Source organism: Streptomyces sp. NPDC002513 (genome assembly GCF_053595355.1).
In genome coordinates this window covers 114299-171154 of the sequence record NZ_JBSFXK010000007.1, presented here as the reverse complement: position 1 = coordinate 171154, position 56856 = coordinate 114299, and the positions used below count along the sequence as shown (strand labels likewise).

General features: G+C 71.3%; 53 protein-coding genes and 1 pseudogene (1 of these 54 running past the window's edge). 43 read left to right on the top strand and 11 right to left on the bottom strand.

The genetic code is table 11. The features are described from left to right. Positions 1 to 235: 235 nt before the first annotated feature. From map to truA, 8 genes are all read left to right on the top strand, one after another. Positions 236 to 1072 (top strand): type I methionyl aminopeptidase, encoded by an 837-nt coding sequence (gene map / locus ACWD5Q_RS07785; RefSeq protein WP_451426134.1) that lies wholly within the window; start codon positions 236 to 238, stop codon positions 1070 to 1072. A gap of 141 nt (positions 1073 to 1213) precedes the next feature. Beyond that, complete coding sequence (gene infA, locus ACWD5Q_RS07780; RefSeq protein ID WP_003948620.1) at positions 1214 to 1435, top strand: translation initiation factor IF-1; 222 nt, start codon at positions 1214 to 1216, stop codon at positions 1433 to 1435. Between the two features lie 82 nt (positions 1436 to 1517). Next, on the top strand, positions 1518 to 1631 hold the full coding sequence (gene rpmJ, locus ACWD5Q_RS07775; protein ID WP_451426133.1) for a 50S ribosomal protein L36: 114 nt from the start codon (positions 1518 to 1520) through the stop codon (positions 1629 to 1631). Positions 1632 to 1820: 189 nt separating this feature from the next. Then, positions 1821 to 2201: a 30S ribosomal protein S13 gene (gene rpsM / locus ACWD5Q_RS07770; protein WP_310764970.1), complete on the top strand. Its 381-nt coding sequence runs from the start codon at positions 1821 to 1823 to the stop codon at positions 2199 to 2201. Positions 2202 to 2266: 65 nt separating this feature from the next. Further along, a complete protein-coding gene (gene rpsK, locus ACWD5Q_RS07765; RefSeq protein WP_003956432.1) occupies positions 2267 to 2671 on the top strand; it encodes a 30S ribosomal protein S11 in 405 nt (134 codons plus the stop codon). A 164-nt stretch (positions 2672 to 2835) separates the two neighbouring features. Further along, on the top strand, positions 2836 to 3858 hold the full coding sequence (locus tag ACWD5Q_RS07760; RefSeq protein ID WP_451426132.1) for a DNA-directed RNA polymerase subunit alpha: 1023 nt from the start codon (positions 2836 to 2838) through the stop codon (positions 3856 to 3858). A 180-nt stretch (positions 3859 to 4038) separates the two neighbouring features. Then, positions 4039 to 4554: a 50S ribosomal protein L17 gene (gene rplQ / locus ACWD5Q_RS07755; protein WP_451426131.1), complete on the top strand. Its 516-nt coding sequence runs from the start codon at positions 4039 to 4041 to the stop codon at positions 4552 to 4554. Positions 4555 to 4631: 77 nt separating this feature from the next. Then, on the top strand, positions 4632 to 5486 hold the full coding sequence (gene truA, locus ACWD5Q_RS07750) for a tRNA pseudouridine(38-40) synthase TruA (protein ID WP_451426130.1): 855 nt from the start codon (positions 4632 to 4634) through the stop codon (positions 5484 to 5486). A gap of 61 nt (positions 5487 to 5547) precedes the next feature. On the opposite strand, the gene ACWD5Q_RS07745 is transcribed toward truA, so the two are convergent. Continuing rightward, positions 5548 to 6414, bottom strand: a complete 867-nt coding sequence (locus tag ACWD5Q_RS07745; protein WP_451426129.1) for a hypothetical protein — start codon at positions 6412 to 6414, stop codon at positions 5548 to 5550. A 337-nt stretch (positions 6415 to 6751) separates the two neighbouring features. On the opposite strand from ACWD5Q_RS07745, the gene rplM reads away from it, so the two are divergent. The 3 genes from rplM (at position 6752) to glmM (ending at position 9379) form a co-directional block, all read left to right on the top strand. Next, a complete protein-coding gene (gene rplM / locus ACWD5Q_RS07740) occupies positions 6752 to 7195 on the top strand; it encodes a 50S ribosomal protein L13 (protein ID WP_146463583.1) in 444 nt (147 codons plus the stop codon). 42 nt (positions 7196 to 7237) lie between these two features. After that, entirely contained in the window at positions 7238 to 7750 is a 513-nt protein-coding gene (gene rpsI, locus ACWD5Q_RS07735) for a 30S ribosomal protein S9 (protein WP_361653451.1), read from the top strand. A 270-nt stretch (positions 7751 to 8020) separates the two neighbouring features. Further along, on the top strand, positions 8021 to 9379 hold the full coding sequence (gene glmM, locus ACWD5Q_RS07730; RefSeq protein ID WP_451426128.1) for a phosphoglucosamine mutase: 1359 nt from the start codon (positions 8021 to 8023) through the stop codon (positions 9377 to 9379). Between the two features lie 27 nt (positions 9380 to 9406). On the opposite strand, the gene ACWD5Q_RS07725 is transcribed toward glmM, so the two are convergent. Beyond that, positions 9407 to 10354, bottom strand: coding sequence for a DUF389 domain-containing protein (locus ACWD5Q_RS07725; protein WP_451426127.1), 948 nt, complete (start codon positions 10352 to 10354; stop codon positions 9407 to 9409). A gap of 33 nt (positions 10355 to 10387) precedes the next feature. Next, positions 10388 to 11356, bottom strand: coding sequence for a type I pantothenate kinase (gene coaA / locus ACWD5Q_RS07720; RefSeq protein ID WP_451426126.1), 969 nt, complete (start codon positions 11354 to 11356; stop codon positions 10388 to 10390). Positions 11357 to 11599: 243 nt separating this feature from the next. Here coaA and glmS point away from each other — a divergent pair, with 243 nt between their 5' ends. From glmS to ACWD5Q_RS07675, 9 genes are all read left to right on the top strand, one after another. Then, entirely contained in the window at positions 11600 to 13447 is a 1848-nt protein-coding gene (gene glmS / locus ACWD5Q_RS07715) for a glutamine--fructose-6-phosphate transaminase (isomerizing) (RefSeq protein ID WP_451426125.1), read from the top strand. A 327-nt stretch (positions 13448 to 13774) separates the two neighbouring features. Next, the gene (locus tag ACWD5Q_RS07710; RefSeq protein WP_451426124.1) at positions 13775 to 14794 is read left to right on the top strand and encodes a hypothetical protein; all 1020 of its coding nucleotides are present in this window, start codon (positions 13775 to 13777) and stop codon (positions 14792 to 14794) included. Between the two features lie 3 nt (positions 14795 to 14797). After that, positions 14798 to 15238 carry a hypothetical protein gene (locus tag ACWD5Q_RS07705; RefSeq protein ID WP_451426123.1) on the top strand — a complete coding sequence of 147 codons (441 nt, stop codon included), beginning with the start codon at positions 14798 to 14800 and terminating at the stop codon, positions 15236 to 15238. A 9-nt stretch (positions 15239 to 15247) separates the two neighbouring features. After that, positions 15248 to 15619, top strand: coding sequence for a holo-ACP synthase (locus ACWD5Q_RS07700; RefSeq protein ID WP_451426122.1), 372 nt, complete (start codon positions 15248 to 15250; stop codon positions 15617 to 15619). A gap of 53 nt (positions 15620 to 15672) precedes the next feature. Further along, the gene (locus ACWD5Q_RS07695) at positions 15673 to 17106 is read left to right on the top strand and encodes an NAD(P)H-hydrate dehydratase (RefSeq protein ID WP_451426121.1); all 1434 of its coding nucleotides are present in this window, start codon (positions 15673 to 15675) and stop codon (positions 17104 to 17106) included. A gap of 144 nt (positions 17107 to 17250) precedes the next feature. Then, positions 17251 to 18414, top strand: a complete 1164-nt coding sequence (alr, locus tag ACWD5Q_RS07690; protein WP_451426120.1) for an alanine racemase — start codon at positions 17251 to 17253, stop codon at positions 18412 to 18414. A gap of 92 nt (positions 18415 to 18506) precedes the next feature. Beyond that, positions 18507 to 19742, top strand: a complete 1236-nt coding sequence (locus tag ACWD5Q_RS07685; RefSeq protein WP_451426119.1) for an alpha/beta fold hydrolase — start codon at positions 18507 to 18509, stop codon at positions 19740 to 19742. Continuing rightward, on the top strand, positions 19711 to 20241 hold the full coding sequence (gene tsaE, locus ACWD5Q_RS07680) for a tRNA (adenosine(37)-N6)-threonylcarbamoyltransferase complex ATPase subunit type 1 TsaE (RefSeq protein WP_451426118.1): 531 nt from the start codon (positions 19711 to 19713) through the stop codon (positions 20239 to 20241). The genes ACWD5Q_RS07685 and tsaE overlap by 32 nt, the downstream gene beginning before the upstream one ends. Positions 20242 to 20490: 249 nt before the next feature. Then, on the top strand, positions 20491 to 20673 hold the full coding sequence (locus tag ACWD5Q_RS07675; protein ID WP_451426117.1) for a hypothetical protein: 183 nt from the start codon (positions 20491 to 20493) through the stop codon (positions 20671 to 20673). A gap of 101 nt (positions 20674 to 20774) precedes the next feature. Here the strand turns inward: ACWD5Q_RS07675 and ACWD5Q_RS07670 are convergent, their stop codons facing one another. Further along, positions 20775 to 21323, bottom strand: a complete 549-nt coding sequence (locus tag ACWD5Q_RS07670) for a hypothetical protein (protein WP_451426116.1) — start codon at positions 21321 to 21323, stop codon at positions 20775 to 20777. 179 nt (positions 21324 to 21502) lie between these two features. Between ACWD5Q_RS07670 and tsaB the strand changes: the two genes are divergently transcribed. The 7 genes from tsaB (at position 21503) to ACWD5Q_RS07635 (ending at position 27091) form a co-directional block, all read left to right on the top strand. Next, positions 21503 to 22156 carry a tRNA (adenosine(37)-N6)-threonylcarbamoyltransferase complex dimerization subunit type 1 TsaB gene (tsaB, locus tag ACWD5Q_RS07665; RefSeq protein ID WP_451426115.1) on the top strand — a complete coding sequence of 218 codons (654 nt, stop codon included), beginning with the start codon at positions 21503 to 21505 and terminating at the stop codon, positions 22154 to 22156. After that, positions 22153 to 22683: a ribosomal protein S18-alanine N-acetyltransferase gene (rimI, locus tag ACWD5Q_RS07660; RefSeq protein ID WP_451426114.1), complete on the top strand. Its 531-nt coding sequence runs from the start codon at positions 22153 to 22155 to the stop codon at positions 22681 to 22683. Before tsaB ends, rimI begins: the two co-directional genes overlap by 4 nt. Next, positions 22676 to 23776: a tRNA (adenosine(37)-N6)-threonylcarbamoyltransferase complex transferase subunit TsaD gene (tsaD, locus tag ACWD5Q_RS07655; RefSeq protein ID WP_451426113.1), complete on the top strand. Its 1101-nt coding sequence runs from the start codon at positions 22676 to 22678 to the stop codon at positions 23774 to 23776. Before rimI ends, tsaD begins: the two co-directional genes overlap by 8 nt. Then, positions 23773 to 24030 carry a hypothetical protein gene (locus ACWD5Q_RS07650; RefSeq protein WP_451426112.1) on the top strand — a complete coding sequence of 86 codons (258 nt, stop codon included), beginning with the start codon at positions 23773 to 23775 and terminating at the stop codon, positions 24028 to 24030. Before tsaD ends, ACWD5Q_RS07650 begins: the two co-directional genes overlap by 4 nt. 142 nt (positions 24031 to 24172) lie before the next feature. After that, positions 24173 to 25240 (top strand): LCP family protein, encoded by a 1068-nt coding sequence (locus ACWD5Q_RS07645; protein WP_451426111.1) that lies wholly within the window; start codon positions 24173 to 24175, stop codon positions 25238 to 25240. Positions 25241 to 25427: 187 nt separating this feature from the next. After that, positions 25428 to 25784: a YciI family protein gene (locus ACWD5Q_RS07640; RefSeq protein WP_451426110.1), complete on the top strand. Its 357-nt coding sequence runs from the start codon at positions 25428 to 25430 to the stop codon at positions 25782 to 25784. 44 nt (positions 25785 to 25828) lie between these two features. Beyond that, positions 25829 to 27091 carry an RNA polymerase sigma factor gene (locus ACWD5Q_RS07635; RefSeq protein ID WP_451426109.1) on the top strand — a complete coding sequence of 421 codons (1263 nt, stop codon included), beginning with the start codon at positions 25829 to 25831 and terminating at the stop codon, positions 27089 to 27091. Here the strand turns inward: ACWD5Q_RS07635 and ACWD5Q_RS07630 are convergent. Next, positions 27088 to 28284, bottom strand: a complete 1197-nt coding sequence (locus ACWD5Q_RS07630; protein WP_451426108.1) for a THUMP-like domain-containing protein — start codon at positions 28282 to 28284, stop codon at positions 27088 to 27090. The genes ACWD5Q_RS07635 and ACWD5Q_RS07630 overlap by 4 nt on opposite strands. Before the next feature lie 410 nt (positions 28285 to 28694). On the opposite strand from ACWD5Q_RS07630, the gene ACWD5Q_RS07625 reads away from it, so the two are divergent. The 3 genes from ACWD5Q_RS07625 to groL all read left to right on the top strand — a co-directional run bounded on the left by ACWD5Q_RS07625 (position 28695) and on the right by groL (position 31568). Continuing rightward, positions 28695 to 29273: a hypothetical protein gene (locus ACWD5Q_RS07625; RefSeq protein ID WP_451426158.1), complete on the top strand. Its 579-nt coding sequence runs from the start codon at positions 28695 to 28697 to the stop codon at positions 29271 to 29273. A gap of 213 nt (positions 29274 to 29486) precedes the next feature. After that, a complete protein-coding gene (groES, locus tag ACWD5Q_RS07620) occupies positions 29487 to 29795 on the top strand; it encodes a co-chaperone GroES (protein ID WP_071364926.1) in 309 nt (102 codons plus the stop codon). Positions 29796 to 29942: 147 nt separating this feature from the next. After that, a complete protein-coding gene (gene groL / locus ACWD5Q_RS07615; protein ID WP_451426107.1) occupies positions 29943 to 31568 on the top strand; it encodes a chaperonin GroEL in 1626 nt (541 codons plus the stop codon). Between the two features lie 141 nt (positions 31569 to 31709). Here groL and ACWD5Q_RS07610 read toward each other — a convergent pair whose 3' ends face one another. The 3 genes from ACWD5Q_RS07610 to ACWD5Q_RS07600 form a co-directional block, all read right to left on the bottom strand. Then, positions 31710 to 32417, bottom strand: coding sequence for an ester cyclase (locus ACWD5Q_RS07610; protein WP_451426106.1), 708 nt, complete (start codon positions 32415 to 32417; stop codon positions 31710 to 31712). Positions 32418 to 32494: 77 nt separating this feature from the next. Then, positions 32495 to 33268, bottom strand: a complete 774-nt coding sequence (locus ACWD5Q_RS07605) for an SDR family NAD(P)-dependent oxidoreductase (RefSeq protein ID WP_451426105.1) — start codon at positions 33266 to 33268, stop codon at positions 32495 to 32497. 89 nt (positions 33269 to 33357) lie between these two features. Continuing rightward, positions 33358 to 34032, bottom strand: a complete 675-nt coding sequence (locus ACWD5Q_RS07600; protein WP_451426104.1) for an MOSC domain-containing protein — start codon at positions 34030 to 34032, stop codon at positions 33358 to 33360. An 80-nt stretch (positions 34033 to 34112) separates the two neighbouring features. On the opposite strand from ACWD5Q_RS07600, the gene ACWD5Q_RS07595 reads away from it, so the two are divergent. Next, positions 34113 to 35009 carry a LysR family transcriptional regulator gene (locus ACWD5Q_RS07595; RefSeq protein ID WP_451426103.1) on the top strand — a complete coding sequence of 299 codons (897 nt, stop codon included), beginning with the start codon at positions 34113 to 34115 and terminating at the stop codon, positions 35007 to 35009. 113 nt (positions 35010 to 35122) lie between these two features. Here the strand turns inward: ACWD5Q_RS07595 and ACWD5Q_RS07590 are convergent, their stop codons facing one another. Beyond that, entirely contained in the window at positions 35123 to 35455 is a 333-nt protein-coding gene (locus ACWD5Q_RS07590) for a WhiB family transcriptional regulator (protein WP_451426102.1), read from the bottom strand. 379 nt (positions 35456 to 35834) lie between these two features. Here ACWD5Q_RS07590 and ACWD5Q_RS07585 point away from each other — a divergent pair, with 379 nt between their 5' ends. The 4 genes from ACWD5Q_RS07585 to ACWD5Q_RS07570 all read left to right on the top strand — a co-directional run bounded on the left by ACWD5Q_RS07585 (position 35835) and on the right by ACWD5Q_RS07570 (position 40455). Then, a complete protein-coding gene (locus tag ACWD5Q_RS07585; RefSeq protein ID WP_003948568.1) occupies positions 35835 to 36446 on the top strand; it encodes a response regulator transcription factor in 612 nt (203 codons plus the stop codon). Between the two features lie 256 nt (positions 36447 to 36702). Next, a complete protein-coding gene (locus ACWD5Q_RS07580) occupies positions 36703 to 37278 on the top strand; it encodes a sigma-70 family RNA polymerase sigma factor (protein WP_365166637.1) in 576 nt (191 codons plus the stop codon). 278 nt (positions 37279 to 37556) lie between these two features. Further along, positions 37557 to 39062: an IMP dehydrogenase gene (gene guaB, locus ACWD5Q_RS07575; protein ID WP_451426101.1), complete on the top strand. Its 1506-nt coding sequence runs from the start codon at positions 37557 to 37559 to the stop codon at positions 39060 to 39062. Between the two features lie 268 nt (positions 39063 to 39330). Next, entirely contained in the window at positions 39331 to 40455 is a 1125-nt protein-coding gene (locus ACWD5Q_RS07570) for a GuaB3 family IMP dehydrogenase-related protein (protein ID WP_451426100.1), read from the top strand. 725 nt (positions 40456 to 41180) lie between these two features. On the opposite strand, the gene ACWD5Q_RS07565 is transcribed toward ACWD5Q_RS07570, so the two are convergent. Continuing rightward, on the bottom strand, positions 41181 to 42389 hold the full coding sequence (locus tag ACWD5Q_RS07565; protein ID WP_451426099.1) for a nucleotide sugar dehydrogenase: 1209 nt from the start codon (positions 42387 to 42389) through the stop codon (positions 41181 to 41183). Between the two features lie 265 nt (positions 42390 to 42654). Between ACWD5Q_RS07565 and ACWD5Q_RS07560 the strand changes: the two genes are divergently transcribed. Further along, positions 42655 to 44361, top strand: coding sequence for a glycerol-3-phosphate dehydrogenase/oxidase (locus ACWD5Q_RS07560; protein WP_451426098.1), 1707 nt, complete (start codon positions 42655 to 42657; stop codon positions 44359 to 44361). A gap of 249 nt (positions 44362 to 44610) precedes the next feature. On the opposite strand, the gene ACWD5Q_RS07555 is transcribed toward ACWD5Q_RS07560, so the two are convergent. After that, the gene (locus ACWD5Q_RS07555; protein WP_451426097.1) at positions 44611 to 45660 is read right to left on the bottom strand and encodes a serine hydrolase domain-containing protein; all 1050 of its coding nucleotides are present in this window, start codon (positions 45658 to 45660) and stop codon (positions 44611 to 44613) included. A 316-nt stretch (positions 45661 to 45976) separates the two neighbouring features. Between ACWD5Q_RS07555 and ACWD5Q_RS07550 the strand changes: the two genes are divergently transcribed. From ACWD5Q_RS07550 to ACWD5Q_RS07520, 7 genes and pseudogenes are all read left to right on the top strand, one after another. Next, the gene (locus ACWD5Q_RS07550; RefSeq protein ID WP_451426096.1) at positions 45977 to 48046 is read left to right on the top strand and encodes a protein kinase domain-containing protein; all 2070 of its coding nucleotides are present in this window, start codon (positions 45977 to 45979) and stop codon (positions 48044 to 48046) included. A 169-nt stretch (positions 48047 to 48215) separates the two neighbouring features. Further along, positions 48216 to 50999 (top strand): protein kinase, encoded by a 2784-nt coding sequence (locus ACWD5Q_RS07545; RefSeq protein ID WP_451426095.1) that lies wholly within the window; start codon positions 48216 to 48218, stop codon positions 50997 to 50999. A 320-nt stretch (positions 51000 to 51319) separates the two neighbouring features. Further along, positions 51320 to 52927 (top strand): serine/threonine-protein kinase, encoded by a 1608-nt coding sequence (locus ACWD5Q_RS07540; protein ID WP_451426157.1) that lies wholly within the window; start codon positions 51320 to 51322, stop codon positions 52925 to 52927. Positions 52928 to 53062: 135 nt separating this feature from the next. Beyond that, positions 53063 to 53653, top strand: a pseudogene (locus ACWD5Q_RS07535) (serine/threonine-protein kinase); the annotation flags it as partial. A gap of 208 nt (positions 53654 to 53861) precedes the next feature. Then, complete coding sequence (locus ACWD5Q_RS07530; protein ID WP_451426094.1) at positions 53862 to 55868, top strand: glycosyltransferase family 2 protein; 2007 nt, start codon at positions 53862 to 53864, stop codon at positions 55866 to 55868. Between the two features lie 209 nt (positions 55869 to 56077). Then, the gene (locus ACWD5Q_RS07525; RefSeq protein ID WP_451426093.1) at positions 56078 to 56638 is read left to right on the top strand and encodes a hypothetical protein; all 561 of its coding nucleotides are present in this window, start codon (positions 56078 to 56080) and stop codon (positions 56636 to 56638) included. A gap of 115 nt (positions 56639 to 56753) precedes the next feature. Next, a protein-coding gene (locus ACWD5Q_RS07520) for a succinic semialdehyde dehydrogenase (protein WP_451426092.1) crosses the window boundary here: on the top strand, positions 56754 to 56856 show its start. It continues 1538 nt past the right edge of the window; 103 of the gene's 1641 nt are visible here — the first part of the coding sequence; its start codon is at positions 56754 to 56756; its stop codon lies beyond the right edge, outside the window.

Below are 56856 nucleotides of genomic sequence, written 5' to 3'. Positions count from 1 at the left end.
TCGTCGCCGTTGCCACGGCCGCGGTTCCCCTGCCGGGGGCCGCGGCCGAGCTGTGGGCGGTGCCGGTGGCACCGGCTTCCCGGGGCTCGGCCCCCTGACCTCCGTCGGCGCGGGCGGCCCGTCCGCACCCGCCGGAGGGGCGGCTTTCCGTCCCTGCGCTCCGGACCGGTCTGAGGGCGTGGCCCCTTATGGTTGAAGGTGTTCCCAGTCCCGGTTCAGAAAGGCCGCAGCCCTCATGGTGCAGATCAAGACCCCCGAGCAGATCGCCAAGATGCGCGAGGCGGGGCTGGTCGTCGCCGCCGTGCACGCGGCCACGCGTGAGGCGGCGGTGCCGGGCGCCACGACGAAGGACCTCGACGAGGTGTCCCGCAAGGTCCTCGCCGAGCACGGGGCGAAGTCGAACTTCCTGGGCTACGGCGGCTTCCCCGCGACGATCTGCACCTCGGTGAACGAGGTGGTCGTCCATGGCATCCCCTCCGACGAGGTGGTCCTCAAGGACGGCGACATCATCGCCATCGACGCGGGCGCGATCGTGGACGGCTGGCATGCGGACGCGGCCTTCACCGCTTTCGTGGGGTCCGGTCACACCCCGGAGCTGATCGAGCTGTCGCGGGTGACCGAGGAGTCGATGTGGGCCGGGATCGCGGCGATGAAGCAGGGCAACCGGCTCGTCGACATCTCCCGGGCGGTCGAGACGTACATCCGCCGGCAGCCGAAGCCGGGCGGCGGGAAGTACGGGATCATCGAGGACTACGGCGGCCACGGCATCGGCACCGAGATGCACATGGACCCGCACCTGCTGAACTACGTCGACCGGCGCCGGGGCAAGGGCCCCAAGCTGGTGCCCGGCTTCTGCCTCGCCATCGAGCCGATGGTGTCGCTGGGCACGCCGAAGACGGAGGTCCTGCCGGACGAATGGACCGTGATCACCACGGACGGTACGTGGGCGTCCCACTGGGAGCACTCCGTCGCCCTGACCGAGCAGGGCCCTCTGGTGCTCACGGCTCCCGACGGCGGCAAGGCCAAGCTCGCGGAGTACGGCATCACCGCGGCTCCCGATCCGCTCGCATAATGATCTTCGCGGTGGGGCAGGCTCCCCGGATTCGTGTTTCCGGGTGCGCTGACGTAGACTGACTCGTCGGCTCTCTTGCACCCGCATGTCCGCATGCGCTCGTATGGAGTCGATCAAGGTAGTCGATTCGAAGGGCGAAGCGTGGCCAAGAAGCAAGGTGCCATCGAGATCGAGGGCACTGTCGTCGAGTCTCTGCCGAACGCCATGTTCAAGGTCGAGCTCCAGAACGGTCACCAGGTCCTGGCACACATCAGCGGCAAGATGCGTATGCACTACATCCGCATCCTCCCTGACGACCGGGTCGTGGTGGAGTTGTCTCCGTACGACCTGACGCGTGGCCGGATCGTCTACCGCTACAAGTAGATCCTGCCCGTACCCCGCGTTCGCGGGGTGCGCATCCCGCGAACGCGGGGTGGTGGCACTGACCCGGAGAACCTCACATCCCATGAAGGTCAAGCCGAGCGTCAAGAGGATCTGCGACAAGTGCAGGGTGATCCGCCGTCATGGGCGGGTCATGGTCATCTGCGAGAACCCGCGCCACAAGCAGCGCCAGGGCTGACGCACGACCGCACCCTCTGCATCGATTCGCAGAGACTCGCGCGACGCGAGCTGAATAGTTCATACGCAGGGCCCGAGCCGCATGGCTCGACACCCCCGGTTCGGAGGCTGGGGACCCAGTTCGTACCTCGTACGGCGAATGGGAGCCGGTCCTGTCGAAGACCTCCGAGTAGTCAACTGGAGCCATTGAATGGCACGCGTTTCCGGTGTCGACATCCCGCGCGAAAAGCGCGTGGAGATCGCCCTCACCTATGTGTTCGGCATCGGCCGGACCCTCTCGCAGGAGACGCTGGCTGCGACCGGCGTCGACCCGAACACCCGCGTTCGCGACCTCTCCGAGGAGCAGCTCGTCGCGATCCGCGAGTACGTCGACAACAACATCAAGACCGAGGGTGACCTCCGTCGCGAGATCCAGGCCGACATCCGCCGCAAGGTCGAGATCGGTACCTACCAGGGTCTGCGGCACCGCCGCGGTCTGCCCGTCCGCGGTCAGCGCACCAGCACCAACGCCCGCACCCGCAAGGGCCCGCGTCGCGCCATCGCCGGCAAGAAGAAGCCGGGCAAGAAGTAGTCCGCAGCGGACACCTGTCCACGGTCTTCGCTGTAGGACCGACCACCTCCCGTAGGAGTTAGTAGATGCCCCCCAAGGGACGTCAGGGCGCTGCCAAGAAGGTGCGCCGCAAGGAAAAGAAGAACGTCGCTCACGGCCACGCGCACATCAAGAGCACGTTCAACAACACCATCGTTTCGATCACCGACCCGTCCGGCAACGTGATCTCCTGGGCCTCCGCCGGCCACGTCGGCTTCAAGGGCTCCCGGAAGTCCACGCCGTTCGCCGCGCAGATGGCCGCCGAGTCGGCTGCCCGCCGCGCCCAGGAGCACGGCATGCGCAAGGTCGACGTGTTCGTCAAGGGCCCGGGCTCCGGTCGTGAGACCGCGATCCGCTCCCTGCAGGCCACGGGCCTCGAGGTCGGCTCCATCCAGGACGTCACCCCGACCCCGCACAACGGCTGCCGTCCGCCGAAGCGCCGCCGCGTCTGACGCACGGCTGCTTCGTCCGGCAGTCGCCGGGCAGTGGTTTCCGGGCGGTACGGCTCCTTCGGGTCGTGCCGCCCGTACCCTTGCAGTACCCGCACGTTTCACGGGTGCGGTGTCCGTCGGACGTCAAATAGCGGGCGTCCACGAATGAAGGATCTGATCCACACATGCTGATCGCTCAGCGTCCCTCGTTGACCGAAGAGGTCGTCGACGAGTTCCGCTCCCGGTTCGTGATCGAGCCGCTGGAGCCGGGCTTCGGCTACACCCTCGGCAACTCCCTGCGCCGTACGCTCCTCTCCTCGATCCCGGGTGCGGCGGTCACGTCCATCCGCATCGACGGCGTTCTGCACGAGTTCACCACCGTGCCGGGCGTCAAGGAGGACGTCACCGACCTGATCCTCAACATCAAGCAGCTGGTCGTCTCCTCCGAGCACGACGAGCCGGTCGTGATGTACCTGCGCAAGCAGGGCCCGGGTCTGGTCACCGCCGCCGACATCGCGCCCCCGGCCGGTGTCGAGGTGCACAACCCCGACCTCGTCCTCGCCACGCTCAACGGCAAGGGCAAGCTGGAGATGGAGCTGACCGTCGAGCGCGGTCGCGGTTACGTCTCCGCCGTGCAGAACAAGCAGGTGGGCCAGGAGATCGGCCGTATCCCGGTCGACTCGATCTACTCGCCGGTCCTCAAGGTCACCTACAAGGTCGAGGCGACCCGTGTCGAGCAGCGCACCGACTTCGACAAGCTGATCGTCGACGTCGAGACCAAGCAGGCCATGCGTCCGCGTGACGCCATGGCGTCGGCCGGCAAGACCCTGGTCGAGCTGTTCGGCCTCGCCCGCGAGCTGAACATCGACGCCGAGGGCATCGACATGGGCCCGTCCCCGACGGACGCCGCCCTGGCCGCCGACCTGGCACTGCCGATCGAGGAGCTGGAACTCACGGTCCGCTCCTACAACTGCCTCAAGCGCGAGGGCATCCACTCCGTGGGTGAGCTCGTCGCCCGCTCCGAGGCCGACCTCCTGGACATCCGCAACTTCGGTGCGAAGTCCATCGACGAGGTCAAGGCGAAGCTGTCCGGCATGGGCCTGGCCCTGAAGGACAGCCCGCCCGGATTCGACCCCACCGCCGCCGCCGACGCCTTCGGCGCCGACGACGACGTGGACGCCGGATTCGTCGAGACCGAGCAGTACTGAGCGCTCCGCGGGGAGGCCGTACTGCGTCTGCGGGGCCGGTTCCGGCCGGCCGCGCAGTTCCCCGCGCCCCTTCCGGAGGCGCCCCTCGGGGCTGCCTCCGGATCTCCGACGGGCAACCGCCCGCTCGGATACTGACCCTGGTACCTGACACGGCCGGGGCAGACACCTAGGAGAAACACGATGCCGAGGCCCACCAAGGGCGCCCGTATGGGCGGCAGCGCCGCGCACGAGAAGCTGCTGCTCGCGAACCTCGCGAAGGCGCTGTTCGAGCACGGCCGTATCACCACCACCGAGGCGAAGGCCCGCCGCCTGCGCCCGTACGCCGAGCGTCTGGTCACCAAGGCGAAGAAGGGCGACCTTCACAACCGCCGTCAGGTGCTCCAGGTGATCACGGACAAGAGCGTCGTCCACACGCTCTTCACCGAGATCGGCCCGCGCTACGAGAACCGTCCGGGTGGCTACACCCGCATCACCAAGATCGGTAACCGCCGTGGCGACAACGCGCCCATGGCCGTGATCGAGCTGGTCGAGGCGCTGACGGTGCAGCAGAAGGCGGTCGGCGAGGCCGAGGCGGCGACCAAGCGCGCCGTCAAGGAGGCCGAGGAGACCAAGGTCGAGGAGACCAAGGTCGAGGACGCGGCTCCGGCCGCCGACGAGGCCACCGAGGCTCCCGCCGAGGAGTCCAAGGACGCCTGAGGCTCTGCCCTCGCTCCTTGAGCGGGTCCGCCCTTCGCGGGGCGGGCCCGCTTTCGCGTACCTGAGAGGATCGAGAAGTGAGTGACGAAGTACAGCCCGGACACGTCCGCGTCCGTCTCGACCTCTCCTACGACGGCACCGACTTCCATGGCTGGGCCAAGCAGGCCGGCGGCAGGCGGACCGTGCAGGGAGAGATCGAGGACGCCCTGCGGACGGTCACCCGGTCCGGGGAGACGTACGAGCTGACCGTGGCCGGGCGGACCGACGCCGGGGTGCACGCGCGGGGACAGGTGGCCCATGTCGATCTGCCCCTGGGAGTCTGGGGCGAACACCGTGGGAAGCTGCTGAAGCGGCTCGCGGGGCGTCTGCCCAAGGACGTACGGGTGTGGGCCCTGCGGGAGGCCCCCAGCGGCTTCAACGCCCGTTTCTCGGCCGTCTGGCGGCGGTACGCGTACCGGGTCACCGACAATCCCGGCGGAGTCGATCCCCTGCTGCGCGACCATGTCCTGTGGCACGACTGGCCGCTCGACGTCGACGCCATGAACGAGGCGGCCCGGCTGCTCCTCGGGGAGCACGACTTCGCCGCCTACTGCAAGAGGCGTGAGGGCGCCACCACCATCCGCACCCTCCAGGAGCTGAGCCTGGTGCGCGGGGAGGACGGGATCGTCACCGCCACCGTCCGAGCCGACGCGTTCTGTCACAACATGGTGCGCTCGCTGATCGGGGCGCTGCTGTTCGTGGGGGACGGGCACCGCCCGCCCGACTGGCCCGGGAAGGTGCTGGCCGCCGGGGTGCGGGACTCGGCGGTGCACGTCGTACGGCCGCACGGGCTCACCCTGGAGGAGGTCGGCTACCCGGCCGACGAGCTGCTGGCCGCGCGGAACAAGGAGGCGCGGAACAAGCGGACGCTGCCGGGGGCGGGCTGCTGCTGAGCGCCCGGACGGTGTCCGGGCGCTCCGGGACGGCGGGGCACCCGGCGGCTCCCCCGTGGCGCTACCGGTTGGAGGCCGCGGACGCCTGCGCCTCGCCGCGGCGGCGGATCTGGCGGAAGGTGAACTCGGCCAGGTCGTCGCCGGCCGCGAAGACCGTGGCGTCCTTGGCCGTCACGTTCTTGCCGCTGGTGAAGCCGGCGAGCGTGAAATAGGCGTAGCGGCCGTAGGAATTGGTGGTGGAACGGCAGACCACCGTCCGGCAGAACGCCGGCACGCCCTTGCCGAACAGCGAGGTGATGATGCTCTTGCCGTCCGCTTCCTGCTTCGCCTTGGTCGCCTGGGACGCGGTGTCGAACAGGGCCACACCGACCGTCACCGCGACGCCGTCCTTGGTGTAGGTGGCGCGGAAGAGGGTGGTGCAGTCGTTCTTGGTGAGCACCGCGGGCAGGGTGCCCTGGACGGCCGAGGCGCAGGTGTTCGTGGCGGCCGAGGGGCCCCGCTTGTAGACGTTCGCGCCCACGGTCAGCTGAGTGCCGGGGAACAGCGTGTTCGCGCTGATCGGGGCCGTGTCCTTCGTGGCGCTGGAGATGAAGTCCATCGGGTTCAGCGGGGGCGGGGCCGAGGTCGGGGCGAAGGACGGGGCCGGGTCGGCGCTCTCACTGGGGATGTCCGCCGTGCTGGGCAGGGCGGTGGCCGGCTGGTCGGAGGCCGTGGTCTTGCCGTTCGCGTTCACGACCGCGACCGCGACGGCGGCGCCGATGCCGATCGTGGCCAGGGCCCCGCCGAGGATCAGCAGCAGCCGGCGGCGCTTGTTGCGCGCCTCGGAGGCCTCGGCGAGCGCGGCCCAGTCAGGGGTGGCGTTGCGGCTGCCCTGCTGGGAACTCGGTGTCCAGGGATCCCACGGGGGCTCCCCCTGCCCATAACTCATGCGGCGCATCTTAGACGCGCCATGGACCGCCTTGTTCCCCTTCGGCGGGCACCACGGCGACAACACAGCTCAAGCGAGACAAAGCTCCGGTCACCCGGATGACACGGCCGGGTGGCGGCGGCCCCGTTTTGACCCGTGTCGGTCGCCCCGTTATTCTGGCTGTTCGTTATGTGTATTGGCTTGCTCATTCTCACGTGAGGGGCCCTTACACCGGTCCGCCGGGCCGATGACCAGCGACCAGCACGCGGCTTGCGTCACCGTGGTGCGGTCAGGGCTGTCGTGATCGTCTTCGGTGACCTTGTCAGGAACCTCACTGAAGAAGCGAAGGCTACGAACCGTGCGTACGTACAGCCCCAAGCCCGGCGATGTGACGCGTCAGTGGCACGTCATCGACGCTCAGGACGTCGTCCTGGGCCGTCTGGCCACCACTGCCGCCACCCTTCTGCGCGGCAAGCACAAGCCGATTTACGCGCCCCACGTGGACGCCGGCGACTTCGTCATCATCATCAACGCGGACAAGGTGCACCTGTCCGGTAACAAGCGGACCCAGAAGATGGCGTACCGCCACTCCGGTTACCCGGGTGGTCTGCGTTCCGTCCGCTACGACGACCTGCTGGCGAACAACCCCGAGAAGGCCGTCGAGAAGGCCGTCAAGGGCATGCTCCCCAAGAACTCCCTGGGCCGTCAGATGCTCTCGAAGCTGAAGGTCTACAAGGGTGACCAGCACCCGCACGCCGCCCAGCAGCCGGTGCCGTTCGAGATCACCCAGGTCGCGCAGTAAGTCCGGCCACCCCCTAAGACTGAAGAGAATCTGAGGAGAATCGTGGCCGAGACCACTGCCGAGCAGCCGCTCGAAGAGCTTGACATCGACAGCTACACCACCGAGACCGAGGTCCCGCTGGAGGGTGAGTACACCTCCGAGTCCCTTGCCTCGCGCTTCGGTGAGCCCCAGCCGGCCGCCGGCCTGGGCCGTCGTAAGAACGCCATCGCCCGTGTCCGGATCGTTCCGGGCTCCGGCAAGTGGAAGATCAATGGTCGCACCCTTGAGGACTACTTCCCGAACAAGGTGCACCAGCAGGAAGTGAACGAGCCCTTCAAGGTGCTCGAGCTCGAGGGCCGCTACGACATCATCGCCCGCATCGCGGGTGGCGGTGTCTCGGGTCAGGCCGGTGCGCTCCGTCTCGGTGTCGCCCGCGCCCTGAACGAGGCGGACGTCGACAACAACCGCGGCCCGCTGAAGAAGGCCGGCTTCCTGCGCCGCGACGACCGTGCGGTCGAGCGCAAGAAGGCCGGTCTGAAGAAGGCCCGCAAGGCGCCGCAGTACAGCAAGCGCTAATCGCGCCGCTGGTCGCGCAGGCTCGTACCGCCTGCTGCGCGCACGTATCGCCCCGGCAGCACGCTCTGTGCCGCCGGGGCGGTTCGTTTACGCGGAAAGGTTCTTATCAACGGCTTAGGGCGCTGATGGGGCTTATGGAGCAATCCCGACAGGCTCGGGGCGGCTGCGTGGGATAAGCCTCAAGACAGGCCTGAGGGATGTACCTGTCCCGCACGGGCCTGGACACTCGGCATGAGCCGCACATCTGCAGCAAGTTCGGAGGACAGCACAGTGGGACGACTCTTCGGTACGGACGGCGTGCGCGGTGTCGCCAACGCAGACCTCACGGCCGAGATGGCACTCGGCCTGTCCGTGGCGGCGGCTCACGTACTGGCCGAGGCGGGCACGTTCCAGGGCCACCGGCCGACGGCGGTCGTCGGACGCGATCCGCGTGCGTCCGGGGAGTTCCTGGAGGCCGCCGTGGTCGCCGGCCTCGCCAGCGCGGGCGTGGACGTGCTGCGCGTCGGCGTGCTGCCCACCCCGGCCGTCGCGTATCTGACCGGGGCGCTCGGCGCCGACCTCGGTGTCATGCTCTCCGCCAGCCACAACGCCATGCCCGACAACGGCGTCAAGTTCTTCGCCCGCGGTGGCCACAAGCTCGCCGACGAGCTGGAGGACAAGATCGAGGCCGTGTACGAGGAGCACCGCACCGGTGCTCCCTGGGACCGGCCCACCGGTGCCGGCGTCGGCCGGGTGAAGGCGTACGACGAGGGCTTCGACCAGTACGTCGCCCATCTCATCGGGGTCCTCCCGAACCGGCTCGACGGGCTCAAGATCGTCCTGGACGAGGCACACGGCGCCGCCGCCCGGGTCTCGCCCGAGGCGTTCAGCCGGGCGGGCGCCGAGATCGTCACGATCGGCACGGAGCCGGACGGGCTCAACATCAACGACGGCTGCGGCTCCACCCACCTGGACAAGCTGAAGGCCGCCGTCGTCGAGCACGGCGCCGACCTGGGCATCGCGCACGACGGGGACGCCGACCGCGCTCTCGCCGTGGACCACACCGGTGAGGAGGTGGACGGCGACCAGATCCTGGCCGTGCTCGCGCTGGCGATGCGGGAGCGTTCCGCACTGCGCTCCGACACCGTTGTCGCGACGGTCATGTCGAACCTGGGCTTCAAGCTGGCCATGGAGCGCGAGGGCATCCAGCTCGTCCAGACCTCGGTCGGTGACCGGTATGTGCTGGAGGAGATGAAGGACAAGGGCTACGCCCTGGGCGGCGAGCAGTCCGGCCACGTCATCATCCTCGACCACGCCACCACCGGCGACGGCACGCTGACCGGTCTGATGCTGGCCGCGCGGGTCGCGGAGACCGGTCGTACGCTCAAGGACCTCGCGTCCGTGATGGAGCGGCTGCCGCAGGTCCTCGTGAACGTCCCGGACGTCGACAAGGACCGCGTCGCCACTTCCGCCGAGCTGGCCACCGCGGTGACCGAGGCCGAGCGGGAGCTGGGCGCCACCGGACGGGTGCTGCTGCGTCCCTCGGGCACGGAGCCGCTCGTACGGGTCATGGTCGAGGCCGCGGACATCGAGCAGGCCAGGTCGGTAGCCGGCCGTCTCGCGGACGCGGTGAAGTCGGCGCTCGGTTAGGCCGGACGCCGTGAGGTCGGCGCCCGGCTAGGCCCTGACCGCCTCACCGGCACGGGCGCGCTTCCTGGCCCAGAACCACTTCTGGGCCAGCAGCGTGAGGCCGCCCGCCAGGACGATGCCGAGCATGTTCAGCAGCAACTGCTCGGTGGACCCCCATGCCTGCCGGTATTCGTCGTAGCTGAAGGCCACGGCCGCGTTCGCCGCGGCCGGGACCGTGGTGACCGAGATCGCCACGCCGATCAGCGCCCCCGACTTCGCCGAGGTCAGCGAGAGTGTGCCGGCGATGCCCGCGAGGACCGCGACGACGAACGAGAACGCGTCCGGCTGGTAGATGAAATTGGTGTTGGGCCGCGCGGCGTCCAGCTTGACCCGGCTGAACAGGCCGACGGCGTCCATGAAGTAGGTGAAGCCGACCGCCACCAGCAGGGCCGCCGCGAACCCCACGAGGAGCGCGCTCAGCGAGCGCAGCGCCAGCCGCGGCGCCCGCTGCACCAGCGCGGTGCTCAGCCCGGCCAGCGGGCCGAACTCCGGACCCACCGCCATGGCTCCCACGATCAGGATCGCGTTGTCGAGGACGACACCGCAGGCCGCGATCATCGTGGCGAGCGCGAGGAAGGCGACGTAGGTGACCGACAGCGTCGACTCCTCGTGTGTCACCTCCTCCAGCTGCTCCCACAGCACCGCGTCCGCGCTCTCGCCGGGCGCCTCCTCCTCAGCCATCTCGGCACGCCGCGACAACGACAGTTCGATGTTCTCGACCGCGATCGAACCGGTCTGCTCCAGGCCCGATTCCTTGAGCTTCCCGAGCAGTTCGTCACCCGCCTCCCGCGCGACGTCGCACATCACGACATCGCCGGCCGGGTCGCGGGCGGCGCCCGCAATCACGACGAGGTGCGCGGTGCCGACCGTCTCCTCGATCAGGCGGACCACGGTGTCCGTCTGTTCGGCCGGGGTGATCAGACGCAGATGCAGCATGACGCCTTTCTAACAGCCCCGGCGAACGGGAGTTCACAGCTTGCGCAGACTCAGCCGCTGCACCTTGTGATCGGGGCCCTTGCGCAGCACCAGGGTGGCGCGTCCGCGGGTCGGGGCGACGTTCTCCAGCAGATTCGGCCTGTTGATGGTCCGCCAGGTCGTCCGGGCGTAGTCGAGGGCCTCCTCCTCGGAGACCTGGGTGTACTTGCGGAAGTACGAGGACGGGTTCTGGAAGGCCGTCTGACGGAGCTTCTTGAACCGGTTGAGGTACCAGCGTTCGATGTCCTCGGGGCGGGCGTCGACGTACACGCTGAAGTCGAAGTAGTCCGCGAGGCCGACCCGGGTGCGGCCGTCCGTGCCGGGAAGGGCGGGCTGGAGCACGTTGAGGCCCTCGACGATGAGGATGTCCGGCCGGCGGACGGTGAGCTTCCGGCCGGGGACGATGTCGTAGATCAGGTGCGAGTAGACCGGGGCCGTCACCTCGTCCTTGCCGGCCTTGATGTCGGCGACGAACCGGGTGAGCGCGCGGCGGTCGTACGACTCGGGGAAGCCCTTGCGGGACATCAGCCCGCGGGCCTGGAGTTCCTTGGTCGGCAGCAGGAAGCCGTCGGTGGTCACCAGTTCCACGCGCGGGTGCTCCGGCCAGCGGGACAGCAGGGCCTGGAGCAGTCGGGCCACGGTCGACTTGCCGACCGCGACGGAGCCCGCCACGCCTATCACGAAGGGCGTGCCGGACTGGGAGCCCTGCTCGCCGAGGAAGGTGTTCAGGGCGCCGCGCAGGCCGTCCGTGGCGCCGACGTAGAGATTGAGGAGCCGGGACAGCGGGAGGTAGATGTCCCGCACCTCGTCGAGGTCGATCACATCGCCGAGGCCGCGGAGCTTCTCCACCTCCTCGGCGGTCAGGGGGAGCGGTGTCTTGTCGCGCAGCGCGCTCCACTCGGCACGGGTGAGGTCGACGTAGGGAGTCGCCTCCGGCCTGGGCCGGTGGGCGCTCCGGGGCATCGAGGAGACCGGAGAGATCACAGTCCATTGTGAACAGAGTTTGAACAGGCCGCTCAGTGGCCTCGGTCACGTCGCGTCCATGGCCATCCGGACGATGCCCGCCGAGGCGGCTCGACGGGCCGTACCCGGGCTCCGGCCGATACGCAAGACGGGCCGGTTCGGCGTTCGTACGCCAGTGGGAATTTCCGATTTCGGGCAGGATTCGAGAGGTCGGGGCACCGCCTGGACCGTAGGCTGCCGAACATGTGCGGAATCGTAGGATATGTGGGACCGCAGTCGGCGCTCGATGTCGTCGTGGCCGGACTGAAACGGCTGGAATACCGGGGCTACGACTCCGCGGGCGTCGCCGTGCTCGCGGACGGCAGCCTGGCCGCCGCCAAGAAGGCCGGCAAACTGGTGAACCTGGAGAAGGCGCTGGTCGAACGGCCGCTGCCGAGCGGCAACACGGGCATCGGGCACACCCGTTGGGCCACCCACGGCGGTCCCACCGACGCCAACGCGCACCCCCACCTCGACAACGCCGGACGCGTCGCCGTCGTCCACAACGGCATCATCGAGAACTTCGCTGCCCTGCGGGCCGAACTGGAGGAGCGCGGCCACGCCCTCGCCTCCGAGACGGACACCGAGGTCGTCGCCCATCTGCTCACCGAGGCGTTCTCCGCCACCGCGGACCTCGCGGAGGCGATGCGGCTGGTGTGCCGGCGACTGGAGGGCGCGTTCACGCTGGTCGCGGTGCACGCCGACGATCCGGACGTGGTCGTGGGCGCCCGGCGGAACTCCCCGCTCGTGGTGGGCGTCGGCGAGGGCGAGGCGTTCCTCGCCTCCGATGTCGCCGCCTTCATCGCCCACACCCGCTCCGCGATCGAGCTGGGCCAGGACCAGGTGGTGGAGCTGCGCCGGGACGGGGTGACGGTCACCGGCTTCGACGGCCGGCCCGCCGACGTCCGCTCGTACCACGTCGACTGGGACGCCTCGGCCGCCGAGAAGGGCGGCTACGACTACTTCATGCTCAAGGAGATCGCCGAGCAGCCCAAGGCGGTCGCCGACACCCTGCTCGGCCGGATCGACGCGGCCGGCTCGCTGACGCTGGACGAGGTGCGGATCTCGGCCGCCGAGCTGCGTGAGATCGACAAGATCGTGATCGTGGCCTGCGGGACCGCCTTCCACGCCGGGCTGATCGCCAAGTACGCCATCGAGCACTGGACGCGGATCCCGTGCGAGGTGGAGCTGGCCAGCGAGTTCCGCTACCGGGACCCGATCCTCCACCCGCGCACGCTGGTCATCGCCATCTCCCAGTCCGGCGAGACCATGGACACCCTGATGGCGCTCCGGCACGCCCGCGAGCAGGGCTCCAAGGTGCTGGCGATCTGCAACACCAACGGCTCGACGATCCCGCGCGAGTCGGACGCGGTGCTCTACACGCACGCGGGCCCGGAGGTCGCGGTCGCGTCCACCAAGGCGTTCCTGACCCAGCTCGTCGCCTGCTACCTGGTGGCCCTGTACCTGGGCCAGGTGCGCGGCACCCAGTGGGGCGACGAGATCCGGGCCGTGGTCCGCGACCTGTCGAAGATCTCCCAGGAGGTCGAACGGGTCCTGGAGACCATGGAACCGGTACGGAAGCTGGCGCGCTCGCTCGCCGCGAAGAAGGCGGTGCTGTTCCTCGGGCGGCACGTGGGCTATCCGGTGGCCCTCGAAGGCGCCCTCAAGCTCAAGGAGCTGGCGTACATGCACGCCGAGGGCTTCGCGGCGGGCGAGCTGAAGCACGGGCCGATCGCACTGATCGAGGCGGACCTGCCGGTCGTGATCGTGGCGCCGTCACCGCGTGGCCGCTCGGTCCTGCACGACAAGATCGTGTCGAACATCCAGGAGATCCGGGCGAGGGGTGCGCGCACGATCGTGATCGCGGAGGAGGGCGACGAGGCGGTGGTGCCGTACGCCGACCATCTGATCCGCATCCCGGCGACCCCGACGCTGCTTCAGCCGCTGGTCGCGACGGTGCCGTTGCAGGTGTTCGCCTGCGAGCTGGCGACGGCGCGGGGCAACGAGGTCGATCAGCCGCGCAACCTGGCGAAGTCGGTGACCGTGGAGTGACCCTTCAGGGCCCGACGAAGGTGGGGTGCCCTTGCGGCGGTCGTGTCCCCGAAGGTGGTGCACCGGCCGAACTGCGACACATTCGGGAAATGTGTCGCACCTGCGGAGCCAACTGCCTGCCCGCGACCGCTGTACACCACGGCCGCGGACGTGCCCCAAGTCCTCACCGACCCGCACTTCGGTGGTCCGGCATGCGTGCAGCAGCCATTTCTCGCACTGCCGCGTAGGTGACCTCACCGCGGCTTGATCGTTTTTTCGCCGCTCGAAAGGGTGAACGCCGACCTATCGCCCGGACAATCCGTCCCTTGATCCACCTAGATTGCGCACATGGTCACATCAGCTCATGAGGGCATGCACCGCATCTTCCAGGAGCGGCCCGAGATCCTGGCTCCCGTGTTCGGGGTGCTGGGCGTCCCGTTATCCGAAAAGGCGACCGTGGATGCCATCACCACGGACGTGACGGAGATTCGGCCGCTGGAGCGACGCGTGGACACCGTGCTGCGGGTCGGCCCGTCCGACGGTGAGGACTTCCTGCTCGCCATCGAGTCACAGTCGGGCAAAGACGAGGAGAAGGCGTCCAGTTGGGCGTACTATGTCGCCTATCTTCAGGCCAAGTTCCGCCTGCCCGTGCTGCTTCTCGTGGTGTGCCAGGACCCGGCCACGGCCAAGTGGGCGACCGGCCCCTTCGACTGCGGCACGCGCGGCTGGACGGCCCAGCGGACGTATCCACTGGTTGCCGGGCCGGACAATTTGCCGGTGATCACCGACGCCAGGACCGCGGCGAAGAACCCCGCACTGGCGGTGTTCTCCGCCCTGGCGCACGCCCGCAGCAGCGACTGCGGCGCCATACTGCAGGCAACGGTAACCGCCCTTCAGGAGATCCGGGACACGGACCCCGAGACCGCCGACTACTTCGCCGACTTCCTGGAAATCAGCCTGGGGAACTCCCCGGCCGGACAGAAATTGAGGGAAATCATGTCGTTCGTCAGTTACTTCCCTGGTCGTGGGACAGTCCGCGAAACCGCCTACCTGGAAGGCAAGGCCGAAGGGAAGGCCGAAGGCAAGGCCGAGGGGAAGGCCGAAGGCAAGGCCGAGGGGAAGGCCGAGGGGAAGGCCGAGGGGAAAGCCGAGGGCAAAGCCGAAGACCGCGCCTCGCTGATCCTGCGCGTCCTGGAGAAGCACGGGATTCCTGTCCCCGAGGAGGCACGGGAGCGCATCACCTCGTGCACCGACCTCGACACCCTCGCCCTCTGGTTCGACCGTTCCCTGACGGCCACGGCGGCCGGGGATCTGTTCGCCGTGGACCCCGAGGTTCCGGGGACCAGTACCAGTCCTGGGCAGGCCTGAGCATTGGCCGATCAGCAAGACAGCAGGCAGGACATGCCGTCGGAGCTGTTCGACCTCTACCGGTTCATAGCGATGTGCCTCGCGTTGGGTATCCCCGTGCCCAAGGTGGTGGGTGACTTCCGGTTCGGGCTGGAGCGTCTCAGACAGCGCGGGGTTCCTCCCCTTGAAGAGGTGGCCCGGATTCGCGCCAGGGCGGAGGGGGAGGACCACCCGGAGCAGTGGGCCGCAGGTTTCGCCGCGGGGTATCGCTCGGCCTGGACGGCGCCCATCCTGCGCGTCCTGGACACGCGTGGTGTGAAGTTCTCCAAGCATCTCCACCGGGGTCTCCACCTGCACCTCGATACGGATGCGCTCACCCGCTTCCTCGATCAGGCCGTCATCGCGACGCATGAGGCCGATGTGGTCACCGCGGAGCGGAGCCGGCGGTCGCCGGACGGGTCGTAGAGTGCCCGGATGAGCATCATCGGGGTCGGTATCGACGTGGCCGAGATCGACCGGTTCGCGGCGTCGTTGCGGCGTACGCCCGGACTGGTCGAACGGCTGTTCCTGGAGCGTGAGTTGCTGCTGCCCAGCGGCGAGCGGCGCGGTGTCGCCTCGCTGGCCGCCCGGTTCGCCGCCAAGGAGGCGGTGGCCAAGGCCCTGGGCGCGCCGGGCGGGCTGCACTGGACCGACGCGGAGGTCTACGTCGAGGACAGCGGGCAGCCGCGGCTGCGGGTGACGGGCACGGTCGCGGCTCGCGCCACCGAACTCGGCGTCACCTCCTGGCACATCTCGCTCAGCCATGACGCGGGCGTGGCGTCGGCGGTGGTGGTGGCCGAGGGGTAGCACCGGGGACCGCCTCCGTCGACGTACGGCATACGTGGGGGAGACTCGACGGTATGCGTACTGCGTACAGCGTGGAGACGGTCAGGGCTGCCGAGCGTTCCCTCATGGCACGGCTTCCGGAGGGAGCGCTGATGCAGCGCGCCGCCGCCGGACTGGCCGCGACCTGCGCGGACTTGCTCGGACGGGTGTACGGCAGCCGGGTGGTGCTGCTGGTCGGCAGCGGGGACAACGGCGGTGACGCCCTGTACGCCGGGGCGCGGCTCGCCCGGCGCGGGGCGGGCGTCACCGCCGTACTGCTGTCGCCCGGACGCGCCCACGGGGGCGGGCTCATCGCCCTGCGCAGGGCGGGCGGCTCGGTCACGGAGCCCTCGAAGGCCGCCGAGGAGCTGATCGGGCGGGCCGACCTCGTCGTCGACGGCATCGTCGGCATCGGTGGCAAGGGCGGACTGCGGCCGGTGGCCGCCGCGCTCGCCGCGCTCGCCGAACGGTCGCCCGCGGCCGTCGTCGCCGTCGATCTGCCGAGCGGGGTCGAGGCGGACGGCGGGGAGGTGCGGGGCGAGGCGGTACACGCGGACCTCACCGTGACCTTCGGCACCCACAAGCCGGCCCTGCTGATCGATCCGGCGCGGGAGTACGCCGGTTCGGTACGCCTCGTGGACATCGGGCTCGACCTGCCGGAGGAGGCGGAACTCGAGGCGCTGCAACACGCGGACGTGGCGGCGCTGCTGCCGCTGCCGCGGGCGGAGAGCGACAAGTACCGGCGCGGGGTCGTCGGCATCGCCGCCGGATCCGCCCGCTACCCCGGCGCGGCCGTGCTCGCCGTGGCGGGCGCGCTGCGGGGCGGGGCCGGAGCCGTGCGGTATGTGGGACCCGCCGGAAGCGCGGTGATCGCCCGGTTCCCGGAGACGCTGGTGTCCGACCGGGGACCCGCGAAGGCCGGGCGGGTGCAGGCGTGGGTCGTCGGCCCGGGCGCGGGGGACGACGCGGCGACGGTGGCGGAGGTCCTGGAGGCGGACGTGCCGGTGCTCGTCGACGCGGACGGACTGCGGCTGGCCGACCGGGACGCCGTACGCGGCCGCACCGCGCCGACGCTGATGACCCCGCACGCCGGTGAGGCGGCCGCGCTGCTCGGCGTGTCGCGCGAGGAGGTGGAGGGCGCCCGGCTCACGGCGGTGCGGGAACTGGCGGCCCGGTACCGGGCGACCGTCCTGCTCAAGGGCTCCACCACGCTGGTGGCGAACCCCGGGGGCGGGCCGGTGCGGGTGAACGCCACGGGCACGCCGTGGCTCGCGACCGCGGGCAGCGGAGACGTGCTGTCCGGGCTGTCGGGCTCGCTGCTCGCGGCCGGTCTCCCGGCGCGGGACGCCGGCAGTGTGGCGGCCTATCTGCACGGTCTCGCGGGCCGCTACGCGGCGGACGGCGCCCCCGCCGGAGCCCATGACGTGGCGAACGCGATCCCGGAGGCATGGCGGGACGTTCGGAGCTGACGTACGGAGTGACGTACGGAACTGAGGGGACGGCGGCGCGCCTCTCGTCTGCCGGGCCCCGCAGGGCCGTTCGCCTCGGCCGCCGGCCGAGGGCGGCATCGGTGCCGGAACGCCGGCGGAGGCCTCTGAGACACTGGTGGCGCGATGACGAGTTCTGAGACAGCACCCCTGCGTGCCCGCGCCGAGATCGATCTGGCCGCCCTGCGGGCGAACGTACGTGCCCTGCGTGCCCTCGCGCCCGGCGCGGCCCTGATGGCCGTCGTGAAGTCGGACGCGTACGGCCACGGGGCCATCCCGTGCGCCCGCGCGGCCCTGGAAGCCGGTGCCCAGTGGCTCGGCACGGCCACCCCCGAGGAGGCCTTCGCCCTGCGCGAGGCCGGTCTGCCCGGGCGTGTGATGTGCTGGCTCTGGACCCCCGGCGGCCCCTGGCGGCGGGCGATCGAGGCCGAGATCGACGTCTCCGTGAGCGATCTGTGGGCGCTGGAGGAGCTGCGCGAGGCCGCGGCCGCGGCGGGCGCGCCCGCCCGGGTCCACCTCAAGGCCGACACCGGTCTCGGGCGCAACGGCTGTCAGCCCTCGGACTGGCCCGGACTCGTCGCCGAGGCCCTGCGTGCCCAGGCGGACGGTCTGGTCACCGTCGTGGGCCTGTGGTCGCACTTCGCCTGTGCCGACGAGCCCGGACACCCCTCCATCCAGGATCAACTGGGCCGTTTCCGCGAGATGGTGGCGTACGCCGAGGAACAGGGTGTGCGGCCGGAGGTGCGCCACATCGCCAACTCGCCCGCCACGCTGACCCTGCCCGAGGCCCACTTCGACCTCGTCCGGACGGGGATCGCGGTCTACGGCCTCTCGCCCAGCCCCGAACTCGGCACCCCGGCCGACTTCGGGCTGCGCCCCGTGATGAGCCTGAAGGCCTCGCTCGCCCTGGTGAAGCAGGTCCCCGGCGGCCACGGCGTCAGCTACGGACACCTCTACACCACCCCCGGCACCACCACCCTCGGCCTGGTCCCGGTCGGCTACGCGGACGGCATTCCGCGCCACGCCTCCGGCGCCGGACCGGTCCTGGTCGACGGCAAGCTCCGTACGGTCGCGGGCCGGATCGCCATGGACCAGTTCGTGGTCGACCTGGGCGGCGACGCGCCTTTGCCCGGCACGGAGGCCGTCCTCTTCGGTCCCGGCGACCACGGCGAGCCCACCGCCGAGGACTGGGCGCAGGCGGCCGGAACCATCGCTTACGAAATCGTGACCCGGATCGGATCCCGTGTGCCCCGCGTCTACGTAAATGTGAAGACAGAACAAGATGGGTAGCCCACACGGGTGAACCCAGGCAGGCGTAGGGCAGGACGAGCGGAGCATCCGCGCAGGGCAGGAAGCGCGGATGCTCCGGCGAGGAGGGGACCGTGAGCGAGACGAGCGCGGAGGCGGTGGAGGCTGTCGCGGGCGCTACCGCCGCCACCACCGGGACCTGGCGTCTCGCCGGCCTCGCCGGCGCCGCGATAGGCGTGGTCGCGGCGGGTGCCGCGGCCGGTGTCGCCCTCGAACGGATGACGGTCGGCCGCGGCATGCGCCGCAAGGCCCGGCTCGCCCTCGACTCGGCCGGCCCCTACGGAACCCTCCGCGGCACCCCCGGCAAGGCGTACGCGGACGACGGCACCGAGCTGTACTACGAGGTCGACGACGTGGAGCCGGGGGGCGTCGGCATCCCCGCACAGCGCCGCCGCCGGCTCTTCGGCCGCAAGGCCCCGGCCCCGGTCACCGTCGTCTTCAGCCACGGCTACTGCCTCAACCAGGATTCCTGGCACTTCCAGCGGGCCGCGCTGCGCGGTGTCGTCCGGACCGTGTACTGGGACCAGCGCAGCCATGGCCGCTCCGGGCGCGGGGTCGCCCAGGCGGACGGCACACCCGTCTCCATCGACCAGCTCGGGCGCGATCTCAAGGCCGTGCTGGACGCGGCCGTGCCCGAGGGACCGGTCGTCCTCGTCGGGCACTCCATGGGCGGTATGACGGTGATGGCCCTCGCCGACCAGTACCCCGAGCTGATCCGTGACCGGGTCGTCGGCGTGGCCCTGGTCGGCACGTCGTCCGGGCGGCTCGGCGAGGTCAGCTTCGGGCTGCCCGTCGCGGGCGTCAACGCGATACGCCGCGTCCTCCCCGGCGTGCTGAAGGCGCTGGGACAGCAGGCCGAGCTGGTGGAGAAGGGGCGCAGGGCCACCGCCGACCTGTTCGAGTGGATCATCAAGCGGTACTCGTTCGCCTCCCGCGACGTCGACCCGGCCGTCGCCCGGTTCGCCGAGCGGATGATCGAGGCCACACCGATCGACGTGGTCGCCGAGTTCTATCCGGCGTTCGCCGACCACGACAAGACCGAGGCGCTGGCCCGTTTCGCCGACCTCCCCGTGCTGGTGCTGGCCGGCGTCCAGGATCTGGTGACGCCGAGCGAGCACAGCGAGGTCATCGCCGATCTGCTGCCCGACGCCGAACTCGTGCTCGTGCCGGACGCCGGACACCTGGTGATGCTGGAGCATCCCGAGGTCGTCACCGACCGCCTCGCCGACCTCCTGACGCGCTCGGGAGCGGTTCCCGCAGGGGCTACCGTGGGGGGCTATGGAAGCACCAGCGCCGCACAGCCCGGCTGAGTCCCCGCTGCCGGGCGTCACCGCCGAGTTCACCGTCACCTCCCCCGAACAGATGCAGGAGCTGGGGCGCCGTCTGGCCAAGCTGCTGCGCGCCGGCGACCTCGTGATGCTGAAGGGCGAGCTGGGTGCGGGCAAGACCACGCTGACCCGCGGCCTCGGCGAGGGGCTCGGGGTGCGCGGCGCGGTCACCTCGCCGACCTTCGTGATCGCCCGGGTGCACCCGTCCCTCGGGGACGGCCCGCCGCTGGTCCACGCGGACGCCTACCGCCTGGGCGGCGGGCTCGACGAGATGGAGGATCTCGACCTCGACGTCTCGCTGCCGGAATCCGTGATCGTCGTGGAGTGGGGCGAGGGCAAGGTCGAGGAGCTGACGGACGACCGGCTGCACGTGGTCATCCACCGCGCGGTGGGGGACACGACGGACGAGGTACGCCATGTCACCTTCACGGGCCTCGGACCCCGCTGGGCGACGGTCGACCTGGCCGTGTTGTCGGCCTGAGGGGGCCTCGGCGGGGCTTCGCCCCGGGTTCGGGGTATTTCTTGTGTCCCGGGCTCGGGGAGTTCGTATCCGCGATGGATGCGGGGCCTGCGGATCCGGCGGCTCCAGGGCGTTCGTCATTTCGGCAGAACGTGCCGACAAGCCGTCGGCAAGGTGTTGCGCCGCAGGTGCCGGGCGTGGTCACATGGACATCAGTCCGTGGTTAGGGCTGCCTAACCATGTCCGCCCCCGCGAGTCCAGGAGGCGTCCATGCCGGCTTCAGAACGCGACGAGGCGCCGCCGCGCGTGGTGGCCGGGGCGGCCGGAGTGCCGATGCGGGACCTGCTGGCGTCGTGTGCCGCCGCGAAGGCGGTCTCGACCCCGCCGCAGCGCCCCGAACCGGGGGCACCTCCGGCGACCCCCGAGGCCGAGGAGCCCCGCAGAGCCGCGTAGAGCGACCGCGGGCCCGTATCCCGTGGTGACCGGACGGGCCCCAGCCGCGTACCGGACGAAGGTTCTCACCCGGTTTACCGGGTTTGCCGGAATTACTGGGCTTACTGGACGACGACGATCTTCTCGCCGGTCGTCGCGAACTCCCACATCGCCGTGCCGTCCGCACGGGCCTCACGGATCCCGCCCAGCTTCTTCGAGGGGTCGGGCTTGGCCGTCGCGCCGTCCACGGCCGCGCTGAAGCCGATCACCACGGGGTTCGACGTGAACCGCACGATGTGCTCGACCGCCGTGCCGTCCGAACCGGTTCCGGCGGCGGTCCGCGAGGTCACCTGGTACGTCCCCGGCAGCGGATCCACCGTCCCGGGCGTGACCGGGAACGTGCGCTGCACCTTGTTGTCCGGGCCCACCAGCCACACCCGGTCGTCGCCGAGCGCGTACACGACCCGCTCACCCGTGCCGGAGCCGCCGGGCAGCGCCGCCGGGTTCTTCTTGGCCGGGGCCGGCTTCGACCCGTGGGCCCCCGAGGTCTTCACCTGCGGCTTTCCCAGCGTGTCCGGTACGTGCGCCGACGCCTGGTAGGCGAGGAAACCGACCATGGCGACAGCCGCCACGGTGAGCCCGGCCACGAATCCCGAGCTGCTCCTAGCCACCCTGTGTCCACCTCTCGACCCCCGCACGCGCGGAAGCGGTGCGTCGCCCGGATACCTCTCGTACGACGTGCCCGATCCGTTGATCGTTTCCGTCGTACTGCTTCGCTGTGACGGTAGCAGCAGGCACGCGCCGGACCGGCCCGCCCGTGTGTCGGGCGTGAGCGCCGTAGGCTGTTTGCGTGCTCTTGCTCGCTCTGGATACCGCCACCCCCGCCGTCACCGTCGCCCTGCACGACGGCACGTCCGTCGTCGCCTCGTCCAGTCAGGTCGACGCGCGCCGGCACGGGGAACTGCTGCTGCCCGCCGTCGACCGGGTCCTCGCCGAGGCGGACACCCGGCTCGACGCCGTCACCGGCGTCGTCGTGGGCATGGGCCCCGGCCCCTATACCGGGCTGCGGGTCGGCCTGATGACCGCCGACACCTTCGGTCTCGCGCTCGGTGTGCCCGTGTACGGCCTGGGTACCCTCGACGGCCTCGCCTACGCCTCCGACCTGGAGGTGCCCTTCGTCGTGGCCACCGACGCACGCCGCAAGGAGGTCTACTGGGCGCGGTACGACAACGCCCGGACCCGGGTGTCCGGGCCCGCCGTGGACCGGCCCGCGGACATCGCGGAGCAGGTCGCGGGCCTGCCCGCCGTGGGCGCCGGGGCGCTGCTGTACCCGGACACGTTCCCTCGGGCACACGAGCCCGAGCATGTCTCGGCGGCCGCGCTCGCGTCCCTGGCGGCGGAACGGCTGGCGGCGGGCGAGGAACTGGCCGCGCCCCGCCCGCTGTATCTGCGCCGCCCCGACGCGCAGGTGCCGAAGAACTACAAGGTGGTCACCCCCAAGTGACCACGCCCATGACACCCGTGCTGCGCGAGATGCGCTGGTGGGACATCGACGCCGTCCTGGAGCTGGAGAAGGAGCTCTTCCCCGAGGACGCCTGGTCGCGGGGCATGTTCTGGTCCGAGCTCGCGCACGCGCGGGGACCGGAGGCGACCCGGCGGTACATCGTGGCCGTCGAGGGCGAGCGGATCGTCGGCTACGCGGGGCTGGCCGCCCAGGGCGACCTGGCGGACATCCAGACCATCGCCGTGGCCCGCGGCCTGTGGGGCACGGGACTCGGCGGGCGGCTGCTGACCGAGCTGCTGCGGTCCGCCACCGCGTTCGAGTGCTCCCAGGTGATGCTCGAGTGCCGGGTCGACAACGTGCGCGCGCAGAAGCTGTACGAACGCTACGGCTTCGAGCCCATCGGATTCCGGCGCGGCTACTACCAGCCGGGGAACGTGGACGCCCTGGTGATGCGCCTGACCACTTCACCCGACAGCGGCTTCGCTGCGGGCTCCCCATCAGTACGAGGAACCGAGAACAATGGCTGACGAACCGCTGGTCCTGGGGATCGAGACCTCCTGCGACGAGACCGGCGTCGGCATCGTCCGCGGCACCACCCTTCTCGCGGACGCCGTCGCCTCCAGCGTCGACGAGCACGCGCGCTTCGGCGGTGTGGTCCCGGAGGTCGCCTCCCGTGCACACCTGGAGGCGATGGTGCCGACCATCGACCGGGCGCTGAAGGAGGCGGGGGTGAGTGCGAAGGACCTGGACGGCATCGCCGTCACCGCCGGCCCCGGGCTCGCGGGCGCGCTGCTGGTCGGTGTCTCGGCGGCGAAGGCGTACGCGTACGCCCTGGGCAAGCCGCTGTACGGCGTGAACCACCTCGCCTCCCACATCTGCGTGGACCAGCTCGAGCACGGCGCGCTGCCCGAGCCGACGATGGCGCTGCTGGTGAGCGGCGGGCACTCCTCGCTGCTGCTCTCCACCGACATCACCTCGGACGTACGGCCGATGGGCGCGACCATCGACGACGCGGCGGGCGAGGCCTTCGACAAGATCGCCCGGGTGCTGGACCTCGGCTTCCCCGGCGGCCCGGTCATCGACCGGTACGCCAGGGAGGGAGACCCGGAGGCGATCGCGTTCCCGCGCGGGCTGACCGGTCCGCGCGACCCCGCGTACGACTTCTCCTTCTCCGGTCTGAAGACGGCCGTGGCGCGCTGGATCGAGGCGAAGCGCGCGGCGGGGGAGGAGGTCCCGGTGCGCGACGTGGCGGCCTCCTTCCAGGAGGCGGTGGTGGATGTGCTGACCCGCAAGGCGGTGCGGGCCTGCAAGGACGAGGGCGTCGACCATCTGATGATCGGTGGCGGGGTGGCGGCCAACTCCCGGCTGCGGGCGCTGGCCCAGGAGCGCTGTGAGGCGGCCGGGATCCGGCTTCGGGTGCCCCGTCCCAAGCTGTGCACCGACAACGGCGCGATGGTCGCGGCGCTCGGCGCGGAGATGGTCGCCCGCGGGCGGTCCGCGTCGGACTGGGACCTGTCGGCGGACTCCTCGCTCCCGGTGACGGACCCTCATGTGCCCGGCCAGGCACACGCCCACCACGACCATGTCCACGAGATCAGCAAGGAGAACCTGTACTCGTGACGGTCGCGCTGATGTGGGAGGCCCGGGCGGCCGACGGGCGGGGCGAGGATCTGCTGGCCTGGGCGCGGGCCCGGGAACTGACGCCTCCTCCGCTGCGGCGCGAGACCTTCCGGGCTCCCCAGGACCGTGTTCTCGTCGTCACCTGGTGGGACGCGGACCTTTCCGACACCCTCCCCGAACTGCCCGAGCCAGACGGGGAGTTGGTGACCCGCGCGGTGCACCGCTGGCGTTTCGAATCGGTGGACGGCGGCTGAACTGCCCCACCGCGTGCCGCTCTTCGGGCTCGCGGTGATCCGCGGTCGCCGGGGCCGTGGGCGTCCTGAGAAGAGTGAGAATTTCCGAAGAATGTCGGTCACGGGTCCCTGCTCGTCATAATTCGGACTTACGTTCCTCCGCGTGACTTCCGAAGACGAGCACGGGGACGGTGACGGGCGCGGCGCACGACGGGGCGGCCGGCGCTCACGTCTGGTCAAGGCCCTGGGGGCCGTGGTCGCGTGCGGCCTGGTGCTGACGGCCGCCGGGGCGGCGTGGGCGTACTGGCATCTGAACCACAACATCCACAGCGTCGACATCGACGGCGCCCTGGGCACCGACCGACCGGCGCGCACGGCGGCGACGCCGGGGCCGTCGGCCTCCCCGTCTGCCGCGCCGCTGCCCAGCGGCGCCCTCAACATCCTGGTCCTCGGCTCCGACTCGCGCAGCGGCACGGCGAACGCGGCCCTCGGCGGCGGCCACAGCTCCGGCGCCCGCTCGGACACCGCGATGGTGGTGCACCTCGACGCGGGCCGCACCCGGGCGACGGTGGTGAGCATCCCGCGCGACACGCTGGTCACCCGGCCGTCGTGCCCGCTGGCCTCGGGCGGCACGACGGCGGTGGCGTACGGCGCGATGTTCAACAGCGCCTATGAGGTGGGCGGTCCGGTCTGCGCGGTCAAGACGGCCGAGTCGGTCACGGGCCTCCGCATGGACCACTATCTGGAGATCGACTTCTCGGGGTTCGCGAAGCTGGTGGACGCGCTCGGCGGGGTCACCGTCACCACCGCCCAGGACATCGACGACGACATGAGCCATCTGCACCTCGCGGCGGGCACCCACCATCTGGACGGCACGCAGGCCCTGGCGCTGGCCCGTACCCGGCACGGCATAGGCGACGGCAGCGACCTGGGCCGCATAGGGCTCCAGCAGCGGCTGGTGAAGGCGCTGCTGGCGCAGATCGCCTCGACCGACCTGCTGACCGACCCCGCCCGGCTCTACCGCGTCGCGAACGCCGCCACGGGCAGCCTGACCACCGACACGGGCCTGGACTCGCTGCCGGAACTGGTCCGTCTGGGCGAAAGCCTGAAGGGCCTCGCGGCGGACCGGGTGACCACGGTGATGATGCCGGTCGTGCTCGCGCCGTCGGACCACAACCGCGTGGTCGCGAAGGAACCCGCCGCGAGCACACTGTGGGCGTCCCTGCGCTGAGAACGACGCCGCACGGGATCGAAGAGGGCCGGGACATCGCCGTACGACCTGGGGAAACACCCCTCGGGACGAGCCCCGGAAAAAACTTCGAAGAATTCCGGGGACCGTGTCGATCCAGGTGCCTCCCGATCGACGCATGGGTGAGAGGCGGGGACGGGCCCCGCCGCTTCTGAACGAAGGAGCCACCATGCCCCGCTATCTGTCGCTCGTACGGATCGACGAGTCCACCGTCCCCGCCGAGGGTCCCAGCCCCGAGCTGATGCAGCGGATGGGCGAGCTGATCGAGGAGGTCACCAAGGCCGGCGTGATGCTCGACACCGCCGGGCTCACCCCCTCCGCCCAGGGCGTCCGGGTGCACTGGGAGGGCGGCAAGACCTCCGTCACGGACGGGCCGTTCACCGAGTCCAAGGAGGTCGTCGGCGGCTACGCGATCATGCAGTGCAAGGACATGGCAGAGGCGCTGGAGTGGGCCGGCCGGTTCCTGAAGGTGCACGAGGACTACTGGACGGTGACCTGCGAGGTGCGCGAGATCGCCGAGGGCTGACCGTTCCTTGGCATATGCCCGGCCGGGGTGTTGCATGGTGGGCTGTGGAACAGCAGCCCACCGCCGCCCACGCCGGCCACACCATCGAGACCGTCTTCCGCCTGGAGTCCCCCCGGGTCGTCGCCGGAGTCGCGCGGATCGTCCGAGACGTCGGGATCGCCGAGGAACTCGCCCAGGACGCGCTGGTCGCGGCCCTGGAGCAGTGGCCCCGGGACGGTGTGCCCGACAACCCCGGCGCCTGGCTCATGGCCACCGCACGGCACCGGGCCGTCGACCTGGTCCGCCGCCGGGAGCGCTACGCCCGCAAGCTGGCGGAGATCGGCCGGGACCTGGAGACCACCGCCCCGCCCGCGGAGCCGGCGGATCCCGCCGACATCGACGACGACCTGCTCCGCCTGGTCTTCACCACCTGCCACCCGGTGCTGTCGGCCGAGGCCCGCGCCGCCCTGACCCTGCGGCTGCTCGGCGGTCTGACGACGGCCGAGATCGCCCGCGCGTATCTCGTCCCGGAGCCGACGATCGCCCAGCGCATCGTCCGGGCCAAGCGCACGCTGGCCAGGCGGAACGTCGCCTTCGAGGTCCCGTACGGCCCCGACCGCGAGGCCCGTCTCGGCTCCGTCCTCGACGTCATCTATCTGATCTTCAACGAGGGGTACGCGGCCACGTCCGGCGACGACTGGCTGCGCCCCGCCCTGTGCGAGGACGCCCTGCGCCTGGCGCGGATCCTGTCCTCCCTCATGCCGAAGGAACCGGAGGTGCACGCACTGACCTCGCTCCTGGAGTTCCAGGCGTCCCGCACTCCCGCCCGCACCGGCTCCGACGGCGCCCTCGTCCTCCTCAAGGACCAGAACCGCCGTCGCTGGAACCGCATGCTCATCGCCCGCGGCATCACCGCGCTGGCCCGCGCCGGCGCGACCGCCACCGGCGCGCCCGGCCCGTACGCCCTCCAGGCGGCGATCGCCGCGTGCCATGCGCACGCGTACACCTACGAGGCGACCGACTGGACCGCCATCGCCACCCTCTACGGCCTGCTCGCCGCCCGGTCCCCGTCCCCCGTCGTCGAGCTGAACCGTGCCGTCGCGGTGTCGCAGGCGGAAGGTCCCGGACCGGCCCTGGAGATCGTCGACCGGCTGACCGCCGAACCCGCCCTGCGGGACTACCACCTGCTGCCGAGCGTCCGCGGCGACCTGCTGGCCCGTCTGGGCCGCACCGCCGAGGCCCGCGCCGAGTTCGCCCGGGCCGCCGCCCTGGCCCGCAACGAACGCGAGCGGGAACTGCTTCAGGCCCGCGCCCGGGAGTGCGGCTAGCGGTGCGTGCCGGGTGCTTTTTGGGCCGGGTGCCCCAGCAGCATCGTCGGTGCTCCCGCCACCCGGGTCAGAAACACCGTCACCGCGCGGGAGCCGTACGGCTTGGGCAGGACCTTGCGGCGCAGTTCCTCCGGTTCGACCGCCGAGCCGCGCTTCTTCACGGTCAGCACCCCGACCTCCCGCTCCCGCAGCAGGGCCTTCAGCCTCTTCACGTTGAAGGGGAGCCGGTCGGTGATCTCGTAGGCGGCGGCGTAGGGGGAGTCGTGGTGCTCGTCCGCGGTCACGTAGGCGATCGTCGCGTCGATCAGCCCGCCGTCCAGCTCCTCGGCCACCTCCGCCACCAGATGCGCGCGGATGGCGGCGCCGTCGGGCTCGTAGAGGTAGCGGCCGAGCGGGCGCACCGGCGGATCGGGCAGGCCGCGGCCGCGCAGTTCGCGGGGGCCGGGCAGCAGGGTGGCCCGGACGAGACCGGGTTCGGTGCCGAACCACAGCACCGCCTCCTTCACGTCCCCGCCGTCCGAGATCCACTCGGCCTCCGCGCCCGCGGGCACCGCCTCGTGCGGGATGCCGGGCGCGACCTTCAGCGCGGCGTGCGGCGCTCTGAGGGCCGTGGCCACGGCCCAGGACAGCGGGGGTGAGTACGCCTCCGGGTCGAAGATGCGGCCGCGCCCGCCGCGCCGTGCCGGATCCACGAAGACGGCGTCGTACGGGGAGACGTCCACCCGTGTGACATCGGCCTCGCGCACCTCGATCCGCGCGGACAGGCCGAGCGCCTCGGCGTTCGCCCGCGCCGCCGCCGCGGTCAGCGGGTCGCGGTCCACGGCCAGTACCCGCAGGCCGGCCCGGGCGAACGCGATCGCGTCGCCGCCGATGCCGCAGCACAGGTCGGCGACGGAGGTCACGCCGAGCGCCCGCAGCCGCTGCGCGCGGTGGGCGGCGACCGTCGTCCTGGTCGACTGCTCGACACCGTTCGGGGTGAAGAACATCCGCTGTGCGTCCTCGGCCCCGAACTTCGCCGCCGCCCGCTCGCGCAGCCGCGCCTGGGTGAGGGCCGCCGAGACCAGTTCGGCGGGGTGCTCGCGGCGCAGCCGGGTGACGACGGCCAGCTCCTCGGCCGGGGCGGTGCCGCGCACCTCGTCGAGGAGGGCGCGGCCCTCGGGGCCGAGCAGGGAGTCGAGGGAGAGGTCGTTCACGGGGCCATTGTCGGCCAGTCGGTGGATGGTGTGCGTCCGGTCGAGGTGTCGGCCCGCGGTGGTCCTCGGCGGCTGCGAGGATCCGACAACATGCAGCTCGTACGACAAAATGAACAAAAGTGCCCGAACCGTCTCACGGGACATGTGCGGCGTCCCGGTGCGCGGGGCGCCGTGGCCGCGTCTGCGGCGCGCGGGGTCCGCGCCGCCCTCGTATCCGGCTGCACCGGTGCCGAGGTGCGCGGCGCGCCCGGCCGGCCCGGGTCCCCGAAGGCGCCGCCGGCGCGCGCCCTCGATGAGAACGCGACGATGCCCGGACCGGCCCGCCGGTTCCCGGAGAAGGGCACGAGCGCGGGGGACGCGGTGGCACGCCCGGAGGACTCCCGGTGAGAGGGCGGCGTCATCTGCGGGCGATGCTCGTCGGAGCACTCGCCGCCGCGCTGCTGTCCGGCTGCGCCCAGTCCGTCGACCCCATCGAACGGCTGGGCGAGAAGGCGGCGCAGCGGGTCCACCACAGGCGCGCGCCCCACGAGCGGGCCTACCGGCGCTGGCGCCTGCCCGCCCCGCTCGCGCCCGCACCCCGGCCGAACCGCTCCCCGGGCCGGGTGGCCGAGCATCTGCCGGCGGTGCTCGACCGCGTCCCCACCCGGGACAGGGTCGTCTTCCTGACCTACGACGAGGACGCCGAGAACGACCCCCGGTTCGTCGACATGGTCCGCGAACTGCGGCTGCCGGTCAGCGTGTTCCTCGCCGACAGCGCCGGCCCTGCGGCGGCCGCAGCAGCACGCCCAGCCGCGCCTTCAGCCGGTCGCCCCGCCCCGGGCCCGGGGACCGGTCGCCGGGGCAGGGGAACGACGCTCCACCCGGGGGACATCGTCCTGACCCGTGAAGGGGGCCGCCCACCGGCCTCACTGACCGCCGAGACGGCCCGGCTTCTGCGCCGTATCCAGGCAAGGGGGTTCACGGTGGGGCGTCTGGAGGACTACCTGTAGACCGGGCCCGGGCACCCCGGTCACGCGCCGCGCCGCCGTCAATTGGCACTCCGCTTGACCGAGTGCTAATCGCGGTCATAGTCTCGGCCCTGGCACTCGCCATCGGAGAGTGCCAACACAGCGACGGGCAGGTCCGGCACCCGCGACGACGGATCGACCTGGTCGCCACCTCAGACAGTTAACCCCGAGATCTCCGAAGGGGGAGGTCGGATCGTGACGACCGCCAGCTCCAAGGTTGCCATCAAGCCGCTTGAGGACCGCATCGTGGTCCAGCCGCTGGACGCCGAGCAGACCACGGCCTCTGGCCTGGTCATCCCGGACACCGCGAAGGAGAAGCCCCAGGAGGGCGTCGTCCTCGCCGTGGGCCCGGGCCGTATCGAGGACGGCAAGCGCGTCGAGCTTGACGTCAAGGTCGGCGACGTCGTGCTCTACAGCAAGTACGGCGGCACCGAGGTGAAGTACAACAACGAGGAGTACCTCGTTCTCTCGGCCCGCGACGTGCTCGCGATCATCGAGAAGTAATTCACCGAAGCAGACCGCTTTGAGCTGCGCCCCTGGCCCCGCGAGTATTCATCAGCCGGGCGCCGGGGGCGCGGTTCGTTTTTCACCGCGGTGGCGGCCGCTCCGGGAGAGCGGCCGGGCATCGCAACGAGAGGACTGAAACGCTCCATGGCGAAGATCCTGAAGTTCGACGAGGACGCCCGTCGCGCCCTCGAGCGCGGCGTCAACAAGCTTGCCGACACGGTCAAGGTGACGATCGGCCCCAAGGGCCGCAACGTCGTCATCGACAAGAAGTTCGGCGCCCCGACCATCACCAACGACGGCGTCACCATCGCCCGTGAGGTCGAGGTCGAGGACCCCTACGAGAACCTCGGCGCCCAGCTGGTGAAGGAGGTGGCGACCAAGACCAACGACATCGCGGGTGACGGCACCACCACCGCCACCGTGCTCGCCCAGGCGCTGGTGCGCGAGGGTCTGAAGAACGTCGCCGCGGGTGCTTCCCCGGCCTCCCTGAAGAAGGGCATCGACGCCGCGGTCCAGGCCGTCTCCGAGGACCTGCTGGCCACCGCCCGCCCGATCGAGGAGAAGTCGGACATCGCCGCCGTCGCCGCGCTGTCCGCCCAGGACCAGCAGGTCGGCGAGCTCATCGCCGAGGCGATGGACAAGGTCGGCAAGGACGGTGTCATCACCGTCGAGGAGTCCAACACCTTCGGTCTGGAGCTGGACTTCACCGAGGGCATGGCCTTCGACAAGGGTTACCTGTCGCCGTACTTCGTGACGGACCAGGAGCGTATGGAGGCCGTCCTCGACGACCCCTACATCCTCATCCACCAGGGCAAGATCTCCGCCATCGCGGACCTGCTGCCGCTGCTGGAGAAGGTCATCCAGGCCGGCTCCTCCAAGCCGCTGCTGATCATCGCCGAGGACGTCGAGGGCGAGGCCCTGTCCACCCTCGTCGTGAACAAGATCCGCGGCACCTTCAACGCCGTCGCCGTGAAGGCCCCCGGCTTCGGCGACCGCCGCAAGGCGATGCTCGAGGACATGGCGGTCCTCACCGGCGCGACCGTCATCGCCGAGGAGGTCGGCCTCAAGGTCGACCAGGTCGGCCTGGACGTGCTGGGCTCCGCCCGCCGCGTGACGGTCACCAAGGACGACACGACCATCGTCGACGGCGGCGGCAAGTCCGGGGACGTCGCGGGCCGCGTCGCCCAGATCAAGGCCGAGATCGAGACCACGGACTCCGACTGGGACCGCGAGAAGCTCCAGGAGCGCCTCGCGAAGCTGGCCGGCGGCGTGTGCGTGATCAAGGTCGGCGCCGCCACCGAGGTGGAGCTGAAGGAGAAGAAGCACCGTCTGGAGGACGCCATCTCCGCGACCCGCGCCGCGGTCGAGGAGGGCATCGTCTCCGGTGGTGGCTCCGCGCTGGTGCACGCCTCCAAGGTGCTCGAGGGCGGCCTCGGCAAGCAGGGCGACGAGGCGACGGGTGTCGCCATCGTCCGCCGCGCGGTCGTCGAGCCGCTGCGCTGGATCGCCGAGAACGCGGGCCTGGAGGGCTACGTCATCGCCTCCAAGGTCGCCGAGCTGGAGAAGGGCCAGGGCTACAACGCCGCCACCGGTGAGTACGGCGACCTGATCAAGGCCGGCGTCATCGACCCGGTCAAGGTCACCCGCTCCGCCCTGGAGAACGCCGCCTCCATCGCCTCCCTGCTGCTCACGACCGAGACCCTGGTCGTCGAGAAGAAGGAAGAGGAGGAGCCGGCCGCCGCGGGTCACGGCCACGGCCACGCCCACTGACGGCTGATCCTTCCGAGCCGGCCGAGGCCCGGCCCCCCGAAGACGGGGCGCCGGGCCTCGGCGCGTTCCGCGCCGGTGACACACCGGGGCGAGGGCCGCGGTCACGCGCACCGCGGGCCGCAGGCCCGCCGCGCGAGGGCCTCAGTCCTCCAGCGCGTCGAGCGCGCCGAGCTGGTCCATCAGCCCCAGTTGGTCGTACTGCCACCAGATCTCGGCGATCTTCGCGTCCGGCCCGAACCGGAGCAGGGTCATCCCGGTCATGGCGACCTGCCGTCCGGTGGGGGCGATCCCGAGGAACTCGCCCTTGTGCGTGGCGTTCCAGGTCCACCGGGCACAGACCCGCTCGCCCTGCGCGATCAGGTCCTCGGTCATGAAGGTGAAGTCGAAGGCGTCCCGCCACATCCGGCACTCGCGCCGGATCGCGTCCAGGCCGATGGTGTCCCGCGGGTTGACGGGATCGCGGCTGTGGCAGTCCTCCGTGAGCAGGTCGTTGAGCGGCGGCAGTTCACCCGCGGTCGAGAGCGTGTCGAAGAAGCGCCGTACGGCGTCCGTGCACAACTGCTCGTCGCGCACCACCTCGAGATCCATGAAGACGGGCATCTCGTCGCACAGGGCGACCATCTCCCGGAAGATCCTGCCGGTCTCGGGCAGGTTCGAGTTCCGCATCGCCTCCTCGTACGACGGGAACTCCACGAGTTCGACGAAATGCGACGCGTCGGAGCGGTCCCTGCCGATGAGGTCGTGCGTGGCCGTCCGCTTCCCCCTGGTCTGCTCGACCCACGCGTCGATCAGCCGGTTCATCTCCTCGAACCGGTCCGTCCTGCACTCGATGAGCTGTACGAAGGTCATGACGTCGCCTCCGGCGCGCTGCGTCCGGTTCGGTCAAGGCCATTTTCCCACCGGAGCGGCGACGCCACCTCCGCCCGTCACTTCGGCCCGTACTTGCGCCCCGTCCGGGAGCTGATCCCGCCCAGCAGCGCACGCGGTGTCACCTTCACCACGCCCATCAGCGCCTTGTACCGCGGGTCCGGAATGGACAGCGTCCTGCCCCGCGCCAGGTCCGCGAGCGCCGAGGCGACCAGCTTGTCGGCGTCCAGCCACATCCAGCCCGGGATGTTGTCCGTCCCCATCCCGGCCCGCTGGTGGAACTCCGTGCGCACGAAGCCCGGGGCCAGCGCCATCAGCCGTACGCCCGACCCGGCCAGGTCCCGGGCCGCGCCCTGGGTGAACTGCACGACCCACGCCTTGGACGCGCCGTAGGTGCCGCGCGGGACGAACGCCGCGACGGAGGCCACGTTCACGACGCCGCCGCGCCCGCGGGTGCGCATGGCCTCGGCCGCCGCGCTGGTCAGCCGCAGTACGGCCTCGCAGTGCACCTTCAGCATCCGCAGCTCGTCGGCCATCGGTACCTCGAGATAGCGGCCCTTGTTCCCGAAGCCGGCGTTGTTGACCAGCAGGTCGACCGGGTTCCTGGGGTCGGACAGCCGCGCGGCCACCGCCTCGATGCCCTCGTCGGTGGCGAGGTCCGCGGCCAGCACCTCCGCCTCGATGCCATGGCGGTCGTGCAGTTCCGTCGCCTGCTCACGCAGCCGCTTGGTGTCGCGTGCCACGAGGACGAGGTCATGGCCGTCGGCGGCGAGCCGCCGTGCGAACGCGGCGCCGATGCCCGCGGTCGATCCCGTAATCAGAGCCGTTGTCATGCGCCAACGATAGTGACCCGGACTGACCGATTCCGCCCGCCGGACCGGGGATTTCACCGGCTTCGCCGCCAACGTCCGCACATTTCACGTCAGTTCCCCGCGGCCTGCTCGCGCGCGTACCGACGTGCCGCCGCCGCGCTCTCCGGGTGCAGCGCGTCGCCCGCCGCCAACAGACCGGGCAGCAGATGCCGTTCCGTCGTCGACGCCCGGAACTGGACGGCGACCGTGATGTCGTGGTCGGGCCGGTGCACGATCGTCACGGGGTCGCCGGCCCGCATCTCACCCGGTGTGATCACCCGCAGATACGCGCCGGGGGCGCCCCGCCGCGTGAACCGCCTGACCCAGCCGCGCTCGCCCAGATGCTCCTGGAAGGTGCGGCACGGAATCCGCCCCGAGGTCACCTCCAGCACCACCTCGGGCCCGATGCGCCAGCGCTCGCCGATCCGCGCGCCGGACACGTCGAGCCCCTCCGTGGTGAGGTTCTCGCCGAACGAGCCGTTCGGCAGCTTCCGGCCCAGCTCGCGCTCCCAGTCGTCCAGGTCCTCGCGGGCGAACGCGTACACCGCCTGGTCGTCGCCGCCGTGGTGCCGCAGATCGCACACCGCGTCCCCGGCCAGCCCGCTCGCGCCGGTCCCCTTGGGCCCGGGCGAGGCCACCCGCACAGGACCGTCCACCGGCCGCTTGTCGATGCCGGTCAGGCCCTCCGGCTGGTCGGTGTGGCCCACGGACCGGGGCCGGCCCACGTTGAGAGAAAGAAGCTTCATGCCCGCACGGTAGGCGACCGGCAGTCAAAGCGTCGATGCGATATGTGCCGCCGTACCCAAGAAGCGCTTATGCTCACAGGGTGATCGAGGCCCGCCATCTCCGTGTGCTGCGCGCCGTGGCCGCCACCGGCTCCTTCTCGGCGGCGGGGCGCGAGCTGGGCTGCACCCAGCCCGCCGTCAGCCAGCAGATGAAGGCGCTGGAGACGTCCGTCGGCACGCCCCTGCTCATCCGCACCGGCCGCGAGATGCGCCTGACCCAGGCCGGCGAGGCGCTGGTGCGGCACGCCTCGGGCATCCTCGCCGGTCTGACCGCCGCCGAGGAGGAGGTCGCCGCCATCGCGGGGCTGCGGGCCGGCCGCGTCCGGCTCGTCTCCTTCCCGAGCGGCAGCTCCACGCTCGTCCCCACCGCGCTCGCCGCCCTGCGCGCCGCGCACCCCGGCACCCGGGTCTCCCTGGAGGAGGCCGAACCGCCCGAGTCCGTCGAGAAGCTGCGCGCGGGCGACTGCGATGTCGCGCTCGCCTTCCGCTACGAGGGCGCGGCGGGCTCGAAGGAGTGGGACGACCTGTTCGTACGCCCCCTGCTGACCGACCGGCTGGTCGCCCTCGTCCCCGAGGGGCACCGGCTGGCGCGCGCGGAGTCCGTCGCGATCGGCGAACTCACCGGGGAACCGTGGATCGCGGGCTGTCCGCGCTGCCGGGGGCAACTCGTGGAGGTGTGCGAGAGCGCCGGTTTCGCGCCCCGTATCGACTTCGCGACCGACGACTATCCGGCGGTGGTCGGCCTGGTGGGCGCCGGGCTCGGGGTGGCCGTGCTGCCGCAGCTCGCGATCGAGTCCGTACGTCCGAGGGGCGCGCGCCCGGTGGCGCTGGAACCCGCGGTGCGGCGGGAGATCGTCGCTCTGACCCTGCCGGATCTGGCGCACGTACCGGCGGTGGCGGCGACGCTGGAGGAACTGGCGCGGGCGGCCGTGCGCTAGCCCGGTCCGCGACGGGGGCCGGCTGTTCTGCGGCCCGGCGGTACCCCGGGAAGAACCGGCGGTACCCCAAAAATGGGCACGCCTATGCGTGCCCGTCGTGCAAAAACGTTCCTTCAGTTGTTCGAGGCGGCGGAGCCCCCGCTGGCGGTCGATGCCGGCACCAGCCGGTTCCGCGCCCGTCCCATCAGCTCTTCGCGCTCGTCCTCGGTCAGCCCGCCCCATACGCCGTACGGCTCGCGCACCGCCAGTGCATGGGCCGCGCACTCGGCGCGTACGGGGCACCTCATGCAGACCTCCTTGGCCGAGTTCTCACGAGCGCTCCGGGCCGCCCCGCGTTCTCCCTCCGGATGGAAGAAGAGCGAGCTGTCGACCCCACGGCAGGCCGCATGGAGCTGCCAGTCCCACAGATCCGCGTTCGGACCGGGAAGGCGGGAGAAATCTGCCATTGCGTGTCCCCTTGTTGCCGTTTTGGGCGGATACCTGCCCCTGACCGTACATCTACGGTCTAAGGATATGAAAATATGACTCATTGCGAATCTAGCCCTAGACACCAGCGAACGGGAAGAAAAGCGGCTAAATGGGGCATAGGTTGTGATGAAAGTTCAAGGGTCCGCCGCGCATGTATGCACCGTGTTCGCGCCCTCACGTACAGTGCCGAAGATGGCTTGCTGCACCGTAACTCTTTCGAGTGACCATCGTTGAGAGTGCGGAGGCGGTTGAAACAACAAGCGCTCGGGCAGGCGTCCGAGGGCGTCGACCGCTCAGGTGACGATTCGTACCAGCCTGGAGGCTCAAGGTGACGCGCATCAGCTGCGGGGGGCGGTCATGACATCCGTCCTCGTCTGCGACGACTCCCCGCTTGCCCGAGAGGCGCTCCGCCGCGCGGTGGCGACCGTGCCCGGTGTCGAGCGCGTGACGACGGCGGCCAACGGCGAGGAAGTCCTCCGCCGCTGGGGTGCCGACCGTTCGGACCTGATTCTGATGGACGTACGCATGCCCGGTCTGGGGGGCGTCGAGACCGTGCGGCGGCTGCTGTCCGCCGACCCCGGTGCGCGCATCATCATGCTCACCGTCGCGGAGGACCTGGACGGGGTGGCGCTCGCGGTGGCCGCCGGCGCGCGCGGCTATCTGCACAAGGACGCCTCGCGCGCGGAGTTGCGGGCGACCGTCACGCAGGCCCTCGCCGACCCGACCTGGCGGCTCGCCCCGCGGCGGCTGCGCTCGGCCGAGATGGGCGCCGCGCCCACGCTCACCGCGCGTGAGATCCAGGTCCTCGAGGGCATGAGCCACGGCCGCTCGAACGCGGAGATCGGCCGTGAGTTGTTCCTCTCCGAGGACACGGTCAAGACGCACGCCCGCCGGCTGTTCAAGAAGCTCGGTGCCTCGGACCGCGCGCACGCCGTGGCGCTCGGTTTCCGATGGGGCCTGGTCCGCTGAGTGGACCACCGCGGGGGTACGTGGATCCCCGCCTGCCGGACGGTGGGCGGGGCCCGCGACAGGGCCCGCCGGGTGCCCGCTGCTCGTTTCGCCGCGGATGCCGCATCCTTGAGGTGTGGAGTTCCTCGGGGACGAGTCGGACGAGCGGGAGGGGAGGGCGCAGGCGATGGGTTCCGGCGCACCTGCTCATAACGCTTCGGTGCACAACTACGGACGCGGTGCCATGGATCGGACGACGTCAAGGCACCATGGACCGATGCGCGACGACGAGACAACGGTGATCGGTGCGCTCGTCCATCGCGCGGTCGACGGCGACGAGCAGGCGACTCACGACCTGCTCGCCCGTGTTCACCCCCTGGCCCTGCGCTACTGCCGCACGCGGCTGTCGCGGCTGCCCGGCGATGCGCGGCACTTCGTCGAGGATCTGGCGCAGGAGGTCTGCGTGGCCGTGCTGCTCGCGCTGCCGCGCTACAAGGACACCGGACGCCCGTTCGAGGCATTCGTCTTCGCGATCGCCGCGCACAAGGTCGCGGACCTCCAGCGCGCGGCGATGCGCCACCCGGGCTCGACGGCGATCCCGTCGGACGAGATGCCCGAACGCCCGGACGACTCCCTGGGCCCCGAGGAGCGGGCGTTGCTGAGCAGCGACGCCGAGTGGGCCAAGAAACTCCTGGCCAATCTCCCGGAGAACCAGCGCGAGCTGCTCCTGCTGCGGATCGCCGTGGGCTTGACCGCGGAGGAAACAGGTCAGATGTTGGGAATGTCACCGGGAGCGGTGAGGGTGGCGCAGCACAGGGCCCTGAGCAGGCTGCGCGCGCTCGCCGAGCAGTAGCGGCGCCGCCGCGTCCCCGCGCGCCACGGCTCGTGGTCCGCGACCGCGCTCCCCTCGCCGACCCAACGACGACCAGCCAGGACGGCGGAATCGGCGGCACCGAGGCCTGCCCGGCCCGGTGCGCCGCACGGTCCCGTGGCCCCGGGTGTGAACCCGTGGGCCCCCGACTCCGTACGAACATACGAAGCCCAGGGTCACTCCACACCGTGGAATGAGACACCCAAGCTTCCCGTTAGCATGGACATCCGCACCGATCAAGGCCATTTGGGGAAGGTGTCATGACTGCCAACGTCGACGGAGTGCCCGAGAAATTCGCGACACTCGGGCTGACCTACGACGACGTGCTGCTGCTGCCGGGCGCGTCGGACATGGCGCCCGACGAGATCGACACCGCCTCGTACGTCTCCAAGAACGTCCGGGTCAACGTCCCGCTCCTGTCCGCCGCCATGGACAAGGTCACCGAATCGCGCATGGCGATCGCGATGGCCCGCCAGGGCGGCGTCGGTGTACTGCACCGCAACCTGTCCATCGAGGACCAGGCCAACCAGGTCGACCTGGTCAAGCGCTCCGAGTCGGGCATGGTGGCCAACCCCATCACCATCCACCCGGATGCCACCCTCGCCGAGGCCGACGCCCTGTGCGGCAAGTTCCGCATCAGCGGTGTCCCCGTCACCCATCCCTCCGGCAAGCTGCTCGGCATCGTCACCAACCGTGACATGGCCTTCGAGAGCGACCGTTCCCGCCGGGTGCGCGACGTCATGACCCCGATGCCCCTGGTCACCGGCAAGGTCGGCATCACCGGCGCCGAGGCCATGGAGCTGCTGCGCCGCCACAAGATCGAGAAGCTTCCGCTGGTCGACGACTCGGGCGTCCTGAAGGGCCTGATCACGGTCAAGGACTTCGTCAAGGCGGAGCAGTACCCGAACGCCGCCAAAGACGCCGAGGGCCGGCTCATCGTCGGTGCCGCGGTCGGCGTGGCGGGCGACGCCTTCGAGCGTGCCCAGGCCCTGATCGAGGCGGGTGTCGACTTCATCGTCGTCGACACCGCGCACGGCCACTCCCAACTGGTCGGCGACATGGTCGCCAAGATCAAGTCGAACTCGTCCGGCGTCGACGTCATCGGCGGCAACGTCGCCACCCGCAGCGGCGCGCAGGCCCTGATCGACGCCGGTGTGGACGGCATCAAGGTCGGTGTCGGCCCGGGCTCCATCTGCACCACCCGCGTGGTCGCCGGCATCGGCGTGCCCCAGGTGACCGCCATCTACGAGGCCTCGCTCGCCGCCAAGGAGGCCGGTATCCCGGTCATCGGCGACGGCGGCCTGCAGTACTCCGGTGACATCGCGAAGGCCCTGGTCGCGGGCGCCGACACGGTGATGCTGGGCTCCCTGCTCGCCGGCTGCGAGGAGTCGCCGGGCGAGCTGCTCTTCATCAACGGCAAGCAGTTCAAGTCGTACCGCGGCATGGGCTCCCTGGGCGCGATGCAGTCCCGTGGTGACCGCAAGTCCTTCTCCAAGGACCGCTACTTCCAGGAGCGCATCGCCTCGGACGACGAACTGATCCCGGAGGGCATCGAGGGCCAGGTGCCCTACCGCGGCCCGCTCGCCTCGGTCGTGCACCAGCTGGTGGGCGGTCTGCGCCAGTCGATGTTCTACGTCGGCGGCAGGACGGTCCCCGAGCTCCAGGCGAAGGGCCAGTTCGTCCGGATCACGTCCGCGGGCCTCAAGGAGAGCCACCCGCACGACATCCAGATGACGGTCGAGGCGCCGAACTACAGCAGGAAGTGAACTACAGCGGGAGAACCACAGCGGGAAGTGGGCACGCGCGCGTGCAGCGCGGGTGACGACCTCAGCGGAGGGCGGTCCGGAGGCTTCCGGACCGCCCTCGTCGTAGGCCCGGCCCCCTTCGCCGTACGCCGTGGAACCGCCCTGTCCCACGTCCCGACGGCGTTCGTCCTCCGTCCGGACCGGCCTCGTCCTCCGTCCGGGGCGGCCCCCGTCGCGGCCGTCGGCGATACTGGAAGACGCTGAAACGCATCAGGGAAAGGCCACAGACGTGACTGAGATCGAGATCGGGCGCGGCAAGCGCGGCCGCCGGGCGTACGCCTTCGACGACATCGCCGTCGTCCCCAGCCGCCGTACGCGGGACCCGAAGGAGGTCTCGATCGCCTGGCAGATCGACGCCTACCGCTTCGAGCTGCCCTTCCTGGCCGCCCCCATGGACTCGGTCGTCTCCCCGGCCACCGCGATCCGGATCGGCGAGCTGGGCGGTCTGGGCGTGCTGAACCTCGAGGGCCTGTGGACGCGGTACGAGGACCCGCAGCCGCTCCTCGACGAGATCGTCGGGCTGCCGGTGGAGTCCGCCACCCGCCGCCTCCAGGAGATCTACGCGGCTCCCATCAAGGAGGAGCTGATCGGGCAGCGCATCAAGGAGGTGCGCGACTCGGGCGTGGTCACCGCGGCCGCGCTCTCCCCGCAGCGCACGGCCCAGTTCTCCAAGGCCGTCGTGGACGCGGGCGTGGACATCTTCGTCATCCGCGGTACGACGGTGTCGGCGGAGCACGTCTCCCACTCGCACGAGCCGCTGAACCTGAAGCAGTTCATCTACGAGCTCGACGTCCCGGTGATCGTCGGCGGCTGCGCCACCTACACCGCCGCCCTGCACCTGATGCGCTCCGGCGCGGCGGGCGTCCTGGTCGGCTTCGGCGGCGGCGCCGCGCACACCACGCGCAACGTGCTCGGCATCCAGGTCCCGATGGCCACGGCGGTCGCGGATGTGGCGGCGGCCCGCCGCGACTACATGGACGAGTCCGGCGGCCGGTACGTGCACGTGATCGCGGACGGCGGCGTCGGCTGGTCCGGCGACCTGCCGAAGGCGATCGCCTGCGGCGCCGACTCCGTCATGATGGGCTCCCCGCTCGCCCGCGCCACGGACGCACCGGGCCAGGGCCACCACTGGGGCATGGAGGCCGTCAACGAGGAACTGCCGCGCGGCATGAAGGTCGACCTCGGCACGGTCGGGACGATCGAGGAGGTCCTCACCGGGCCCTCGCACACCCCGGACGGCTCGATGAACTTCTTCGGTGCCCTGCGCCGGGCCATGGCCACCACCGGCTACAGCGAGCTGAAGGAGTTCCAGCGGGTCGAGGTCACGGTGGCGGACTCGCAGCACCGGCGGTGACGTGACGCCGCGCTCGGCTTGAGCGGATGAAGGGGCCCGGTTCACTCCGATGGGTGAACCGGGCCCCTTCATGTGTCCAAGTGCCCAGATGGGGGCGCGTTTTTCTGCGGAGGGGCGCACGGTTGCGTTCGGCGTGATGACGCGGGGAGCGGCCGTGACGAGCCGATAGTGTCCCTCTCCGGCGACCCCGTTCTCCGGGGCGCCCCCTTCCAAGGACAAGGTTCCGGACCCCGGCCGGTCGGGGCCCGGCCCGAGTTCCGATGGGCCGTCCACCGGGCAACTGGGCGGCGTCATGGAAGGGGGCGCGCCCATGGGCCGTCACCGCAAGCCCACCTGCCGGGACCGGATCCGTCTGTGGATGGTGAAGTGCCGAAGGAGGTGGATCTTGCGGATTTTCGGATGGTGAGCGGCCACCCCTATGTGAACTAGGGGTGGACACTCTGTTCATCATCCAGGAGCCCGCCGCAATGCCCTTTGCGGTGGGCTCCGCCCTTTGCACGCTACCGGATCCGCCGTCGGGCAGCCCGGTACCGGAGGAGGTGGATCTTGCGGATTTTCGGATGGTGAGCGGCCACCCCTATGTGAACTAGGGGTGGACACTCTGTTCACCCTTCAGGAGCCTGCCGCAGTGCCCGCTGCGAGGGGTTCCGTCCGGCCGTACCGTAGCGGCGCGGCCGCCCCCCGTGCCACCGTCCCCGGAGGCTCAGGCGCCGCGCGCGCCCCCCTCACAACCGATGCGCCGCCCCCGTGGGCGTGGCTCCCCGCGTGTCCAGCAGCAGTTGGGCCTTCACCGACAGGCCCTGCAGGTCGTAGGTGCGGTGCTGCTGGAGCAGGATCGTCAGGTCCGCGCCCGCCGCCGCCTCGTAGAGGGAGTCCGCGCGCGGGATCGGGCGGTCGAGGACGCTCCATGCCGGGACGTGCGGGTCGTGGTAGCTGACGGACGCGCCCAGCTCCATCAGGCGCAGGGCGATCTCGTGTGCGGGGGAGCCCTGGAGGTCGGCGAGATCCGGTTTGTAGGTCACGCCGAGCAGCAGGACCCGGGCGCCGCGCGCCGACTTGCCGTGCTCGTTCAGGAGAGCGGCGGCGCGCTGCACGACGTACCGGGGCATACGGCTGTTGACCTGCTGTGCCAGTTCGACCATCCGCAGGCCGTGCCCGGTCGTGCCCGCCAGGTCCTGCGGGACGGCGTGGCCGCCGACGCCGGGGCCGGGGCGGAACGCCTGGAAGCCGAACGGCTTGGTCTCCGCGCAGCGGATGACGTCCCACAGGTCGACGCCCAAGTCGTGGCAGAGCACCGCCATTTCGTTGACGAGGGCGATGTTGACCTGCCGGTAGTTGGTCTCCAGCACCTGCACGGTCTCCGCCTCGCGTGGCCCGCGCGCGCGTACCACCTTGTCGGTCAGGCGCCCGTAGAAGGCGGCGGCGGACTCCGTGCAGGCGGGGGTGAGGCCGCCGATGACCTTGGGGGTGTTGGCGGCCCCGAAGTCGCGGTTGCCGGGGTCGACGCGGCTCGGCGAGTAGGCGAGGTGGAAGTCGCGTCCCGCGCGCAGCCCGGAGCCCGATTCGAGGAGCGGACGCAGGAGCTTTTCCGTGGTACCGGGCGGAACCGGTGACTCCAGGATGACGGTGGTGTGCGGGCGCAGCCGCTCGGCGAGGGTACGGGCGGCGGCCTTCACCTGGCTGAGGTCGGGTGCGCCGTCGGCCCCGCGCGGGGCCGGTGCGCAGATGACGGCGGTGCGGACGCGGCCGAGTTCGGCGGGGCTGGAGGTGGGCCGGAAGCCCCGCGCGAGCATCCGGCGCAGTTCGGCGGCGGTGAGGGAGCCGGCCTCGGGACCTGTCCGGTAACCGAGCGTCGGAATGCCGGCCGCGACGGCGGCCTGGGCCAGGGGCAGGCCGAGATGACCGAGTCCGATGACGGCGAGATCTGCGGGCATGGCGTGGGCCGTCCTTCCCAATAGCCGAAGCGGGAGAGGTGCGCAATCGCTGTGGACAGAATGAGCGAGCGACGAGGGCAATGTCAGACTAGGAGTAAATATGTCGATTTGCGTGATTGACTGCGCGTTTCCTCGGGTGTTTGTCCACAGGCTGCCGGTGCGTGGTGGCCGAAGCCTGGCATCACGGTCAGACTTTGGGCATGAGGAGAGGTGAGCCGGGTTTCGCTTGACGGGGGTGGCCGGCGCGACATGGCGGGAGGCAGCGGTGAGGACAGGGACACTGGGGCCGGCGCAGCGTGCCGAGTCACTGGCGGGCATGGCCGAGCGAGAGCTGGACGTGCTGGTCGTGGGCGGAGGCGTGGTCGGCGCGGGCACGGCGCTGGACGCCGCCACCCGCGGCCTGTCCACGGGGCTGGTGGAGGCCCGTGACTGGGCGTCGGGCACCTCCAGCAGGTCGAGCAAACTGATACACGGTGGCCTGCGCTATCTGGAGATGCTGGACTTCGCGCTCGTCCGCGAGGCGCTGAAGGAGCGCGGTCTGCTGCTGGAGCGCCTGGCGCCCCACCTCGTGAAGCCGGTCCCGTTCCTGTACCCCCTCCAGCACAGAGGCTGGGAGCGGCTGTACGCCGGCTCGGGCGTCGCGCTCTACGACGCCATGTCGATGGCGCGCGGCCACGGCCGGGGCCTGCCGCTGCACCGTCATCTGAGCCGCCGTCACGCCCTGCGCATCGCCCCCTGCCTGAAAAAGGACGCCCTGGTCGGCGCCTTGCAGTACTACGACGCGCAGGTGGACGACGCGCGCTTCACGGCGACCCTGGTGCGCACAGCGGTGTGGTACGGCGCGAAGGCCGCCAACCGCGCCCGCGTGATCGGCTTCCTTCGCGAGGGCGAACGGGTCGTCGGCGCCAGGGTCCAGGACGTGGAGGGCGGCGGGGAGTACGAGGTCCGCGCCCAGCAGATCGTCAACGCGACGGGGGCCTGGACCGACGACACCCAGGCGATGGTGGGCGAGCGGGGCCAGTTCCACGTCCGGGCGTCCAAGGGCATCCATCTGGTCGTCCCGAAGGACCGGGTGCACTCGACGACGGGTCTGATCCTGCGGACCGAGAAGTCCGTCCTCTTCGTCATCCCGTGGGGGCGGCACTGGATCATCGGCACGACCGACACCGACTGGAACCTCGACAAGGCGCACCCTGCGGCCTCCAGCGCCGACATCGACTATCTGCTGGAGCATGTGAACTCGGTCCTCGCGGTGCCGCTCACGCGCGACGACGTCGAGGGGGTGTACGCGGGCCTCAGGCCCCTCCTCGCCGGCGAGTCCGACGCCACCAGCAAGCTGTCCCGCGAGCACACCGTGGCGCACCCGGCGCCCGGTCTCGTGGTCGTCGCGGGCGGCAAGTACACGACGTACCGGGTGATGGCCAAGGACGCCGTCGACGAGGCGGTGCACGGTCTCGACCGGCGGGTGGCCGCATGCGTCACCGAGGACGTCCCCCTGCTGGGCGCCGAGGGGTACCGGGCGATGTGGAACGCGCGGGCGCGCACAGCCGTGCGCACCGGACTGCATGTGGTCCGGGTCGAGCATCTGCTGAACCGCTACGGCTCGATGGCGGAGGAGGTGCTCGACCTGATCGCGGCCGATCCCTCACTGGGCGAACCGCTCCACACGACCGACGACTATCTGCGCGCCGAGGTGGTGTACGCCGCGTCGCACGAGGGCGCCCGGCATCTGGACGACGTGCTGACCCGGCGGACGCGCATCTCGATCGAGACGTTCGACCGCGGGACGCGCAGCGCCCGGGAGGCGGCCGAGCTGATGGCCCCGGTGCTCGGCTGGGACATGGACCAGACGGAGCGCGAGGTGGAGCACTACGAGAAGCGGGTGGAGGCGGAGCGGGAGTCACAGCGCCAGCCCGACGACCTGACGGCGGACGCGGCGAGGCTGGGGGCGCCCGACATAGTGCCGCTGTAGTCGCCGGGGGCCGGGGGCTGGGGCACCACGGTGCGATCGGCGGGAGTGCCGGGGGCGTTGTAGGTGCCGGTGGCGGCGGGAGTGCCGTGGGTTCCGGGGCGGCGGGAACGGCAGGAGCGCCCGGAACGCCGGGGGTTCTGCGGGTTCTGCGGGTGCTGCGGGCCGTGGGAGTGCCGGGGCGCCGGGGGCATTCCGGGTTCACTCGAACGGGTGGCGCGATCCGGGATCTCCGTTCGGAACCGGGGCGTTCTAAGAGGTGCGGGGACAGAATTCGGCTGTGAGCAGGGCCTGTTCCAGGTCGGAGTCCGTGAACCCGTCCGTGTTCACCCGGAAGGTGAGGACACGACGGCCGTCGGCGGTGGCTGCGCTGCGCACGTAGCTTCCGGCTATGCGGCCGTCATGCCCCCACACCGTGGTGCCGCACGGAAGCCTCACCGGAAACAGCCCCATGCCGTACACCCCATGTGCGGTCCGGGTGTCGAGCATCTCGTGCAGCCGGCGCGGGGGCAGTAGTTCGCCGCCGAGCAGCGCCGCGTAGAAGCGGTCCAGATCGGCGAGCGTCGTCACCAGCTCACCCGCCGCGCCGGCCACGCGCGGGTCGAGCCGTGTGACGTCGGAGCCGTCGGCGGACCAGGCGCGGCCGTGCGGTGAGGGAAGCGTGGTGCGGGTGCCCGGGAAGGAGGTGCCCGTCAGATGGAGGGGAGTGATGATGCGGCGCTGGGCCTCGACGGCGTACGAGTGCCCGGTCACCTGCCGGATCACCATACCGAGCAGGACGTAGTTGGTGTTGGAGTACGAGAAGCGGCCCCGGGCCGCCGGAGGGTGGGTGAGCGCGATGCGTACGGCCTGAAGCGGGGTCAGGGGGACGACCCCCTTGGTGTCCGCGGTGAAGTCGGCCAGGCCACTGGTGTGCGTGAGCAGGGCGCGCAGGGTCAGCACCCGGCCGTCGTTGCCCGCGCCGCGCACCAGCCCGGGCAGATGGTCCTCCACCGTGTCCGACAGGGACAGCCGGTGCTCGTCCGCCAGTTGGAGGACGACCGTCGCGATGAAACTCTTGGTGATACTGCCGGCGCGGAAGTGGTCGGCCGGGGCGATGCCGTGACCGGCACGGACGAAGCGCGTCCTCCTCCCCTCACGGACGAGCAGCGCGGCGCCGGGAACCCGGTCCCGTCGGACCAGCAGCGGGAGCACGGCGTCCGCCCTGGCCGCGGGGGCGCCGGAGCCGCCCGGAGCGGTTCCGAGCAGCGCCAGGCACACGGGCACGGCCAGCAGGGTCAAGCGTGTCCGGCGCGGCGGCATCGCGATCCTTCCTTGTCGCGGCCCATCATGGGGGACCACCCTGTGACGGGGACGGGTGGGGCTTCTGCGTGACCGGTTCCGACGACGGGACAGGAGCGGGCCAGGGGTGCACGGCGGGTGCCGGTACACACCGGGCGCCAAGGCGCATACCGGGCCCGCGGGCGCCCTGCCCGGACCTCGCTCGTGCTGCGGCGGGTCTCCCTTGGTGCCCTCCGGCATGGGGCGACCCGCCGAAGCAGGGGCACCCTGGACGTCGGGCGGTCCGGGCGTGAGGGACAATGGAGGCTCTGTCAGGGCGGGTTGCATGAGGGGACGCATGTCGGAGGCGGAGCGGGCGGGGACATCCCGTCAGGACAAGAGCGAACGTCTCCTCGCCGGGCGGTACCGGCTGGGAGACGTACTCGGCCGCGGCGGCATGGGCACGGTGTGGCGGGCCGAGGACGAGACCCTGGGCCGTACGGTCGCCGTCAAGGAGCTGCGGTTCCCGTCGAGCATCGACGCGGACGAGAAGCGCCGGCTGATCACGCGCACGTTGCGGGAGGCCAAGGCGATCGCCCGGATCCGCAGCAACGGCGCCGTGACGGTCTTCGACGTGGTCCACGAAGACGACCGGCCCTGGATCGTGATGGAGCTGATCGAGGGCAAGTCGCTCGCCGAGGTCATTCGCGAGGACGGCCTGCTGGAGCCCAGGCGCGCCGCCGAGGTCGGACTCGTGGTCCTCGACGTGCTGCGCGCCGCGCACCGCGAGGGCATCCTGCACCGCGACGTGAAGCCGTCGAACGTGCTGATGGCCGAGGACGGCCGGGTCGTGCTCACGGACTTCGGTATCGCGCAGGTCGAGGGCGACCCCTCCGTCACCTCCACCGGCATGCTGGTCGGCGCTCCCTCGTACATCTCGCCGGAGCGGGCGCGCGGGCACAAGCCCGGCCCGGCGGCGGACCTGTGGTCGCTCGGCGGACTGCTGTACGCGTCGGTCGAGGGCGTCCCGCCGTACGACAAGGGATCGGCGATCGCCACGCTGACCGCGGTGATGACCGAACCCCTGGAGGAGCCGAAGCACGCGGGTCCGCTGAAGGGCGTCATCTACGGCCTGCTCGCCAAGGATCCGCACCAGCGCCTCGACGACGCGGGCGCCCGGGCCATGCTCAACGAGGTCATCCACGCGCCGGACCCCCAGCAGGAGGTGCCGGCGGACGCGACGCGGGTCGTGGCACTGCCGCCGGTGCCCGGGGAGCGCGCGGACGAGGGGGCTTCGGCCTCCGGGGGCAAGCGGGGCGATGAGGCCGCCGAGCGGTTGCGCGGTGCGCTGCGGTCCGTACGCAAGTCCGCGGCGTCGCTCGGTGCGGCCCCGACCGCCGCGCGGACCACGTCCTCGGGGACCGGGGCGAAGGAGGCGTTTGAGGACGCGGGTGCCCCGAGCGCCGGGACGCCCGCCGCCGGGATGTCGGGGTCGGCGGGCCGGGCTGGTTCCCCCGGGTCGTCCGGCGGGTCCGGCTCGTCCGGTTCGGGGACGGTTTCCGCGGGTGCGCGGAGCGACGGTGGCGGCACTGGGGCGAACTCCGGTTCCGGCAAGCCGAGTTCGGGATGGCCCATACTGCCGGACCCGGACCGGCCCGCGCGGCCGGTGCAGCCACCGCGGGCACCGCTCACCGACGTGGTGCCGAAGCGGACCCTGGTGATCGTGGCGGTCGTCGTGGCGCTGGCCGTGCTGGGCACGGTGCTCGCGCTCACCCTCCGCGGCGGTGACAGCGGCGAGCAGGACGGCAAGAAGGGCGGCGTCAAGACCGCCGTGACCGGCGGCGCGACGGCCCGGAGCGGCGGCAGCGCGCACACGGACAGCGACAGCACGAGCGATACCGCGACGAGCGGGTCCAACGCGCAGGACACCGCGGACAGTTCGCCGGTGCCCGGCGGGAGCGGCAATGGCACCTCCTCCGGTTCCGAGGGCGACGACGGCTCGGTGAAGACGTACAAGGGCGGTCAGGGATATTCCATCGGGCTGCCGAAGGGCTGGAAGTACGGGTCGTCGGGCTCGACCGGAGACCGTTTCACCGGGCCCGGCGGGCAGCGACTGCTGGTCGCCTGGACCTCCACACCCAAGGGCGACCCGGTCGCGGACTGGGAGAACCAGGAGGGCTCCATGGTGCGCCCCCACTACAAGAAGATCCGTATCGAGAAGGTGGAGTACCGGAACTGGAACACGGCCGACTGGGAGTTCACCTACACCGACGGCGGTACTACGAACCGGGTGATCGACCGTGGATTCGTCGTCAACTCGCATCAGGGATACGCGCTGATGTACACGGCGAAGTCGGACGACTGGGACAGCGACCTGCGGACGGGAACCTGGAAGACGCTGACCCAGACCTTCCGGCCGAAGTCGTGACGTACCGCGCGCCGGACTGAGGTTCCGCGCGGTTGTGCCGTGAGGAGATATGACATCCCCGGGTTGCAGGTTGCCTCCGGCACGTATCGTGAGGAATTGCGGACTGTACGCATCCCGAACGGGGCGCAAGGCGAACGCAATTGACCACCGGGCGGCCGGGGGAGGCATCGTGGACGACTATGCGGGACGGGTGCTCGCTGACCGCTACCGCCTGCCGCTGCCGCCCGCCGACGCGTACGAACTCGCCGAGACCCGCGCCTTCGACACCTACAGCGGACAGGAAGTCTTCGTACGGCAGGTTCCGTTGCCCGAGATCGTCGAGGCGGAGGTGCTCGGCGCCGACGGACTGCCCGAGGGATTCGTGGCCCGGGACGGCCGACCCCGCGGCGCCGCCGGCCGCACCACGGCCACGCGCCGGCCCGCCGAGCCCGCCGTACGGCGCGCGATCGAGGCCGCGCAGGCCGCCGCCCGGATACCCGACCACCCCAAGCTCGACCAGGTCTTCGACGTGTTCGCCGAGGGCGGTTCGCTGTGGATCGTCAGCGAACTCGTGCCCGCACGGCCGCTGGCGGCGCTGCTCGCGGAGAGGCCGCTGACGCCGTACCGCGCGGCGGAGGTCGCCTCCGACGTCCTCACGGCACTGCGCGTGCTGCACGGCCACGGCTGGGTGCACCGGAACATCACCGTACGCACGGTGCTCGTCTGCGACGACGGCCGAGTGATGCTGACCGGACTCGCGGCCGGGGCGGCCGAGGAGGCGCTGTGCGGGTACGACCCGGTGCCGGCGCAGGAGACCGAGAGCGATGCCGGGCCGCCCGGCCGGAGCGGGGACACGCCGAGGGCCCCGGCCGGGGGTTCCGGGGGGCGTACGGGGAGTGGCGGTCCCGGGGGGCCGGGAGGATTCACAGCGCGCGCCGTCCCCGCGGGTGACGGTGGCGCGTTCGGTGCTGCGGGCGGGGCAACAGGCCGGTTCGCGGGCGTGGCTGCGGGCGGGCCCGTGCAGGGCACGGACCCCGAGGCCGCCCGACGGGCCGCGATCGAGGCGCGGGCGAACGGCGCGGCCCCGGGCGGGGGCGCACCCGGCGGCGCCGGTTCCGTTGTCCCGCAGGCACGGGAGTCCGCCGGGGACGTGCGGGCGGCGCGGGCCGGGGCGATCGCGGCGTACCGCGCCGGGGCCCGGGCCGCGGCGCGCGTGCAGGAGGACCAGCGTGGCGCAGGGGCGACGTTGCCCGCACCCCGTCCGGCCGGCAACGGTGCCGCGACCGGTGCGGACACCACGGCCCCGCCGCCGGGCCCCGGGCCGGGCGCGGACCGCCGACCCGGCACCCCGCCGGGGCTGATCGCCGACCCCTACGGGGTGGGCCGCACGTCCTGGCACGGCGCGATACCACGCCCCGCGGCACCTGCCGCCGCCGACGACCGCTCCCGCACCGCACTGCCCGGCGGCACACCCGCAACCGAGGGCACCGGCACGGGTCCGTACGAGAGCGGTGCGGGCCCGTACGGCATCGACCGGGGCCCGTACGACAGAGGCACAGGTTCGTACGACGGCGACCGGGACCCGTACGAGAGCGGTGCGGGCCCGTACGAAAAAGGCACCGGCAGCGTCCCGCACGCGCAGCCGGCCCCTGACGCGCACCCCACCGAACCCGGTGCCGCCGGCACCCCCTGGAACCACCGCGGCCCCACCACGGCCCTGGCCGCCGAGCGTGCGCGGCAGGCGCGGATGGCCGTCGTCGGGCCGGTCACCGAACGCTGGGCGCCCGAGCAGGCCGGTCCCGTGCACGAGAACTGGCAGCTGGCCCCGCCGATCGGTCCGGCCACCGATCTCTGGGCGCTGGGCGCGCTGCTGTTCCGGGCTGTGCAGGGGCATGCGCCGTATCCCGAGGAGAGCACCGCCGAGCTGGTCCAGCTCGTCTGCTCGGAACCGCCCGCCTTCGCGGAGGAGTGCGGCCCGCTGCGTCCGGTCGTGGAGTCGCTGCTCCGTCAGGACCCCACCGAGCGCCTCGGCGTCGAGGAGTTGAGCGGCTGGCTGCGCTCTCTCGTGCGGTCCGCGCCCGAGCCCGAGGCGGGGACGCACATGGTCGCGACGCCGCCCGTCGACCCCAGCCGGCTGCCGATCGTACGGCGCCGCGGCGAACTGGTCCGCAGGCGCCGTACCGGGCTGCCCGCGACCACCGGTGCCCGGCACAAGCGGGCCCGCGACGAGCGGGCCCGCGACGAGCGCCCGCCGAAGCCCCGCAGGCTCGGCCGCACCCTGCTTCTGCTGATCCTGCTCGCGCTGGCGGCGACGATCGCGTACGCGGTGGCCTTCATGCCGAAGGCGGGGCACAGCACCGGCGAGGGCACCGTGGGCGAGCGCACCGGTGCCACCGAAGACGTCGGTCCGGCGCCGCGGCAGTCCGCCACGAGCGGCGCGCGGCAGCCGGGTCGCGGGGGCTCCAGGAGTCCTTCCCCGTCGACCGGTTCCCCGCAGACCCAGACCGGCGAGACCCAGGTCGCACGGGGTTTCACCCTGCGCACGGACCCCGAGGGTTTCCGTGTCGCCGTCGCGAGCGGCTGGAACCGTACCCCGAAGAACAACAGGGGTCAGATCGTCTACTCCCAGGGCGACTTCGAGCTGATCGTCGTCCCCGGACGCGACAGCACCAGCGGATACGGCGGCGATCCACTGGTGTACCAGCGGGAGTCGGAGCCCGAACTGCAGCCGTTCCGCGACTCGTCCTGGGCCACCTCCAGCGGGATGCGGCGCATCGACGTCGGCGGACGGACCATGGCCGAAGGGCAGTTCACCTGGACGGAGGGCGACGGACGCGAGCTGTTCGTACGCAATCTCGCGCTCGTCGTCGGCAACCGCTACCACGTGGTGCAGGTCCGCGGCCCGGAGGCCGAAGTGGACGAGGTGACCCGGCTGTTCGAGCAGGCGGAGCAGACGTATCAGGTGATCGGCTGACGCGTGACCGGGGCGTACGGTCGTGGTGCACGGCCGAGGCGTGGGGCCGCGGGGAGTGGCCGAAGCGTAGGGCCGCGGTGAATGGCGGAAGCGTAGGGCCGCGGTGAACGTTTGGAGCATGGCCGCGGTGAACTGCCGTGGCGGGCTTGCCGACTCGGGGGGACGACGTCCGATTGCGCTGAGAGTGCGGTGGTTCCGTCCCCTCCGGGAAAGCGAGAACCGTCACAGTGCGGTCTCCGTAACGACCCCACCCGTTCCCTGGGCGGGGCGTGCTCTTTACTCTGACCTCGTCAAGACCATTGCGGGGAAACGTGAATCAGATGCAAGGCCTGCTCCTCGCGGGCCGCTACCGGCTTGTCGACTCCATCGGCAGCGGGGGCATGGGCCGGGTGTGGCGCGCCCACGACGAGGTGCTTCACCGGGCGGTCGCCATCAAGGAACTGACGGCCGCACTGTACGTCACGGACAGTGACCGCTCGGTCCTTCTCGCCCGGACCCACGCCGAGGCACGGGCCGCCGCGCGCATCAACCACTCGGCCGTCGTCACCGTCCACGACGTTCTGGATCACGACAACCGGCCCTGGATCGTCATGGAGTTGGTCGAGGGCGGCTCGCTCGCCGACGCGGTCAAGGAGCGCGGCCGGCTGGAACCCGCCGAGGCCGCGCGCATCGGGCTGTGGGTGCTGCGGGCCCTGCGCGCGGCGCACTCGGCGGGGGTTCTGCACCGCGATGTGAAGCCCGGCAACGTCCTGCTCGCCGCCGACGGACGGGTGCTGCTCACCGACTTCGGGATCGCCCAGGTCGAGGGCGACACCACCATCACGCGCACGGGAGAGATCGTCGGGTCCGTGGACTACCTGGCGCCCGAACGTGTCAGCGGCCACGACCCGGGCCCCTCCTCCGACCTGTGGGCGCTCGGCGCCACCCTGTACACGGCGGTGGAGGGCAGGTCGCCGTTCCGGCGGACCTCGCCGCTGACCACCATGCAGGCCGTTGTCGACGAGGAGCCCCCGCAGCCGGAGTTCGCGGGCGTTCTGGCCCCGGTGATCGCGGCGCTGCTGCGCAAGGACCCGGCCGAGCGGCCCGACGCGGAACAGCTCGAACAGATGCTGGCCGAGGCCGCGGAGGGACGGCGGCCGAAGGCGGCGCAGGCGTACGTGGCGACGCGGCACCTGGACATCAGCGCGGTCGGGGACCCGGCCACGTCTGTGGCGGGCCCCCGGGAGGCCCGTGGCGCGCGGCCGGCCGGCGGCACACAGAACCATCCCGCCCCCGCGCCCGCTCCCCGCAGACGCCGCCGGGGCCGCACGGTCGTGCTCGTCCTCGCGGTGGCCGCCATCGTCGGCGCGGCGGGCGCGGTGGCCGTGGACTTTTTCGGCAACCGGGGCGGCGGCACCTCCGCGAACGCCGCCACACCCGACCCGACGCCCAGCACGAACACGCAGGCGCGGTCGACGGGTGCCGTCCCGGACGGCTGGGTGCGCAAGAAGGACCCCGCGGGCTTCAGCCTCGCCCTGCCCGGCGAAGAGTGGCAGCGGAAGCGGTACGACGCCTCCCAGACCGACTACTCACCGGACGGCGGCCGGCACTTCATCCGGATCGCCGTGGACAGCTCACCGGACTTCGAGGACGCGCACGAGCACCAGCTCGACCTGGACCAGCAGCTCCGGCGGCTCGTCGACTACCGGCGGGTGACCCTGCACAAGAACATCTACCGCGACCGCCCCGGGTCCCTCTGGGAGTACACGTGGACGGCGCTGGCGAAGGACACGCCGTTCCCGGGACCGCGGCACGCCGTGGAGGAGACGTACTTCGCCCGCAACGGTGTGGAGTACGCCCTCTACATGTCCGGCCCGGCCGCGGACTGGGACACCACGCGCCGGCAGTTCGACGCGGTGCTGCGGGGGTGGCGTCAGCCGGAGGGGTGACGGCAGCGGGGGAGTGCCGCCCACGCCTTTCGTACGCCCTGCCCGCCCCACCCGCACGCCCTTGTACGTCGCTTGTCGGCCACCGTGGCGACAGCGTCCCGGAGGGTGCCCATCCGGTGCGGCATGATGGGGCGTATGGGGACCGAGGGGGACAACGTCCGTGTCGTAGCGGGCCGCTACCGGCTTCAGGCGCGGATCGGCCGCGGCGGCATGGGCGTGGTCTGGCGCGCGTCCGACGAATTGCTCGGCCGTCAGGTGGCGGTCAAGGAACTCACCCTCGACCCGTCGCTCTCCGCCGACGAGGCCCGGCTCCAGCGCGCGCGCACCCTGCGCGAGGCGCGTGCGGTGGCGCAGTTGCGGCATCCGCACATCGTCGTCGTCCACGACGTCGTCGAGCACGACGAGCGCCCGTACATCGTGATGGAGCTGATCGACGGCGGCTCGCTCGCCGAACGCGTCGCCGGGCAGGGCCCCGTCGACGCCCGCGAGGCCGCCCGTATCGGCATCGATCTGCTGGGCGCGCTGCGCCGCGCGCACGACGCCGGTGTTCTGCACCGCGACCTGAAGCCGGCGAACGTCCTGATCGAGGCGGGCACCGACCGCGTCGTCCTCACCGACTTCGGCATCGCGCAGGTCGCGGGCGCCACGACGCTCACCGAGACCGGCTCCTTCGTCGGCTCCCCGGAGTACACCGCCCCCGCGCCTCGTGCCGTGCGCTTCGGGCCGCGGCGGTGACCGAGGTCACGCACGATGCCATGATTCATCGAATCTTCACGATGAAGTCATGGGCGAGTCATGATATCTTCATGGTTCTTACCGGTATCTTGCCTGCCCCTTGAGTGCGAGTAAACGGCGACCGTTACCGAGGTGGCGACGTCGAGCCCGGAGTCCAGCAAAAAAGTGGGGCGTGCCCTAGTTTCTGGAGAGCGTGAGGATGGTCAGCCCCACCGTCTCGGTGATTGTCGCCGCGTACAACGCGATGCCGTATGTGACGCGTTCCATCACATCCGTGGCCGAACAGACCATCGGCCGGGAGGCCCTCGAGGTCATCACCGTCAACGACGGCTCGACCGACGGAACGGGTGAAGAACTGGAGCGCCTCGCCGAGGTGTATCCGGGACTGGTGCGCGTCATCCACCAGGAGAACTCCGGCGGCCCTTCGGCGCCCCGCAACGTCGGCCTCGACCACGCCCGTGGACGATTCGTGTTCTTCCTGGACGCCGATGACTATCTGGGGCCCGAGACCCTGGAACGCATGGTGGCGATGGCCGAGGAGAACGGCACCGACATCGTGCTCGGCAAGATGGTCGGCGTGAACGGACGCGGCCTTCCCGCGTCGATGTTCAAGCGCAACCAGCCCAAGACCGACGTCTTCAACTCCCGGGTCTACTGGGCCCTGAACCCGCTGAAACTGTTCCGCCGCGAACTGCTGGAGCGGGAGGGGCTGCGCTTCCCGACCGGCCTGCCGATCGGTGAGGACCAGCCGTTCACGGCGCTGGCGTATCTGGCCGCCAAGGGTGGCATCTCCGTGATCGCCGACTACGACTGCCTGTTCTGCACCCTGCGCGAGGACGGCGGCAACACCACGTCCCGCACCAAGGGGTCGGAGCCCCGCCTGCGGTTCCTCCCGCACATGATCGATCTGCTCATCGAGAACGTGCCGCCGGGCCGCAACCGCGACCACCTCGCCCACCGCCATCTGACCATCGAGGTGCAGAACCTTCTCGCCCATATCTCGCGCGAGCCGCGCGAGGAGGCACAGCACACCATCGCCCGGCTCGCCGACACCATCGCCCCGCTGTGGCACGAGGGCATGAACGAGCACCTCTCCGCGATGGCCCGGCTGCGGCTGTACCTGGTGCGGCACCGGATGCTCGACGAGGTCGTCGAACTGCTCAGGTTCGAGCGCGAACTGGCCAAGAGCAAGGTGTCCACCCCGGTGCACGTCGAGGGCGGCCGTGCCTACGCCCGCTACCCCTTCTTCCGTGACCCGGCCCGCGCCGTCCCGGACTCCTGCTACGACGTCACCCCCATGCTCGGCGTGCGGCACCACGTCAGCCGCGCCGAGCTGAGCGGCACCACCCTGCACCTGGCGGGACACGGCTATCTGCACCGGGTCGAGACCCGGGACGTGACCTCCGAACTCCTGCTGCGGGAGCGGGAGAGCGGCACGGAGTACCGGCTGCCCGTCACCCACACCGCGACGCCCGGACTCGGGGCGGACGAGGACGAGGGCCGGTTCGCCTACGAAAAGGCCGGGTTCCAGGCCGTCGTCGACATCGCCACCGCCGCCGGCGGCAAGCCGCTCGCCGACGGGCTGTGGGACATCTCCCTCGTGATCGGCGCGCAGGGCGTCACCCGCGAGGTGCGGATCGGCAGCAAGCGCGCCTCCGACGTCTCCGGCGCCCCCACCACGCGCGTCGTCACCGGCGCCGGTGACGGCCCGCGGGCCGTCACGCTCTACACCACCAAGCCCTTCGGCAACTTCACCCTCGACCTCGGCCAGAAGAAGCACCGCGTCGCCTCGCGCCTCAAGGCCGCCGCGGTGCGCTGGTCGGCCAGCAACCCGACGGAACTGGTGATCGGCGGGACCAGTGGGCTCGCCGACTTCCCGGGCGGGCTGGCGGTCGTCCTCACCGCCGACGACGGGACGACGGCGGCCTTCCCCGCCCAGCGGACCCCGCACACCGACAGCTTCATCGCGCGCGTGGACGTGCGGGACCTCGCGCCCGGCGTGTGGCAGGGCGAACTCCGCGTCGGGGACCCCGGGGCGCTGGCCGTACCGCTGCCCGCGCTGCCCAAGGCCCTCGGTCCGGCCAAGTGGCGCCGGGTGGGCCTTCCTTGGTACGCCAAACAGGCCGACGGCAAGCGCGACCGCCTCGTGCTGCGCGTCGCCAGGACCGAACTGGTCAAGGCGGTCGCGCGCCGCGTCAAGCGCTGAGCGCGGGCGACCGGGCCGGACGTCCGTGGCCGGTCCGCCCGGCCGCGGCGGTCCGGCGGCCGGAGCGTACCCGCGTCGACAGCCCGTGTGGACGCGCGGTACTGATGGGACATGAGTACTGACACCGGACGCCTGATCGACGGCCGCTACCGGTTGACCGAGCGGGCCCGCTCCGCCAGGTCCCCGCCGCCGCGTTCGGCGTTCTGCTCGTGGGCGGCGCCTGGCTCGGCACGTCCTGGTTCGGCGACCCCGGCAGCGGGGGCGTCACCGAACACACCGCCACCTACCGCTCGGCGCCCGGAGCCGTCGCCGCGAGTCCCGCCGCCGGCACCTGGACCGCCCACCGCGAGCAGCGGCTCGACGCGATCGTGTACGTCCCGGCGGGCATCGCACGGGACTCGGCCACGGAGCGCACGGTGACCTACGGCGACGACACCGTCCGGCTCCGCCTGACCCGCGAGGAGTCGGCCCCCACCCCGCTGTCGGCGTGGGCGCGGCAGGCGACCGCGACCTGGCCGGGTGACGACCCGCACACGCTCTCCACCCCCACGAGCTTCCACGGCGACGACGCCATGCTCACCGACACCACGTACCGGGTGAAGGAGAAGCGGTACCGGGTGTTGCAGCTCCTGGTCGTCACGGCCGCCCGCGAGTTCTACGCACTGCGCGTGGACATGTCGAAGGGCACCCCCGACGAGCGGAGCGGAGCCTTGCTGTTCAAGGGCGCCCGGGGCCGTCTGAAGGTCGGCACCACCTCGTCGGGCTCCTGACAACGGCCTGATCAGCGCATTTGCTGCCAGCGGTCACTGGCGCGATGTGGACACCCCGTGAAAGCGCGTTACCGACGGGTATCCAAAAGCTTCACCCCGGCATACGCTGCGCCTCATGACGGACTCGCAGGCCCCGGAGAAGGCCACCGACAACACCCCTACGGTCGCGGCCGGCACCAACCCGCTCGCCCCCGTCCCCACCGGCGCCCGCACCGCCG

Excerpts from the sequence above, each read along its gene's own strand:
- ACWD5Q_RS07600 (WP_451426104.1), bottom strand. The coding sequence starts at position 34,032 with ATGAAGCTTCTTTCTCTCAACGTGGGCCGGCCCCGGTCCGTGGGCCAC.
- coaA (WP_451426126.1), bottom strand. The coding sequence starts at position 11,356 with ATGCCCCGGAGCGCCCACCGGCCCAGGCCGGAGGCGACTCCCTACGTC.
- tsaE (WP_451426118.1), top strand. The coding sequence starts at position 19,711 with ATGGAAGCACCAGCGCCGCACAGCCCGGCTGAGTCCCCGCTGCCGGGC.
- ACWD5Q_RS07675 (WP_451426117.1), top strand. The coding sequence starts at position 20,491 with ATGCCGGCTTCAGAACGCGACGAGGCGCCGCCGCGCGTGGTGGCCGGG.
- ACWD5Q_RS07695 (WP_451426121.1), top strand. The coding sequence starts at position 15,673 with ATGCGTACTGCGTACAGCGTGGAGACGGTCAGGGCTGCCGAGCGTTCC.
- ACWD5Q_RS07585 (WP_003948568.1), top strand. The coding sequence starts at position 35,835 with ATGACATCCGTCCTCGTCTGCGACGACTCCCCGCTTGCCCGAGAGGCG.
- ACWD5Q_RS07610 (WP_451426106.1), bottom strand. The coding sequence starts at position 32,417 with ATGACCTTCGTACAGCTCATCGAGTGCAGGACGGACCGGTTCGAGGAG.
- ACWD5Q_RS07710 (WP_451426124.1), top strand. The coding sequence starts at position 13,775 with ATGGTCACATCAGCTCATGAGGGCATGCACCGCATCTTCCAGGAGCGG.
- ACWD5Q_RS07725 (WP_451426127.1), bottom strand. The coding sequence starts at position 10,354 with ATGCTGCATCTGCGTCTGATCACCCCGGCCGAACAGACGGACACCGTG.
- groL (WP_451426107.1), top strand. The coding sequence starts at position 29,943 with ATGGCGAAGATCCTGAAGTTCGACGAGGACGCCCGTCGCGCCCTCGAG.
- ACWD5Q_RS07625 (WP_451426158.1), top strand. The coding sequence starts at position 28,695 with ATGCTCGTCGGAGCACTCGCCGCCGCGCTGCTGTCCGGCTGCGCCCAG.
- glmS (WP_451426125.1), top strand. The coding sequence starts at position 11,600 with ATGTGCGGAATCGTAGGATATGTGGGACCGCAGTCGGCGCTCGATGTC.
- ACWD5Q_RS07700 (WP_451426122.1), top strand. The coding sequence starts at position 15,248 with ATGAGCATCATCGGGGTCGGTATCGACGTGGCCGAGATCGACCGGTTC.
- rpmJ (WP_451426133.1), top strand. The coding sequence starts at position 1,518 with ATGAAGGTCAAGCCGAGCGTCAAGAGGATCTGCGACAAGTGCAGGGTG.
- ACWD5Q_RS07745 (WP_451426129.1), bottom strand. The coding sequence starts at position 6,414 with ATGAGTTATGGGCAGGGGGAGCCCCCGTGGGATCCCTGGACACCGAGT.
- rpsM (WP_310764970.1), top strand. The coding sequence starts at position 1,821 with ATGGCACGCGTTTCCGGTGTCGACATCCCGCGCGAAAAGCGCGTGGAG.
- rplQ (WP_451426131.1), top strand. The coding sequence starts at position 4,039 with ATGCCGAGGCCCACCAAGGGCGCCCGTATGGGCGGCAGCGCCGCGCAC.
- tsaD (WP_451426113.1), top strand. The coding sequence starts at position 22,676 with ATGGCTGACGAACCGCTGGTCCTGGGGATCGAGACCTCCTGCGACGAG.
- ACWD5Q_RS07555 (WP_451426097.1), bottom strand. The coding sequence starts at position 45,660 with ATGCCGCCGCGCCGGACACGCTTGACCCTGCTGGCCGTGCCCGTGTGC.
- ACWD5Q_RS07760 (WP_451426132.1), top strand. The coding sequence starts at position 2,836 with ATGCTGATCGCTCAGCGTCCCTCGTTGACCGAAGAGGTCGTCGACGAG.
- ACWD5Q_RS07540 (WP_451426157.1), top strand. The coding sequence starts at position 51,320 with ATGCAAGGCCTGCTCCTCGCGGGCCGCTACCGGCTTGTCGACTCCATC.
- ACWD5Q_RS07530 (WP_451426094.1), top strand. The coding sequence starts at position 53,862 with ATGGTCAGCCCCACCGTCTCGGTGATTGTCGCCGCGTACAACGCGATG.
- ACWD5Q_RS07550 (WP_451426096.1), top strand. The coding sequence starts at position 45,977 with ATGTCGGAGGCGGAGCGGGCGGGGACATCCCGTCAGGACAAGAGCGAA.
- ACWD5Q_RS07580 (WP_365166637.1), top strand. The coding sequence starts at position 36,703 with ATGCGCGACGACGAGACAACGGTGATCGGTGCGCTCGTCCATCGCGCG.
- guaB (WP_451426101.1), top strand. The coding sequence starts at position 37,557 with ATGACTGCCAACGTCGACGGAGTGCCCGAGAAATTCGCGACACTCGGG.
- ACWD5Q_RS07605 (WP_451426105.1), bottom strand. The coding sequence starts at position 33,268 with ATGACAACGGCTCTGATTACGGGATCGACCGCGGGCATCGGCGCCGCG.
- map (WP_451426134.1), top strand. The coding sequence starts at position 236 with ATGGTGCAGATCAAGACCCCCGAGCAGATCGCCAAGATGCGCGAGGCG.
- alr (WP_451426120.1), top strand. The coding sequence starts at position 17,251 with ATGACGAGTTCTGAGACAGCACCCCTGCGTGCCCGCGCCGAGATCGAT.
- rpsK (WP_003956432.1), top strand. The coding sequence starts at position 2,267 with ATGCCCCCCAAGGGACGTCAGGGCGCTGCCAAGAAGGTGCGCCGCAAG.
- ACWD5Q_RS07565 (WP_451426099.1), bottom strand. The coding sequence starts at position 42,389 with ATGCCCGCAGATCTCGCCGTCATCGGACTCGGTCATCTCGGCCTGCCC.
- ACWD5Q_RS07640 (WP_451426110.1), top strand. The coding sequence starts at position 25,428 with ATGCCCCGCTATCTGTCGCTCGTACGGATCGACGAGTCCACCGTCCCC.
- ACWD5Q_RS07590 (WP_451426102.1), bottom strand. The coding sequence starts at position 35,455 with ATGGCAGATTTCTCCCGCCTTCCCGGTCCGAACGCGGATCTGTGGGAC.